This window comes from Salinivibrio sp. IB872 (assembly GCF_001995345.1).
Lineage (GTDB): Bacteria > Pseudomonadota > Gammaproteobacteria > Enterobacterales > Vibrionaceae > Salinivibrio > Salinivibrio proteolyticus.
Genome location: NZ_MUFO01000006.1, coordinates 57,672 through 112,915, shown reverse-complemented (window position 1 = coordinate 112,915; position 55,244 = coordinate 57,672). Strand labels below are relative to the sequence as shown.

Here is a 55,244-nt window from a genome sequence, read left to right as displayed (position 1 = left end):
CAGCCTGGGCGGGCGGGGGACGTGGTGGCCACCGTGAAGGCCGCTTGCGTGACGGAACGATTATGCGGCAGCCCGGGTCAATCCCGGCAGCCGCATAAAACTGCGATGGTAGGTACGCGGAAAATTTAATATAACACCTGATAATGCGGAGTTGCCCAGCGCCCGACAGCTTGCTGGCGATAGGCGCGTCGCAATTACGCATTATTGCAGTGTTATGTTAAGGCAGGGGGTTCGTGCCAGCTGCTGTTTAGCTGGCCGAAAACCCTGCCGTAATTTGGAGCGTCCACAAAAGGTGGGCAATGCGAGCGGAGCTGTCCGCGCGTAAGAATGTGACGCCGTCACTCGATGGTTAACGCACGGCAACGCTGTTCAGTTGCGGTGCGACGTTCATAGCCTTGCGAAGCAGGGCGAAAGTGATATTAAGAAGCTAATTCAATCCAAAAAACACGTTCATGATCGAAGCCTATCTTTAAAACACTACCTTCTCTAGCTGCAGTCATAACATCATTTGTTTGAAAGTAAAGTCGAAACTCTGAGCGTTCTGGATGCTGCTCTCTTGCATCGTACCAAGTTACTTTCTTGGCAATAACACGACTGCTATCACCTTCAAAAACAAAGTGCGCATTAAAATTATCCTTCCTTTGCTCACCTAGAAGTGCTTTTAGTCCAGAAACACCATTGAGCTCATGTTGGTTAGATCTATCAGGTTCAGCTTCAACAGCAGATAGCTTTTTGGTGATATATTTATCGAATTCAATCATTATTAAATCCTTTAATGCCCGCATACGCGGGCAGACGGTTAAGCAGCTCTTGGGTCCAAGTAAGGCGCGAGATAGTGCCCCAGCATATCAATGGTTGTCGGTAAAAGTTTCGGGGCTCTATGCTGTCTAGAACGCAGATAATTTATTGCACAGTTATTCCTGAGCAACTGCTCTCCACCACATACCACAACATACCTGTCAAACTCAGTAGTCTCCGCGTCATCAGCGCAATAGGCTAACTTTTCAATCGCCGTACCGCTCGTTTGTTGAAATTTGACGTTGATTTGCAGTGTGCCGCGAGGCGCGTAAACAAGGAAGTGAGCATGGCTATTCTGACCTTGAATTAGGCCGGGATACGAAACATTCTTGCGATAGCACATGACTGAAGCAGATTTGTTCTCAGTAAAACCCAAACCTATCAGGGTTTGTTCAACTTGCTGTACGAGTTCTTGACGAGACATATCACCTCCTATCGCTTACGGTTTGATTGGGCCAAGACAGAAGCAGCAAGGGTTTGAGTATCCTTGCTGTACTTTTTACTCTGCAATACAGCAGACGCCTTGGTTTCAAGATCAGCACCGGTTTGGTTACTGGTGCCAGATTGCGATAGACAGGATGCCGCTAATGAGCGAGCTATTTCTGAAGCGTGTGGATCTCTTAGGGTACGAGATGCCAAAGAGGTAACATCTTGTGATGTTCTTTTCTTATTCATGAATGGACAAACCTCAAATTTTTGGTTTAAGACCATTGTCGCTACAGCTTGAGGTGTTAGTCTCTTAAGCTTCCAGACTTATAAAGACGATCTACAACGACAATCCGTAGGTAAAGGCCTCCACCTTGGAGGCCTTGTCACCACAAACCCATATGTAGTTATGCGGTGACAACGAAACACTATATGTGGGCCAAGTGGTGAATTTCAACCCAGTGACATTTATTTCACTGTGTGTATTAATTCATGCAAATTTTAAGTAAGTGCCTACTAATTCCAAAACCTTAAACCTCTGCTTACTTCAAAAAAGTCAACCGATCACGTCACAGAAAAAATATTTTTTAATTCATCCTTTTACGCATATCTAACTTGGCATTTTATCGTCGCCGCACGGCAACGCAGTTGCGGTGCGACGTCAATAGCCTTGCGAAGCAGGGCGCCCCAAGATTGGGGCAGGGGTTGAGAAGAAAAAGTGTGCCCGCGATGCGCGGCGGTGGCCATGACGCAGTCCAGCGTGGTGCGCTTGCGGACCGTTGTTAGCTGGGCGTTTTGCGTGATGGTCAACTCACTGTAAAGCGCGGGCTCGGCCTTAATCTTTAACTGTCCGCGAGCGATATACCAAGATAAAGGTACAATGCCTAGCGCACGGCAACGTTGTCCAGTTGCGGTGCGACGCTCATAGCCTTGCGAAGCAGGGCGCCCCAAGATTGGGGCAGGGGTTGAGAAGAGAAAGTGTGCCCGCGATGCGCGGCGGTGGCCATGACGCAGCCCAGCGTGGTGGGCTTGCGGACCGTTGTTCGCTGGGCGCTGTGCGTGATGGCCAACTTGCCGTAAAGCGCGGGCGCGGCTTTAGTCCTGTAGTGTGAGGCAGACCAAACATAGCGGCTCACAAGCTCTTTCAAATAACAGAGGTAAATCAGATAATAAGCGCCATGATTGCAGTATTGGCAGGAAGCCAGTTAACAGGGAAGTAAGGGTAGTATGGCAGGCAAAAACAAACTCGATACCTTCGAGAAAAGACTGGAATATGCTCGAAAGCGCCAATCACTCTCGCAAGTTGCTGCAGCAAAATCACTTCGCGTCGCGCGGATGACATACATTGATTGGGAAAAAGGAAAACGCTCCCCCACTCTCGAGACTGTGGTCAAAATCAGTCACTGCCTAGACATTGATAAGCACTGGCTCGCATTTGGTGTGTTCGGTGTCGAGAATAAACAACAACTTGAAAAGATCTACGAATAGTAGCACTGCAGGAAAGGAAGCGGGTTTCATGGAGTAAAGGATTGATAGTAATTATAAGAGAACAAGAATATCTTTAATTATTAAGAGCATTCCTGTTCTCTATAAAAGGTTTATGTTTATAGTAGCAATCACTCAGAAGAACATATATCAGGTGACAAAGCATAAGTCCGGCTAGAGTATTTTAGTCCTAAATCTCTTTTCGATTCACACTCAACATAACCACGTTCGTTAAGTTCTTTCTTTGTTTTTTCTGTTATATACCAGCCATATGTAAATGAAAGGACGACCAATGATAAAAAAATCATCAAAAATATTTTCGGCAGCCAATTTAAAGATCGACCTGAAATAAAGGTAACAACCATAATCAGAAATAAAATAACTGATAAACTAAACATAGCCAGCAAAGAAGCATTGTTAATAGGAGCGTAAACCTTAACAACACTTTCATAAGAAGAGAGTGAAGTTAACATCCTCAGAGAGAAATATCCACTTCCCCATAAAAACGGAATTAATAAAACCAAATACCCTGACGACTTGAAACGATTAATTTTCATTGATTAATTTCTCAATTTCTCTTTTCATCGGTTCGGTGAAATTATACTCGTCATCAATTTCTGAAACAATAAAGCCAATACCAAAAGCAGCGATAGTAAATACACCTAATACTGCTACAGTAGGCGGCGCAATGAAAGTCGCTATTACACCGCTAACGAGTAATGTAAWGCCTTGCGCGATGACTCCCGCCACAACGCCTTTARCAACATCTGCAGAAAATTGRCCAACCACTTYGYYTAATGTTTTTTCATTGTGAAKCATATAGTCAACGGCATTTACAGCGCCACTAAAAACAATTTCGACATAAACATTGCCTTTAAGGAAGGTGATATTACCTTTCACTGTATTGAGTGCATGTCCCAACTTTAGCATCTTGGGAGTNTCCCGCCACAACGCCTTTAGCAACATCTGCAGAAAATTGGCCAACCACTTCGCCTAATGTTTTTTCATTGTGAAGCATATAGTCAACGGCATTTACAGCGCCACTAAAAACAATTTCGACATAAACATTGCCTTTAAGGAAGGTGATATTACCTTTCACTGTATTGAGTGCATGTCCCAACTTTAGCATCTTGGGAGTGGCTGCTTGCCAGCGTGGGCCAATATCCAGATAACGGGGTTTGTAGTTTTCAACCACTATGTTCATCACACCGTTGATGTTAACGGCTTTCGCTGTCGCTCCCAATCCTCCCAGCTCTTTCGCAACTTCATAGGCTCCTTTCAAGCCAGTTGCTACGCCGGTGTAGTCCTTACCCGTTGATAGCTGCCCATGCGTATCTTGCATAAAGGCGTCTAAATACTCATTTGCTTCTTCTAGAGTTAGTACAGCAAGGCGGGTGTTCTTTTGTTGCGAATGATCCCATTGGTACTCTTTTGCCACTTCGCGTGCGTCTTCGAGCAACGCTTCATCTGTAAACGGATAAACCTGTTCTGACGGCTTTCTTTTGGCAAGTACCTCTGCTCTGTGCTTGGCATAGCGGCCTTCATTGGCTTGCACATACTCCCATGCTTGATCGCTTTGTTCGAAGCGAGCCTTGCGATGGYGAGCGAGTTTTTCTTGTTGTGTTTCTTTGGCCGCTGGAGCTTCTGGCTGTGTGTCCCCTTCAATCCAGCGCGTGTTTATTCGACTGATGTCCACTTTCATCATCTCGTGTTTCTACATAACGGCATGATATAACAGAAAATCCTGCGGCNTTCGAGCAACGCTTCATCTGTAAACGGATAAACCTGTTCTGACGGCTTTCTTTTGGCAAGTACCTCTGCTCTGTGCTTGGCATAGCGGCCTTCATTGGCTTGCACATACTCCCATGCTTGATCGCTTTGTTCGAAGCGAGCCTTGCGATGGCGAGCGAGTTTTTCTTGTTGTGTTTCTTTGGCCGCTGGAGCTTCTGGTTGTGTGTCCCCTTCAATCCAGCGCGTGTTTATTCGACTGATGTCCACTTTCATCATCTCATGTTTCTACATAACGGCATGATATAACAGAAAATCCTGAGGCAAAAACTTGCCCGAGTAAGCCAGTATAAAAATAAGTGCTTATATAACAGATGTTTATGGGGGGGATGGGGCAGCGAAAAAACGGCTATTAATTTTCTATAAATTCGAAGCTTCTCCAATTAACGCCCAAACAAGGAGAGTTATTCAGCGAATAAAAATTGGCGATAAGAAGATAGCCAGTCAACACAGCGCTCAAGGTGAGCATCAAAGAGTCACTGTGCGACGTTTATTCTCTATTACTATGTGCTTTTTTGTTTCTAAATGTTTCAGGGTCGTCCCGTCATTGCGGTTTTTTGTGCTGAAAAGCAAATATACCTGACGGTTAACATTTTGCTAACAGGGTGGTGTGTAGCTAACTATGCTGATTTTTGCTTTACTGGGGCCGATATTTCATTAATTTGTCATTAAAGGCAGCGTCAGGGCATGTGCTGTGGCGACATTGAAACAATATGGAGTGAGCTGTGAGCAGTCAACTTAGTCAGTCAGCGGATGCTGATGGCCCGCGAGGGTTAGACCGGTTTTTAAATATGATTGAACGGGCAGGAAACCGTATTCCTGATCCGGCACTGTTGTTTTTCTGGGGCTTGATTACCGTTTGGGTATTGTCGGCCATTTTATCGCAAGTTGAGTTCGATGCCGTTCACCCGCTGACGGGGAATGCGGTGCAAGTGAACAACCTACTGACCGGCGATGCGCTCGCACACTTTCTAGCCAACATGGTTAGCACTTTTACTGGTTTTGCGCCGCTGGGCATTGTATTGGTTGCGATGTTAGGGGTGGGAGTGGCTGATCAGTCAGGCTTTATCACCACCGGTCTGAAGAAAATGCTGAGTGTGACGCCGAAGCAAGCGCTTACACCAATGCTGATTTTGGTAGCGATTGTATCCCACACTGCGGCGGATGCAGGCTATGTGCTGGTGATCCCACTAGGTGGGATTATCTTCCATGCGGCAGGACGCCACCCATTGGCGGGGATTGCCGCCGCGTTTGCCGGTGTCTCGGGGGGATTTTCAGCGAACTTTATTCCGTCTGGCATTGATCCTTTGCTGGCAGGCTTTACCGAATCAGCCGCTCACGTATTGGATGATACCTATCAGGTGAACCCACTCGCAAACCTCTACTTTACCGGACTGTCATCGATTTTGATTGTGGCATTAGGCTGGTTTGTAACCGAGAAAATCATTGAACCGCGCCTTAGCCGCACGCCGATTGATGAGGATGCTGAAGACGCTCCTGACCTTGGTTCATTCACGGCGATTGAAGGTAAAGCCTTTAACCGCGCAGGCTTGGCCATGTTGGTGGGAATTGCTGCTCTTGTTGCTGCTGCGTTGCCGGAAACATCGCCGCTTCGCTCTCCTTCAGGGGAACTGACCGCATTTGATGCGCCGATTATGCAATCAATTGTACCGCTGATTTTCGTGCTCTTTATTATTCCGGGCATTGTCTACGGCAAAACTGCAGGTACCTTTAAAACCAGCCAAGACGTAATCAAATCCATGTCGGATACCATGGCGACCATGGGCGCGTATATGGTGATGGCGTTCTTCTGTGCGCAATTTTTGGCTGCATTTACCCAATCCAACATTGGTACTTTGTTAGCACTCAACGGCGCTGAGTTGCTGCAATCGATGAAATTGCCGGGTGAAATGACGATTGTGGGTATGATCCTGCTCACCGCCATGGTCAACTTGTTGATCGGGTCGGCATCGGCAAAATGGGGACTGATTGGTCCGATTCTCGTACCAATGCTGATGGTTGTCGGCATTTCGCCTGAGCTATCACAAGCGGCGTATCGTGTGGGTGACTCTGTCTCTAACATTATTTCGCCATTGATGGTGTTCTTCCCGCTAGTGGTGGTGTATTGCCAGCGCTATTTGAAATCGACCGGGATTGGCACTGTGGCTTCGTTAATGATCCCATACTCCATCACTATGCTGGTGGGCTGGACGCTTTTCCTTCTGGCTTATTGGGCGGTTGGGTTGCCGTTAGGCATTCAAGCAAGCTATCAATACTTGGTTCAATAACGCGTTCCTACGTGACGACAGACAAGCCGGCCTTCGAGCCGGCTTATTTGTGTCGTATACTTGGCGCCATCTCAATGGGTGAAGTTACAGGGTTTTGAATGAGCGAGTTGCAAACGCCATCAAACGAGCACGAAAAATACATGCGCCACGCCATGACGCTGGCGGAAAAAGCCGAGCAAGAGGGTGAGGTGCCAGTCGGGGCTGTGGTGGTGTACCAAGGGGAGATCATCGGGACCGGATGGAACCGTTCAATTACCCAACATGATGCCTCTGCGCATGCGGAAATCATGGCATTGCGCCAAGCAGGTCAAGTGCTGGGGAACTATCGCCTGATTGATGCTGACTTGTATGTCACTTTAGAGCCTTGTCCAATGTGCGCTGCGGCTATGGTACATAGCCGTATTCGCAACGTGTATTTTGGTGCCTCCGACCCTAAAACCGGAGCGGCAGGATCGGTGATGAACTTGCTCAGTTACGAGGGCGTGAATCATCACGTGGCATCGCAAGGGGGGGTGCTTGAGGATGCTTGCCGTGAGCAGCTTCAAGCGTTTTTTCGTCGTCGCCGAGCCGAAAAAAAAGCCGCTAAAAAAGCGGCTCGAGAGCAGGGCGAGGGTTAAAACGCATCGTCAAAGGCGGCGAACTCGCGGATGGCAAACGTACGTTGTCGCCAAAGTACTTTCTTGTGCATATTTTGACGCATGCGCTTACGCCGGTTAGCGGCGGAAATCGTGTTTTTACGGAAGTTACTTCTCACGAGCCGTTTTCTCGGAACCATACTGCCCTCATTGCTGTTGCTGGTTAGCGTCGCTTTGTGGTGACGTTTCGTCAGTGTCTGTGACGGTTTCAGACTCTTGCTCAGGCGCTGGCGCGACAATGGTTTGTAGGCCGCCTAAGTCTTCAACCTGCTCATTGTCGAGCGCTTCAATATGCGCTTTTTCATAGCCTAGAATACTTTGATAATAACGGCGGATATTTTCGACGTAGCTTAACGCCTCGTATCCACGCGCATAGCCGTAGCGTGTCTGGGTATAATATTGGCGCTTGGCGAGCATGGGCAGACGCTTTTTCACATCACTCCACGAGTTAGGGTTGGCCCCTTGTGCCTCCGTGAGGCGGCGTGCATCCATCGTGTGGCCAAAACCGATATTGTACGAGGCAAGCGCGAACCAAATACGTTCGTGCGGGTTCACGCTATCCGGTACGCGTTCCAATACCCGTTGCAGATAAAGGGCGCCGCCTTTAATGCTTTGCTCGGGATCAAGCCGGTTGCGTACGCCGACAGATTTTGCGGTCGGTAAGGTCAGCATCATCATGCCGCGCACGCCAGTCGGTGAAATAGCGCGCGGGTTCCAATGTGATTCTTGATAAGACAGGGCGGCGAGCAAACGCCAGTCAAATTCATTGGCGTATTTTTTAAATAGCGGCTCCCACTTGGGCAGTTTGCTCTCAATCGCGCGCAAAAAGGCGCGGGTATCGACGTAATCAAACTGATCCACGTGACCAAAGTATTTCTCTTCCAAAATCGCCAGTTCGCCGCTTTGAGCAAGGTCACCAAAAAATTCCACCATCAGGGCGTAAACGCTGCTATCGCCTTGCTTTTTCATAAACCAAGCGACTGGCTCGTCTTCGCTCAGTTCCATCGCGACGGTGATATCAGGGTGGGTGCGTTGGATCAGTGCAATGTCGACGGAGTCGGCAATGGTAAAGTCGATGTCACCATTCGCGACTTGTTTGAGGAGTTCGTCGTCATCGGCATCTTGGACGATTTGCCAAGACAGTGCAGGATGGGCTTGTTTCAGTGATTGCAAGGTTAAGTCATGACTGGAGCCTTCAACCACTGCCATTACAGCATCATCTCGGTTGAAGTCATCGACATCACGCGGTCGCCAGTGGCCGTTTTTATACACTACTTGTTGGCTAACAAAATAGTACGCAGGACCGGGGCGAAAGGCGTCAAGGCGTTGCGGTGTGATGGTCAGGCCCGCGGCAATAATGTCAACATCGCCGCGCTCAAGGGCGGGAAAGAGGCCGGAGAGCGTGTAGGTAGGCGTCATTTCCAATTTTACGCCCAGCTTATCGGCAAAGCGCTTGGCTAAATCATAATCTAGGCCGGTTGGGCCATTAGGACCGATGTAATAAGAAAGCTGATTATTGAGTGTGCCCACTCTTAGCACGCCGCGATCGCGGATTTTTTCGAGAGTCGTACGGTCATCAAAATGCCAATCACAGCCCGCCAAAGGCAGGGTTAGCAGCACAAGGGCCACGCAGGCAATCCAAGATGGCAGAATAAATCGACGCTGTCTCAAAGGCTGTTGCTCTTGTTGCGGGCCGGCGTGAATACACAGGCCGTGATCAATGGACCCTCCATTCTACGTGAATAGGCGTCCGACCGATAGAGGGGAAATTTTTTGCGCAAACGGTTGCGTCAGGTGTGTTGCCCGCGAGGATTTTCCCCTATAATGGCCGCCGCTTGCTTAAAAGGCCAGCAAGAAATGGGCGTGAACCTGCAGACAGCAAAGGCTGTCAGTGTGAGTTGTGATACCCAAGTTTACATGCCAACGCGTGTTAATTTGGGTATACCCCTTTCACTAACTGCTAACGAGAGACGTACGCACATGGATATTTTGCGTGGTTCCCCCGCACTGTCTGAGTTTCGTGTCAATAAACTGCTGGCTAGCTGTCAAGCGCATCAGTTGCCAGTCACGGCACTGTATGCTGAGTTTATTCACTTCGCTGATTTGCATCACCCCTTGGATAGCGCGAGTCGCGAAAAGCTCGAAAAGTTGCTGACTTACGGGCCCACTTTACCGCCGCATGCGCCTGAAGGGACGCTGTTTCTCGTTACGCCTCGTCCCGGCACCTTGTCGCCGTGGTCATCCAAAGCAACCGATATTGCCCATAACTGTGGCTTGGACGCGGTGAAACGCTTGGAGCGCGGTACGGCGTACTATATTCAGTTATCTGCTCCTTTGACCAGTGAGCAACACGCAACCTTAACCGGATTGTTGCACGATCGGATGATGGAAGCTGTGTTCAGTGAGCTTGAGGCTGCCGCGGTGCTATTCGAGCAAGCGGAACCTGCGCCGATGCATAGCGTAGACATTCTATCAGGTGGCCGCGCCGCCTTAGTCGAGGCCAACCAAGCCCTAGGGTTGGCACTGGCAGAAGATGAAATTGACTATCTGGTCGAGAACTTCACCCAGCTGGGGCGTAATCCTAACGACATCGAACTGATGATGTTTGCGCAAGCCAACTCAGAGCATTGTCGACACAAAATTTTCAATGCCGACTGGACTATTGATGGTCAAAAACAGCCTAAGTCGCTGTTTAAAATGATCAAAAATACCTATGAGCAAACCCCAGATAACGTGCTGTCGGCGTATAAAGACAACGCAGCCGTGATGACGGGCTCAAACGTTGGGCGCTTTTTCCCCAGCCCTGATAGCCACACTTATCAATATCACCATGAGCCGGCTCATATTTTGATGAAGGTGGAAACCCACAACCATCCTACTGCGATTTCACCGTGGCCAGGCGCGGCAACAGGCTCTGGCGGTGAGATTCGTGATGAGGGGGCAACCGGTGTCGGAGGCAAACCCAAAGCAGGATTGGTCGGTTTTTCCGTCTCTAACCTCAAAATTCCGGGCTTCGTTCAGCCGTGGGAGCGCGATTATGGCAAGCCTGAGCGCATTGCTACTGCGCTCGATATTATGCTGGAAGGCCCGCTAGGCGGCGCGGCGTTTAACAACGAATTTGGCCGACCTAACTTGCTGGGTTATTTCCGCACCTATGAGCAATTGGTGACCTCGCATGCCGGTGAGGAAGTGCGTGGCTATCACAAACCCATCATGATCGCCGGTGGAATGGGTAACATCCGCGACGGCCATGTGCAAAAAGGCGAGATTGACGTGGGCGCCAAACTGATTGTGTTAGGTGGTCCGGCGATGAACATCGGCCTTGGCGGCGGTGCAGCATCGTCGATGGCATCCGGTCAATCGGCGGAAGACTTAGACTTTGCCTCGGTACAGCGTGAGAATCCAGAAATGGAGCGTCGCTGCCAAGAGGTGATCGATCGTTGCTGGCAGCTTGGCGACGATAATCCGATTGCCTTTATCCACGATGTGGGCGCAGGTGGACTGTCCAATGCGATGCCAGAGCTGGTCGATGATGGCGGCCGCGGTGGACGCTTTAACTTGCGTGACATTCCTAATGATGAGCCGGGAATGAGTCCGCTCGCCATTTGGTGTAACGAGTCACAAGAGCGTTATGTCTTGGCGGTTAAACCGGAAAATATGGCGCTTTTCGAAGCCTTATGCGAGCGTGAACGGGCGCCGTACGCTGTGATTGGTGAGGCCACCGATGCGCGTCATCTGTCGCTTGAAGACAGCCACTTCGACAATACTCCTATCGACATGCCGATGGATATCTTGCTGGGTAAAGCGCCCAAAATGCACCGGGATGTGACGCGTCAGCAAGTGACAGGTACCGCGCTTAACACCCAAGGCATTGAGCTAGCGGAAGCCTGTGAGCGTGTTTTACGCTTACCGGCGGTGGCGGAGAAAACCTTCTTGATCACCATCGGTGACCGTTCGGTGACCGGATTGGTTGCGCGTGACCAAATGGTCGGCCCTTGGCAGGTACCCGTCGCTAACTGTGCGGTCACGGCGGCCAGCTATGACAGTTATCACGGTGAGGCGATGGCGATGGGTGAGCGAACGCCTGCGGCCTTGCTCGACTTTGCTGCTTCTGCCCGTATGGCGGTCGGCGAAGCACTTACCAATATTGCCTGTGCCGATATTGGTAGCCTGACTAACATTAAACTGTCTGCGAACTGGATGTCCGCGGCAGGTCATCCGGGCGAAGACGCCGGCTTGTACGAAGCGGTTAAAGCCGTTGGCGAGGAGCTGTGTCCTGAGCTGTCACTGACCATTCCGGTGGGTAAAGACTCGATGTCGATGAAAACCCAGTGGCAGCAAGACGGTGAAAACAAAACCGTCACCGCGCCGATGTCGCTGATTATCACCGCCTTTGGCCGCGTGGAAGATGTGCGTCGTACCGTGACTCCACAACTGCGTACCGATAAAGGTGATAGCCACTTGATTGCGATTGACCTCGGTGAGGGCGCGCAGCGTCTGGGCGCAACCGCGTTGGCTCAGGTTTACCACCAATTGGGCGATAAGCCTGCCGATGTCACCAGCAGCGCCCGCCTAAAAGGCTTTTTCAATGCGATGCAAACCTTGGTAGCAGAGCAAAAGCTACTGGCGTATCACGATCGAGCTGATGGTGGACTGTTCGTCACCTTGGCGGAAATGGCGTTTGCCGGTCACACCGGTATTGACGTGGATATCGCCCGTTTAGGCGACGATGCCTTATCGGTGTTGTTTAACGAAGAGCTGGGCGCGGTGATCCAAGTGGCGACGCAAGATCTCGAGCGTGTTAATGCGGTGTTGGATGAACATCAATTAACCGCATGCAGTCACCTGATTGGCGGCCTAAGTGATAGCGATGAGATTATCTTGCGTCACGGTGAGGCGCCTATCTATCAAGCCAGTCGCCAGCACTTACGTCAGGTTTGGGCTGAAACCACCTATCAGATGCAAGCGCGTCGCGATAATCCGGACTGCGCTCGTCAAGAGTTTGACGCCAAGCAGGCGGCCGATCCTGGGTTGCACGCCAGCCTGAGCTTTGACGTGCATGAAGATATTGCTGCGCCATATATCGCTACCGGTCAACAACCGACGATGGCTATTTTGCGTGAGCAAGGCGTGAACTCGCATGTGGAAATGGCCGCCGCTTTCGATCGCGCTGGCTTTAACGCTGTGGACGTTCATATGAGTGACATTCTCTCAGGACGCGTCAGTTTGGACGGTTTCCAAGGGCTGGTGGCCTGTGGCGGTTTCTCTTACGGTGACGTGTTAGGCGCTGGTGAAGGTTGGGCGAAATCCATTCTGTTTAACAGCCGCGCGCGCGATCAATTCAGTGACTTCTTTACGCGTGAAGATACCTTGGCACTTGGCGTGTGTAATGGCTGCCAAATGCTATCGAACCTGCATGAACTGATCCCAGGCGCCGCACACTGGCCACGATTTGTTCGTAATGAGTCGGAGCGCTTTGAAGCGCGCTTTAGCCTAGTGGAAGTGCAATCAAGCCCATCCGCCTTCTTTGCTGGGATGGCGGGTTCACGGATGCCCATTGCGGTATCGCATGGTGAAGGACGTGTTGAGGTGCGTGATGCAGAGCATCTAGCGGCAATTGAGGCGTCAGGTACGGTGGCGTTGCGTTACACCGATAATCACGGCCAGCCAACACAAGCGTATCCTGCCAACCCGAATGGCTCACCAAATGGCATTACCGCGCTGACCACTGAGTCGGGCCGCGTCACCATTATGATGCCGCACCCTGAGCGGGTATTCCGTACGGTTGCTAACTCTTGGCACCCTGATGATTGGGGCGAAGACAGTGCGTGGATGCGCATGTTCCGCAACGCGCGGGTCACACTGGGATAAGCCTTATACCAATCAAAGCCGCCAATCTATGGCGGCTTTTTAGTGATAAGCGTGAATCGATGGATGATTTTTTATCCGGCTGCGATACAATTTCAGCTAAACAACTGATCCATCAGGACCGGCTGCGGCCAACGAGAAGGATAACGGAATGAAAAAAATTGAAGCCATCATCAAGCCATTTAAACTCGATGACGTACGCGAAGCACTTGCCGACGTGGGCATCACGGGGATGACTGTCTCAGAAGTAAAAGGTTTTGGTCGTCAGAAAGGTCATACTGAGCTTTACCGAGGCGCTGAATACATGGTGGACTTTCTGCCTAAGGTCAAGCTGGAAGTCGTGGTCGCGAATGATGTCGCAGAACAGTGTGTTGAAACCATCATTGATACCGCACAAACCGGTAAAATTGGTGATGGTAAAATCTTTGTCTTCGATGTTGAACGCGTGGTGCGTATCCGTACCGGTGAGGAAGACGAAGAAGCGATTTAATATCGCGAGTTGGACTAATACGGTAAGCAACAAAAAGCCAAGCGTGATGCTTGGCTTTTTGTTTGTGTGGCGTGGTGATTGACTACGCGCTAGGGTTGGCCGGATGCGCTTGATAACGACCCGGCTTATGATTCATCGCCAAGACTAAGTTGAGCACAATCGCGCCAACCACCGACCACATCAAGAGATTGAGGTCGATGAGGAAGAAAGATAGCGCCAGGATGGTACAGTCGATACCCATTTGCAGTTTTCCTGCCGAGATCCCAAACTTGTCCTGACAATAAAGCACTAGTACGTTAAAACCGCCTAAGCTGGCATTGTGGCGGAAAATCATCAACATGCCGACGCCCATCAGCAAGCCACCAATGACCGCACAATAGGCGGGGGCCAACCAAGTGATTTGAAAAAAGTAGGCGATATGGTCGGCCATCACGGACACCGCGCCACCGGCGAGTAAGCTGCGCACAGCAAAGCGCGGGCTCATGCGAAACCAAGCCATCAAATAAAACGGACAGTTACACAGAAAGTACAGGGTGCCGAAGGACAGGTCAGTAAATTGGCTGACTAACAAAGCAAGGCCAGTCGTCCCGCCGGTTAACAGTCCGGCCTGTTGCAAGAAAAACACCCCTTGTGCGACGAGAAACGCCCCAGAGGCAATGGCGATCACATCTTCTTTTAAGCTGTGTTGATATCGGCTCACACGGCTTCTCCCTACATAAACAGCAACAAAAAGTCCGCCAAAACCCAACTGGGGCGGCGGTTAAATAAGGTTAATGGGAATTGCGGGCGCGGATTTTATCGCCAAATGAGAGTAATAAAAAGTCAGCCAAGTAAATCACTGGCTGATAGGATGTCAGCAATTTGATACTCGCGTGTAAATTGTTTACAGCGCACAATCTGCGTTTCTGTATGGCGGACTAATCTGGCACAACCGACGTATAAAAAAAACGGCCGATTGACACTACCTGTTGCAGTGGTTTTTTTGTAGAATGACGAACGCAGTAATGGCGGTAGCGTAAACGTTTGCGTCAGGCTTTTAAAACGCCGACTTTTCCGCCTGTTTGCCTTGGTTTAGTCACTTTAAATGTGTAAGGCGACTAACCCAAGGTGTGGTGCACTATGCCATATCAAAACCATTCGAGCTATCGGGCCAACTTGGGTACGGGTAGCATTCGCTTTAAGGGTAATAGCCCGCCACCATTGAGTCAGGAGAGACAAATGCTAAAGCGTGACATGAAAATTGCGGATTACGATCCGGCACTGTTCGCAGCCATTGAAGAAGAAACGGCTCGTCAGGAAGAACACATTGAGCTGATTGCGTCAGAAAACTATACCAGCCCACGCGTCATGGAAGCGCAAGGCTCTCAACTGACCAACAAATATGCCGAAGGCTACCCCGGCAAGCGTTATTACGGCGGCTGTGAGCATGTCGATAAAGTGGAAGCTCTTGCGATTGAGCGTGCGTGTGAATTGTTTGGTTGTGAATATGCCAACGTGCAACCTCACTCAGGCTCACAAGCCAACAGCGCGGTCTATATGGCGCTGCTAAACCCAGGCGACAAGGTTTTGGGCATGAGCTTGGCGCATGGTGGCCACTTAACGCACGGCTCTCCGGTCAACTTTTCAGGCAAACACTATGAAGTGGTTGCGTACGGCATTGATGAAGCGGGTAAGATTGATTACGAGCAAATGGAACAGCTCGCGCTGGAACATAAGCCGAAAATGATCATTGGTGGTTTCTCTGCCTATTCGCAAGTGGTGGATTGGAAGCGTATGCGTGAAATCGCCGACAAAGTGGGCGCTTGGTTCATGGTGGATATGGCACACGTTGCTGGTTTGATTGCAGCAGGCGTGTATCCAGATCCATTGCCACATGCACACGTGGTCACCACCACCACCCACAAAACCCTCGCAGGGCCGCGCGGCGGTTTGATCCTGTCCAATGCGGGTGAAGACCTCTACAAAAAGCTCAACTCTGCGGTGTTCCCAGGTGGTCAAGGTGGCCCACTGATGCACGTAATTGCGGGTAAAGCTGTCGCGTTTAAAGAGGCGATGGAGCCTGAGTTTAAAGCTTATCAAGCGCGCGTGATTGATAACGCTCGTGCGATGGTTAAAGGGTTCCAAGCACGCGGTTATAACATCGTTTCAGGGTCAACCGACAACCACTTGTTCTTGGTTGATTTGATTGACAAAGACATCACCGGTAAAGAAGCGGATGCTGCGCTTGGTGCCGCGAACATCACTGTGAACAAAAACAGTGTGCCGAACGATCCACGTAGCCCGTTTGTCACCTCAGGCATTCGTGTGGGGACGCCAGCGATTACACGCCGTGGCTTTAGCGAGCAAGACGCTGAACAGCTCGCGCATTGGATGTGTGATGTGTTAGATAACATCAATAATGAGCAAGTGATTGCTGAAACTAAAGAGAAAGTTCAAGCCATTTGCCGCCGCTTACCGGTTTATGCGTAACCGTAAGCGTTGTAAGTGAAAAAGCAGAGGCGCCTTCAGGCGCCTTTTTTATGCGTGGTTAGCCACCGATTCTTAGCGAAATCAGCTTTGCGCACAGAATCGTTACAAACTCGCCGTTTGCAGGCTTTTTCATAATCGCAAATCGGTTACACTAACGGGATGATATTGAGGAGGCTAGCCCCATGCACTGTCCATTCTGTGGTGCAACCGACACCAAAGTGATCGATTCTCGACTCGTCGCCGATGGCCATCAAGTTCGTCGTCGTCGCCAGTGTTTGGCGTGCGCAGAACGCTATACCACGTTCGAAACGGCAGAGCTGGTGATGCCACGCATCATCAAAACCAATGGTAATCGTGAGCCTTTTGACGAAGAAAAGCTGCGCGGTGGCATTCAGCGCGCACTGGAAAAACGGCCTGTCAGTGCGGACGATATTGAAAAAGCGATCAACAGCATTAAATCACGCCTTCGCGCTACCGGTGAGCGAGAGATTAGCTCCGCCTCGGTTGGTAACTTAGTGATGGAAGCACTCAAAGAGCTCGATAAAGTGGCGTATATCCGTTTTGCCTCTGTCTATCATAGCTTTGAAGATATTCGTGAGTTCGGTGAAGAAATTGCACGGCTGCAAAAATGAGTAACAACCAACGCGATAACACCATGATGGCGCGCGCACTCGCGCTTGCCGCTCAAGGGCGCTTTACCACGACCCCGAATCCCAATGTGGGCTGTGTGATTGCGCATGGTGACGACATTGTTGGTGAAGGGTTTCATCTTGCTCCCGGTGGGCCACATGCCGAGGTACACGCTTTAAAGGCGGCGGGGGAATGTGCACAAGGGGCGACAGCTTATGTCACCTTAGAGCCTTGCTCTCACTATGGTCGCACGCCACCGTGTTGCGATGCCTTAATTGCCGCTAACGTCAGTCGCGTAGTGTGTGCCATGCAAGATCCCAATCCTCAAGTGGCAGGGAGAGGCATCGCGCGCTTACAAGAAGCAGGTATTGAGGTGGTCGTCGGTGTGATGGCGGAGCAGGCCAAGGCGCTAAACCCCGGCTTCATTAAGCGAATGCTCACCCAAATGCCGTATGTACAGCTTAAGCTGGCAGGGAGCTTCGATGGCCGGACCGCCTTAGCCAATGGCCAAAGTAAATGGATCACCGGTGAGCCCGCACGTGCCGATGTGCAAGCGTTTCGTGCTCAAGCCAGTGCCATTTTATCGACCAGCGCCACGGTATTGGCCGATAACCCCAGCCTCAATGTACGCCAAAGCCAACTTCCTCGAGCCACACTTGATGCTTATCCGCAATCGACTGTGCGCCAACCGACACGTGTTGTGCTAGATAGAGACAATAAAACTTCACCGGATGCAACCGTCTATCAGCTTGAGGGCGATGTGATCCGTATTGTTGATTCACCGAGTAATCATGCGTGGCCGGATAACGTGCAAGAATGGGTAATGCCCGATGCGTCACTCACCGCTATCCTTCGCGCATTGGCGGAACATGACATTGACAAAGTGTGGGTCGAAGCGGGCGCAAGGCTAGCGGGTCAGCTTCTCACTGAATCGTTAGTCGATGAACTGATTGTTTACCAAGCCCCCGTCTTGTTAGGAGGCGATAGTCGCCCCTTGGTTGCTTTAGATGGGATGCAACGGATGGACGATGCACCGCGCTTTCACTTTAATCACGTGACGAGGATCGGTGACGATGTTCGCTTAACCGCCATGCTCTCTGAGCATGCCGTGATCACGCAAGAGTACGAATAACGATGTTTACTGGAATTATCGAAGCGGTAGGCCGAGTAGAACGCTTGACTCGCCGCGGGCAAGACATGACTTTGACTATCGACAGTGGTGAGCTTGATCTCTGTGATGTCAAACTGGGTGACAGTATCGCCACCAATGGGGTGTGCTTGACCGTGGTAGCATTGAGCGCAACGGGCTATAGCGCAGATGTGTCATCTGAAACCCTTGCACGTTCATCACTGGGGCACTTGTCGGTCGGAGACAAGGTCAATCTTGAAAAGGCGATGCTACCCACCACGCGATTTGGCGGCCACATGGTGGCAGGCCATGTTGATGGCCTCGGTGAAGTGATATCGGTGAACCAAACCGGCCGCGCGTGGGAATACTGGATTAGATTACCGTCTGAGCTCGCCAAATATGTGGCGTTAAAAGGCTCGATCACGGTAGATGGGATTAGCCTGACGGTGAACGATGTCAATGGCAGTGCATTTAAGCTCACCATCGTGCCGCATACTGCTGAACAAACCACGATTCAAACGTTTGCCCCTGGGCGTAAAGTGAACATCGAAGTTGATGTGATCGCCCGTTATCTTGAGCGATTAATGCTCGGTGACAAGGCGGCTGAACCCACACAATCAACGGGAGTCAGCCTTGATACGCTGGCCCGTTCCGGCTTTTTGAAATAAGGAATCCAAGATGGCAATAAGTAGTGCCCAAGAAATCATTGACGATATCCGCCAAGGTAAAATGGTGGTATTGATGGATGACGAAGATCGCGAAAATGAAGGCGATTTGATCATTGCGGCCGAAGCGATCACGCCAGAAGCTATCAATTTCATGGCCACCCATGGTCGGGGCTTGATTTGCTTAACGCTGACCCAACAGCGCTGTCAGCAGCTTGGATTACCTTTGATGGTGTCTGACAATAACGCGCAATTTTCCACTGCTTTCACGGTGTCAATTGAAGCGGCGGAAGGGGTGACCACCGGCATTTCTGCGGCCGATCGTGCACGTACCGTACAAGCTGCGGTCGCGCCTAATGCGAAAGCTGCCGATTTAGTTCAACCGGGGCATGTGTTCCCCTTAATGGCACAAGAGGGTGGTGTTCTGACGCGTGCCGGCCACACTGAGGCAGGCTGTGATCTGGCCCGCTTAGGAGGCTTTAGTCCTGCGTCCGTGATTGTGGAAATCCTCAACGAAGATGGYACCATGGCGCGCCGCCCTGATTTGGAAGTGTTTTGTGAAAAGCACGGTATCAAGCTGGGCACCATTGCAGATTTGATTGAATACCGAAACCTTAACGAAACCACCATTGAGCGTGTTGCGTCTTGTAAATTGCCCACCGAATTTGGTGAGTTTGATTTGGTCACTTACCGTGACACCATTGATAACCAAATCCACTATGCGATGTGTAAAGGCGAAGTGACCGCTGACCCGACCTTGGTTCGCGTGCACTTGCAAGATACCTTTACCGATGTGCTTCAATCTGACCGAACGGCTGAACGCAGCTGGAGCCTAACCCGTGCGATGCAACGGATCAGTCATGACGGTGGTGTGTTGGTGATTTTGGGGAAAGAAGAAACCAGCGATGCCATTATCAATAAGGTGAAAGCATTTGAAGCGCAAGATAAAGGCGAGCAGCCAGCTAGCGCCAAATGGCAAGGCACGTCACGCCGTGTTGGCATTGGCTCGCAAATCTTGGCAGACCTTGGCGTTAAGCAAATGCGTTTGCTTTCGTCATCAACGAAACGCTATCACGCACTATCAGGCTTTGGTTTGAACGTGGTGGAATACGTCACCGAATAACCTAACAAGCAAGGCTGCGCGATGTGCGACAGGGTTGGCGGGCACGGAACATGGTGCCATTCGCTAAAAATGTGGTAGAATCGCGCGGTTTCTCATTCCGGAAAGCAAGTCACAGGAAGGCTCATGAACGTAATCGAAGGTGCATTTGCCGCGCCCAACGCGCAGGTTGCTATTGTTATCTCTCGCTTTAATAGCTTTATCAACGAGAGTTTACTATCAGGTGCGATCGACGCACTGAAGCGCCAAGGCCAAGTCAGCGAAGATAATATTACCGTGGTCCGCTGTCCCGGTGCCTACGAGTTGCCTTTGGTGACCCAGAAACTAGCCAAAAGCGGTCGCTACGATGCGATTGTGGCGCTAGGTTCCGTGATCCGCGGTGGCACGCCCCACTTTGACTATGTGGCCGGAGAATGTAATAAAGGGTTAGCACAGGTTGCATTGGAGTTTGAAACCCCAGTCGCCTTTGGCGTGCTGACTGTTGACACCATTGAGCAAGCCATCGAACGCGCAGGTACCAAGGCTGGTAATAAAGGGGCAGAGGCTGCACTGAGCGCGCTTGAAATGGTCAATGTCCTGTCCCAGATTGAATCCTAAACGGGGGTTAGAGTGAAACCAGCCGCACGACGTAATGCACGCCAATTTGCATTGCAAGCCATCTATTCATGGCAACTGGCGCAAGGCAATATCGCAGATATTGAGGCACAATTCCTTGCAGCCGAAAAGTACGAAGAAGACGACCACAAAGACGCGGAGCCACTTCTGCGCGAGCCTGAAACCGATGTGGAATATTTCCGCAATCTGTTTAGCGGCGTGGTACTGAGTCATCAAGAGCTAGACAGCAAAATGCGTCCTTACTTGTCTCGTCCATTGCAAGACTTGGACGATATGGAGCACGCACTGCTGCGTTTGGCGATGTACGAATTGGTGAAACGTGAAGATGTGCCGTATAAAGTCGTGATTAATGAAGCGGTGGAACTGGCGAAGCGTTTTGGCGCCGAAGACAGCCACAAGTTTGTGAATGGTGTGCTTGATAAAGCGGCCCCACGACTTCGTTAATTACCTCCCTTTCAAGGCCAGCCCCGCTGGCCTTTTTATTTTTAGATGCAATACCACGAAAGCCATTATGACGCGCAACGAATTTGATCTGATTCGCGATTATTTCGCTCGTCAGCCAGTGAGCCGCCGCGATGTGGCGCTAGGCATTGGTGACGACTGTGCCATTACCCAAGTCCCCGAGGGCTGTCAGCTCGCCATCACCACAGATACCATGGTAGAAGGTACCCACTTTCTTGCTACAGCCAGTGCTTCCGATATCGCGCATAAAGCGTTGGCATCGAATTTAAGCGATTTAGCAGCCATGGGAGCGATGCCTGCTTGGTGCTCGTTGGCGCTAACGTTACCTGAACCAGACGAAGCGTGGGTGGCGGGATTTTGCCAAGGTTTCTCTGCGCTTGCTGAATATTTTCAAGTTCAGCTGATTGGCGGTGATACCACGCGTGGACCCAAAAGTATTACCATGACTTTGCATGGCCATGTCCCTCATGGACAGGCATTAACGCGCGATGGTGCGAAGCCTGGGGATTGGTTATATGTCACCGGTACGTTGGGGGACAGTCAAGCAGGACTGAACTATGTCCTTGGTAAGCCGGTGACTGATGAGGCACGGGCGGCCACATTGATTAATCGGCATTATCGCGCGCAGCCTCGCGTAGCAGCAGGCCAAGCTTTACGCGGTATCGCTTCGGCGGCGATTGATATTTCCGATGGCCTGGTGGCTGATATTCAGCATATTCTCAAAGCCAGTGGTGTGGGGGCATCCATTGATGTGACCCAACTGCCGCTGTCGGAGGCGTTACTGGCGGATGTGGACAGCCGTGAAACCGCGCAAAAGCTTGCCTTAACCAGTGGCGAAGAATATGAATTGTGCTTTACCGTACCGGAAATGTATCGCGGGACGTTAGAGACAACACTGAAACACACTGGGGTCACCGCCTCTTGTATTGGTCAAATTAATGGCAGTCAGTCTTTACAATTGATGGCCGATGGTAATCCCTTAGACTGGACGCTATCAGGATGGGATCACTTTAAGGAGTTGGACAGTGACAGATCCTAAGCAGCGTTTATCGCTTAAAAATCCGTTGCATTTGCTGGCCGTTGGGCTGGGGAGTGGGCTCTCTCCGGTGGTGCCGGGGACGGTTGGTACCTTGTTTGCGGTGCCTTTTTATTGGCTACTTGCTACCTACACAGCGCCAGTCGGTTTATGGATAGCTATTCTTGTCGGTAGCCTTGCAGGGATTGTGATTTGCGGTCGTACCTCTGCGGATATGAAAGTGCATGATCACGGCGCGATTGTGTGGGATGAATTTGTTGGCTTTTGGATCACCATGGCATTGGTGCCAAGCACCGACTGGCAGATTATCTTGGCGGGCTTCGTGATGTTTCGACTCTTCGATATGATTAAGCCGTGGCCTATCAGTTGGTTGGACAAGCATGTTCATGGTGGGCTGGGGATCATGCTCGATGATATCCTTGCCGGCGTGATGGCCATGTTGAGCCTTTGGGCGTGGGTGACTTACGTTTAATTAACCAACCTTTGGCAACGAAAAATGCCGCGTTGAACACGCGGCATTTTTGTATCTTGGGTCAGTCGCAGCGGTTAGCGCATTGTCTGGCTGAGCTTTTTATCGACAGAGAGATTGCCAGCCCCACTGAACAGCAATGAGACGGCGGCAGCCAGTAATGCCAATCCAAACTCATACCCGTTGTTGCTTAGAAATAGGCCGTTATCCCAGTGCACGGTAACAATCGCGACCAGCATGGTGATTGAAGTGACAGCCGCAGCAGGGCGCGTCAATAGACCAATCAACAGCAGCACACCGCCAAAAAACTCCGCACTACCTGCCATCAACGCCATTAGTACACCAGGCTCAAGACCAATCGATGCCATCCATTGGCCCGTTCCTTCAAGGCCATAGCCGCCAAACCAACCAAACAGTTTTTGCGCGCCATGAGCGATCAAAATCACTCCGACAGGAAGGCGCAAAGCTAAGGGGGCAAAGCTTGATTGAGTGGAAAGCAGAGTGTGTAAACGTTGACGCATAGAGCACCTCTTCGAAAAATTTGATAGATATTGACGTTACTCGCCGGATTGAGAGCAATGATAAAGGTGAGGTATCGAAATAATAAGTAGCGGAGATTGATGGATATGTTCGGATATTTTGAATGATGTAGATAAATTATCAGCCGTTTGCTTGTACTCTTTCCTCCGAGTAGGGCATGCAGATGAAATAACTTTGCCTGTTTGAATAAAAAACTGTATTAACACGACAAATTTTTTTCGTTATACACATTTTAAAACTGTGCGTATTCTTCAGCCAATTTTTGGAGGAGAAACGCTGTGAATAGCAAGCTAATTGATAAACCGACTTTTATTGGCTCAATGGGGACTTTGGTACTGGTCGTTTCATTGTTGGCGCTCTATCCGGTAAAAGGTGCAGAGTGGATTTCGACGGCGAAGCACTTTATGACCGACAAACTCGGTGTTGCATACTTATCGTTAGGGCTGGCTGCATTTCTTTTTATGGTGTTTGTCATCTTCAGTGATTTGGGGCAGATTAAACTGGGCGAAAAAGATGAGCAGCCGGAATACGGCACTGCCTCTTGGGCGGCGATGTTGTTTTGTGGCGGGATCGGCGCCAGTATTCTGTACTGGGGATGCATCGAGTGGGCCTATTACTATCAGTCCCCCCCCTTCCAGCAGGCTCCCGGTAGTGAAAGTGCCATCCAATGGGCGGCAACTTACGGGATTTTCCATTGGGGACCAATTGCGTGGTCGATTTATCTGATCCCTGCATTGCCGATTGCGTATTTTTTCTACGTACGTAAGCGTCCAGCATTAAAAATCTCCAGTGCGCTGATGCCCGTTATCGGAGAAACTCATGCGAAAGGGCCTTTGGGCAAGTTACTCGATGTGATGTTCATTTTCGGTATGCTAGGTGGTGCGGCCACAACACTCGGTTTGGCAGCGCCTTTGATTAATGGCGGCCTGACGCATTTGACGGGCTTACCGAATAATATCGTCACTCAAATCGGTGTGCTGGCCATTTGTACGGCACTGTTTGGGTATTCTTCATACGTGGGTATGGAGCGTGGTATCAAATTGCTCAGCAATATTAATTTTTGGGGAGCAATGGGTCTATTGGCGTTTGTGTTTGTTGCCGGTCCGAGTGTATTTATGCTTGAGACGGGTCTCGATGCAATTGGCCGCATGCTGTCAAACTTCTTTGCTATGGCATCATGGGCCGAGCCATTTGGCGGATATGGGGATTTTGCTAATACCAAGTTTCCACAAAACTGGACCATCTTCTACTGGGCTTGGTGGTTGGTATTCGCACCGTGTATGGGATTGTTTGTTGCACGGATTTCCCGCGGCCGCACGGTAAAAGAAATGGTCGCTGGAGCGATCTTCTTTGGCTCACTGGGATGCGCGCTGTTCTTTATTGTGTTGGGAAATTATGGTCTCTCACTTCAATTAAGTGGCGAGCTTGACGTTATCGCGATCCTGAATAGCGATGGCGCGCCAGCAGCTATTTTTGCGACCTTAGATCAACTGCCGTTTTCGTCGGTGGTTATCGCTGTGTTTACACTCTTGTGTATTATTTTTACGGCAACATCGTTTGACTCGATCTCGTACATTCTGGCATCAGTGGTGCAGAATAATGTTGAAGAAGAGCCTATGCGTTGGAACCGATTGTTGTGGGCATTTGCGCTGTCGTTCTTACCGGCTGTGTTGATGTTTATGGGAGGCCTATCAACCTTGCAAACGGCGGCTATTGTGGGCGGCTTGCCTTTATTGGTGATTTCCGTGATGCTGATGGTCTCATTTGTTCGTGCCGCGACACTAGATATTCGTGAGCAAGCACATTATGACGATCCGACGATTCATATCGAGACGTTTCCCCATGTCGATCCTTGGTCCCGTGAAGGTAATGCATTGGGTGCATTTGAGACGCTTTGTGAAGAGGCAAGACAAGCAGCTGATGCTGTGAAGGTCGCATCAGAAGAGTTAATGGCTTTAAAGAGAGAGCATCTCAATTTTTTTGTGGGAGACCGCTTACATGAGCCTGAAAACGCGCTGACAGCATCGCAATCGACCGCAATAGCTAAGGCAGAGAAGCGTCTGCAAGACGCCATTGCGCGCAAGGTGCGGCTATCTGAGCAGGCTGAGCAAGCGCACGCTGAGTTTAGTCGCTTAACGCACCAAGAGACTGACAAAGCAATGGTTGCCGAGTAATTCACTGGCGCTCCCACAGGGACTCGAACCCCGATCGGTCGCTTAGGAGGCGACTGCTCTATCCTGTTGAGCTATGGGAGCGCGGGCAGCCATTATACGTAAAAACAGGCGCGATTTAAGCGCCTGTTTCAATTTAGTTTACTCCTTTGGTGACAATATCACCGATCTGAATGCTGCCTATCAAGCTGTCGGGTTGGATAACCGCTTCGGCACTACTTTCATAAACACGCGCAACGGTTAATGTCATTCCGCTTTTACGGCGCTGCGTGCGCACAATCCCTAAATCATCAGTGAAAGAAGCGAGATGCCACAGTTGTAACTGATCACCCTGTTTCACCCCATTGATTCGTCCAACGTTGATTTGTGCGATATTGTCTTTTAGCGCCACAATTTTGGGTTTGCTGGCGCGGCAGGATAGGGCCGACTCTAAATCGAGCAAGATGTTACGACTCATGCGTCGTGCCATTTGCCCGTAAGGCGATTGCCAAAAACGCGCTGTTTGGGTATCCACTTGGCTATGGCGCTCAAAAGGCCATTTGGCAACATCACGATAGCGGCGCTGGAAAATGACTTCACCGCTTTCAGCGTCCATCGCTTGTACATTGACCGCCAATTGCCTATTGTCTTGCGAACGGCCGAAGCTGCCACTGTCTGTGGTCGCCGAGAGATCGGTAATGGCTCCAGTCACGACAAATTGTGCATCTTTATCTTCCGCCAGCATCGCGACAGCTTGCGGGGCGTTTGGCGAAACATCGACATTCGCAATACCACGGCCAACAAAGCTTTGTCCGTGTTGAGTGACTTCTCGACTAAGCAGCACAGAAAAATCATCACCAAATTGGTAAATTCCTCCTAAGGCCGCTTGCTGAGGCGACACAATCGGAAAGCGTGTCATCACCATTCCTTTCTTATACTGTGTCTTGTGGCAAGCATTTGCCGATGGATAGATATCCACCCGCACATTGACCACATAATTGCCACCTTGAGTGCCTTCTTCCAGAATTAAGATCTCGCGGACTTCACTACCATTGAACTGGTAACCGGGCTTAACGGAGGTAAGAAATCGTTTGATTTGCTGCAAACTGCCTACATCGGCGCCGGAGAACTGCATAGCATCGAACGTGGCGGCTTCTAACGCGCGGACGCGTGCCGCTTGCTCGCTGTCAAGGATGGGCGAGCTGGCAGACACTTCATACCAAGCTGCCTGTGTGAGCGGCGTGATAAATAGAGAAAAAAGCAGGCCGAATCGCGCCAAACGGGTTTTCATAGTCAAGTTCTCACTTAGTAGGTATGGAAATTGCTTCGTTAACATAACAGGTAGGGTGGCAACCCTAACAAGAGCATGACGCATGAGAGATTGATGCAAGTTGTGTTCCGGAACACAAGGGTGACAATTCAAGGTAAAGGTTTGTGGTCCTTGTCCGATACTCTAAGAAGACACTTGTCTCACATCGATGACTGATCGCGGAGCATGATACGATGAAAAAGTGGATAGTGGCGGTATTAGCGCTGTTGACAGCAGGCTGTGCATATACGCCTATTTACAACGGGAAAGAGCCCTACTCGGGGAGTGAGTTCTTCCTCAAGCAGCGTCCTCGCCACACGCTGGACTATTTTTTAAATAGCATGGCCGACGAATTGCTGGCGACAAACGCTTACTTAACCGCACGTACCCCGTTGGCGGTCACGTCGTTTGTAGACTTGCAAGACATGTCTGAAACGAACTGGTTAGGCAATACAGTGACCGAAGGGCTGATCTATCAGATGCAAAGCCGTGGCTTTACCGTCATAGACTTCAAATCGACCGGCGCTATTCGTGTCACTGAAGAAGGGGACTTTGCCATCAGCCGTGATTGGAAAGAGTTAAACCCCGAGCAGCAAATTGATTATATCTTGACAGGCACCATGCTACGACAAGGTGGAGGTGTACTGGTCAATGCGCGTATTATTGGTATGGAGTCGCGTGTTGTGGTCGCTTCTGCGCAAGGTTTTTTACCCGCAGACCGTATTGGTCGAGATATTGACACGCTTTATAAAGTGCGCATGCGTGATGGCGTCATTATTCGTGATGATCAAAACCGCATCAAGCGTGAAACAGTCGTTCTTAAGCCTTAACCAAGACAGGATGATTCATGAGCATAAAACATGGACTTTGCCTTTTAGCCCTGATGGCTTTAACCGCGTGTCAGCCTCTGACCAAGATGAAAGAGGAGAATGTTATTTCTGCGGTTGGTATGGCTTCAATCAGTGCTCAACAAGGGGCCACGCAAGAAGAGCGTGAAACACGTGCAATGCGAGCGTCAAAAGTCGAGGCATATAAAGAGCTCAGTGAGCAGGTGTATGGGCTTCGAGTCAGTGGTCGTACGCGTGTGGAGGATCAAAGTCTTGGTCGTGATAGCACACAAGGCGCTGTTGACGGGATTATCCGCGGTGCCGAAGTGGTGGCAAGCTATAAAGTCGGTGACAGCTACGTGACCGAATTGGAGCTTGATTTAGACTTGATGCAAAAAATGAAGCGTTATGGCGAGTCACAAAACATCCCCCGTAACGAAAACATTATCTTTTAATCCACCTTTTCTCCGCGCAATCAGCGAGCCAGACGGCTCGCTTTTTTATTAACTGTTATTGGTCAGCTAAGCCGCGTTGTTTTACAGATCGAGTTGTATCATTGGGAGGGGGCACGCGCAGTGGGCATACGTGCTACGACCAATTTCAAGCGGTTAAGTAAGGAGACGTCAGTGCGCAGTGTCAGGTGGCTCGGCGTATACTAAAGCGCGAGCTACGCTTTTACATTTGTGCCAAGGGTTTTCCGGCCTGACGCATTGCCGTCATGGTCATAAGTCAGCTCTGACTTGCCGCCGCTTTCTTGGAACAAATTACGTAACCGATGGATGCTTAAACTTGCACGTTGTAGCGCCATCCCATTGGTCTCGTTTTGTTGCTTACAGGCTTGAATGTGCTGTTGGATGGTGTTGACGTATTCAACGCATTGCGGGTCGCCTTGAAGCTTTTCTCGCTCAGGGTGCTGTGCGAGTTGGCTATCAGCACGCTGTATTTCATTCACCAAGATTTGCTTTTGTTTGGCGGTGGCTTCGATGTCTTCCGACACTCGGCTGGCAATGGTTTTGGCTTCTTGCTCCAGCAGCGTTTTTAGCGACTGAACTCGCTCTAGCTGCTGCTCGAGAAGGACGGACAGGGGCGCATTTTGACTCATAAACTATCCCGCCAGATTAACTGTCGTTCAAATCGTTCTCAAAGCGCATCATATTGGCAGCGAGTTTGTCAGCATCGACTTTATACGAACCATTGGCAATGGCTTGTTTAATTTCAGCGACTTTCGCACTGTCAAAATACGGCTCAGAGGCCATTTGCTGATTCATTTTTCCGATCTCTCGGCTTTGATGGCTCAGCGACACTGCATCATCTTGACTGGTCGTGCGTTGCTGTTCACGCACGGCGCTCCCTTGCGCCTCTTGTGTCTTATTCTGGTTCCCGCTATTGCGGGTTGTGGTCAGCGGTTGCTGGTTACCACGTAGTTGATCAATACTCGCCATAAACGTCGCCTTACTGTCAGTCGCTTTTGAGTCCGTTGCTCAGCGTATCGGCATTCCTTTTGCTAACTTTAGCATTCGGGCGTAAAAAATTAGAAATTTACCGTCACTTCGCCCACCGCCGAGATTGTAGCATCGACAATCCGATTGGATTTATCGTTCTTGACTTTTATTTGCTCTCCTAGAGCACCGTCACTTAATGCCGTACCTTTTGCAACAATATTGAGTCCGTTTCCACGTGCAGTGATAACAACGTCATCATTTCGACACACGGCACACACATCGTTACTGCTGATGGGCTGACCAATCCCGACCGTTCTCTTTACTTTCGAGCCTATTAGGCGCGCTGGACTAGTGTAGGTTTGGCCACGTTGAAACCGACTGTCAACCATTTGAATGGTCATATCACTCGCTGCAAGAGGCATGCCACGATCTAACGGGCGCTTGGCAACGACCAGTGGGATCATTAAGCGAATTTGGACTGGGATATACACCTGCCAGTCATCTTGAGGACACGAGACCATGACCGTTACCGAGGTATTCATACGTTGTCGCCCTGGCACTTCGGTATCTAATGGCAGCGGGCAATCGGTCAGGCGTAATCTCGAGTCAAGGTTGCCGGCTGTGATGTCGAGCTCACCGTTTTTGGGCACCGAAATGATAGACTCGACATGTCGTTCTGCCGCTTCTCTGACCACATCCATTTGACTTACCGTCGCAGCGGCTATACTTACGCTAAAGCTTGCTAATAAGCTGACGATAAATAAACGTAATAACTGATACATAGATCCAAACCATTGATGACGACTAAAGAAGAAATTTTCCCTTCTTTCTCGAGAGTAGTGCAATAACCCACTACTATTATCATGCTACTCTACATAAAAAACGGGGCAACATGGAGTTTATCTTATGACAGGTGGTGTTCTTGATTCGGTCAACCAGCGCACGCAGCTGGTAGGACAAAACCGGTTAGAGCTGTTGACTTTCCGCCTGATGAGAAACCAACGCTTTGGCATTAACGTCTTTAAAGTAAAGGAAGTTCTTCAGTGCCCTAAGTTAACCGCGATGGCAAATTTGCATCCCTTAGTGAAAGGGGTCGCGCACATTCGTGGTCAAACAGTCTCAGTCATTGATATGAGCCTAGCAACTGGCGGGCCTGCTATTCCGGATCCCGAAAATCGTTTCGTGATCATTTCTGAGTTTAATCGTTCGATGCAGGGCTTTTTAGTTGGGTCGGTCGAGCGTATCGTGAACATGAATTGGGAAAAAATCCTCCCTCCGCCTCAAGGCACAGGCCGTTCTCACTACTTGACCGCCGTGACTGAAATTGACAATGAGCTGGTGGAGGTGTTGGATGTTGAAAAAATCCTGAATGAAATTGCACCCGTGAATGAGGATATCAGTGAGGAGGTGCTCTCTAAACGTGAAGAGCGTGAGGAAAGTGCACCGAGCCAAGTATTGGTCGCGGATGATTCGAGCGTGGCGCGCCGCCAAGTGAAGCGCGCTGTAGAAAGTGTCGGTTATGATGTTATCTTGGTACAAGATGGCAAAGAGGCACTGGATAAACTGAGAGAAATGGCAGCAGAAGGCAATTTATATAGCCAGCTGGCATTGGTGATTTCAGATATTGAGATGCCGGAAATGGACGGTTACACCCTAACCACTGAAATCCGAAAAGATGCGAGCTTAAAAGATCTTCATGTAGTATTGCATTCATCTTTAAGTGGGGTATTTAACGAGGCCATGGTGCAGCGCGTGGGCGCCAACTCGTTTATCGCGAAATTCGACCCTGATGAATTGGGCTCTGCCGTCATCGAAGCGGTTAAGTCGTAACCCAAACAGAGCGATTGAGTTGATTAATGACAAATGTAGCAATCAGTGACCAAGAATATCGAGACTTCTGCAAGCATCTCGAATCGAAATGCGGCATCGTGCTTGGGGATAGCAAACAATACCTAGTACGAAGCCGACTTAGCCCATTGGTCAATAAGTTTGGTTTGGCGTCACTCTCTGAATTGGTGAAATCGGTGATTACGGGCCGAAATCGAGAGCTGGCAGTGGCAGCAATCGATGCGATGACCACCAATGAAACCCTGTGGTTTCGTGACACCTACCCGTTTGAAGTGTTGGCCCATCGTCTACTTCCTGAATTAGGCAAAGCCCGCAAACCGATCAAAATTTGGTCGGCGGCGAGCTCATCTGGGCAAGAGCCGTATTCTATTGCCATGACAGTGGCTGAAACGCAGCAACGTAAGCCGGGCATGCTAGGCAGTGTGAGCATTACTGCTACCGATATATCAACGTCGATGTTGGAAGCTTGCCGTCAGGGAATTTACGATAATCTGGCCCTAGGGCGCGGACTCTCACCCGAGCGTCGTCGTACCTTCTTTGAAGATGTCGGTGATGGCAAGATGCGGGTGAAAGAGAATATTAAGCGCATGGTGACATTCCGCCCGCAGAACCTGATGGAAAGCTATAGCTTATTGGGTAAGTTCGACATTATTTTTTGTCGTAACGTCTTGATTTACTTTTCGCCAGACATGAAGGCTCAGGTCTTAAATCAGATGGCGGGAGCGCTTAACCCGGGCGGACACTTAATACTTGGGGCGTCTGAGTCGCTGACTGGGCTCACTGATAAATTTGAGATGATCCGGTGTAACCCCGGTATTATTTACAAACTCAAGTAATCCTTTTCAAAAGCGGCATCTTTCTTGCCGCTTTTTCTTTTCTGTTTGCCTCTTCTTTAGTGAGTATTGCCGCCGTCTCATCCAGATAATCCCGCGGCTTGGTTTCTACCTCATTGAAAATATAGCGTTTAGACTGGAAGTAAAAAATTGGCATCAAGATTGCTTTGATGTGATGAGAAGAGTTTTGGAGGTTGCCCATGGCGATTACATTTGACAATGCATTAGGCGTACACCAGCACACTGTCGGCGTACGCGCTACACGGGCAGAGACGCTGTCTAGCAACATTGCTAATGCCAACACGCCAGGCTACAAAGCACAAGATATCGACTTTAAACGTGCTTTGCAGGCGGCAACCTCAGGGGCAAGTATTGGCCTAAGCCGCACTAATGAGCGGCACATTGCTGCCACCACCCACGTGGCGGGCGAGAAGAAGTACCGCGTGCCTACGCAACCTGATACTGGGGATGGCAACACGGTTGATGCTCAGCTCGAAAAGAATTTGTTTATGCAGAATGCATTGGAATACCAAGCCTCACTGGATTTTCTTGGCTCAAAGTTCAAGAACATGAAAAAGGCATTGAAAGGGGAATAACCGATGAGCTTGTTTAATATCTTTAACGTATCTGGTTCGGCGATGAGCGCAGAGTCAGTGCGGTTGAACACCACATCAAGCAACCTAGCCAATGCCAATTCGGTAAGCAGTTCTGCGCAGGAAACCTACCGTGCACGGCATCCGATTTTTGCTGCAGAGCTTAATCGCTTCAAGCAGCAAAGCGGTGAGAGTGTGCCGGTGCATATTAAAGGTATCGTTGAGAGCCAAAAGCCTTTACGTGCCGAATATAACCCTGACCACCCGATGGCGAATGAAGAGGGTTATATTTTTAAACCCAACGTCAACGTGATGGAAGAAATGGCGAATATGATCTCCGCGTCGCGCGCCTATCAAACTAACGTGCAGGTTGCCGATGCGAGTAAACAAATGCTGATGCGTACGCTTCAGATGGGTCAGTAATGTAGGAGGCGATAATGGCCGGAATCGACGGTACAGGTTCGACTAGCGGACTGTCCTACATTGACCAGCTCAAGGCGCAGCAGGAGAAAAAACTGCAAGAGAGCCAGGAGAAAGTCACCGGACAGACTGAGCTCAAGCAGGAAGACTTTCTCTCACTGCTCACCAAGCAGCTGTCACAACAGGATCCGTTCAAGCCTGTCGACAATGACAAAATGATCTCCCAGATGGCGTCATTCGCGACGGTAGAAGGGATCGGCAAGATGAACAATCAATTTGATGCGTTCAATGAGTCGATTACTTCAAACCAAGCACTACAAGCGTCATCTTTGGTTGGCCGAGACGTACTGGTTCCTGGCTCGATGGGCGTCAAGCCTGAAGCGGGCGGAATCGCGGGCATGGTAAAACTGCCTCGCGCGCTCGATAACGTGAGTGTTCGGGTGGAGAACGAACAAGGCCAGCTATTGCGAACCTTCAGCATGGGACCGAAGCCGCCCGGCGATCACCGAGTTGAGTGGGACGGCAACGATGACAACGGCAATCCGATGCCGGAAGGTCGCTATCGATTGAAAGTCAGCGGCATGGTTGATGGCAAAACTCAAGAGTTTGATTTATCAACCTATGCCAATGTGAACAGTGTCTTGCTGGGGAATGGCGACGGCAACGTGATGTTAAATCTTGCCGGCTTCTCCTCACCGTTCAAGCTCGCTGAAGTGCTAGAAGTCGGTAATGCCGACGTCGGTAATGTGACGAAAGGCTAACCGATTTATTAGGAGTGGAAAGCAATGGGTTTTAATATTGCGTTAAGTGGCCTTGGTGCGGCCCAGAAAGACATGAATACCACCAGTAACAACATTGCGAACGCCAATACCTATGGCTTTAAAGAGTCGCGTGCTGAGTTCGGGGATGTGTATTCAACGTCGATTTTTTCGAACTCGAAAACCACCAATGGTACGGGTGTGCAAACCTCAGTTGTTGCGCAGCAGTTCCATGAGGGCTCGAGTATCTACACCAACAACCCATTAGATTTACGGATCAGTGGTAATGGGTTCTTTGGCGTCTCGAATGATAAGCTTCAAACCAACGACTATCACCTGACGCGTAACGGCGCCTTCCACCTTGATAAAAACAACGACATTATCAACTCGGAAGGCCAGTACCTAATGGGTTATAAAGTGGACCCTGACACGCAGCAAGTTGGTTCATATGAGCCCCAAGCACTGAATGTGCCTGACCAGTTTGGTCAGCCACGTGCCTCGCAGAATGTTGATATTGGCTTGAACTTACCGGCTGGTGGCGCAGATAAAGATCCGGCGCAGTTTAATTTTGAAGACCCAGAAACCTACAACAAGCAAACCTCTGCCACTGTGTATGATTCATTGGGTCAGCCTTATAAGCTTTCCACCTACTATGTGAAAGGCAATGATCCCGCCAACCCGAATAGTTGGTCGGTGTACTACACCATGACGGATCCCGAAGGGGAAAAACCGGTTAATATTCAAGGTGGTAACGTCACCAACGCCACAGGACACACGGGGCATACGGTCGATTTTAACTCAGATGGCTCCGTTAACAGCATCAACGGTGGCAACCCAATAGTGACCGATCCGCTCGGCCCTGCGGGGGCGGCGCTAGAGATGAACGGTGCAAATGGTGATCAGCAGTTGACGATTAACTTCGACAACCCAACCCAATATGCCGCACCGTTTGAAATGCGTAAGTTTAGCGACGATGGCGCGACGACCGGCTATTTGACCAAGGTCGATATTGATCCCAAAGGCACCATCATGGCCACCTATAGTAACGGTGAAAACATCGCACTAGGGCGTGTCGCCATGGTTCGTGTGGCCAACCAACAAGGCCTCGCGCAAGTGGGCAACACCCAATGGGATGTGACACAAGACTCTGGCGATCCTATTTTTGGTGAAGCGATGCAAGGTGCGTTTGGCCAAGTGAAAAGCGGAACGATCGAGCAATCGAATATCGATATGACTCAAGAGCTGGTGGACTTGATCACTGCACAGCGTAACTTCCAAGCCAACTCGCGAGCCTTGGAAGTGAGCAACCAGATGCAACAAAACATATTGCAAATTCGATAGCCGTGCTTTCCTTGCCGTCCACCCCTTGGGCGGCAAGGCTTTTCCATTCTCTCCTTCTCTTTAGCGTCTTCTTGGCGCTAAATCTTCATAATTACCTGATAAGCATCAAGTTTTAATAATGGCATGCTCTTTGCTTTGTTCTAGTTAGAACGATTGTGGAGGCAACCAATATGGATCGCGCGTTATACCTTGCCATGAGTGGTGCGAAGCAGGACATGCAAGCGATGCAGCTGCGCGCAAATAACTTGGCAAACGTGAGCACAACAGGCTTTCGAGCCGATCTTGAGCAGTCTCGCTCCATGCAAGCGTATGGCGAAGGGCTTCCCAGCCGTGTGTTCAACATGACAGAGCGTCCTGGCTATCGTTTTGAGCAAGGCTCAACGATTACTACCGGCCGTAACCTCGATGTTGCCGTGCAGGGACAGGGTTGGTTAGCGGTACTCGATAGCCAAGGGCAAGAGGGGTATACCCGCGCGGGCCACTTGAAAGTCGACCAGACAGGTCTGCTGCAAAACAGTAACGGCAACCTAATCCTAGGCGAGACCGGCGGTCCGATTTTTATTCCACTCCCCGCAGCAAAAATTGAAGTGGGCAAGGATGGCTCGGTGTCAGTGCTTCCGCAAGGAGCGCCTGCCGATGCAATGGAAGTGGTGGATAGAATTAAATTGGTTCGTCCCGACAATCAAGACTTATTCAAAGACAAAGACGGGGTTTTCAAAGCCAAACAGCCCGGCACTATCTTTCCTGCTGATGCGGGCGTGACACTACTCACCGGTGCATTAGAAGGCAGCAACGTGAATGCTGTGGGCGAAATGACCGGCTTAATCGACTTGCAGCGTCACTTTGAAATGCAAGTTAAGCTGATGAAAACCGCGGAAAAAATGGACGAGTCGTCTGCATCACTGTTGCAGCTTGGCTAAGTCATCTTAAGAGGAACACACTATGCATCCAGCATTATGGGTCAGTAAAACCGGACTTGATGCGCAACAGACTAACATCTCGACCATCTCGAACAACTTAGCGAACGCATCCACCATTGGCTTTAAAAAGTCGCGTGCCGTGTTTGAAGATTTGTTTTATCAAAACATCAACCAACCGGGTGGTCAGTCTTCGCAAAACACAGAGTTGCCCAGTGGCTTGATGCTAGGCGCGGGTTCTAAAGTGGTTGCCACGCAGCGTGTTCATACTAATGGTAATGTGCAAACCACCAATAACGCGCTTGATATGATGATCCAAGGCGATGGTTTCTTCCAAGTATTGTTGCCGGACGGCAATATCGGTTACCAACGTAATGGTCAGTTCACCCTAAACGATGAAGGCACCATAGTGACATCGGGTTCTGGCTACGTGCTGCAACCTGAAATCACCGTACCGCAAGACGCGGTGCAGATTACGGTGGGTACTGACGGTGAAGTGTCAGCCCGTTTGCGTGGGCAGCAAGAAAACCAAGTGTTGGGTCAGATCACCACGGTCGATTTTATCAACCCGGGTGGGTTGGAGCCGATTGGGCAAAACATTTACTTACCGACAGGGGCCAGTGGCGATCCACAAGAAGGGGTGCCTGGTCTGGATGGCTTCGGTGAAGTGAAGCAGTCGATGCTAGAAACCTCGAACGTGAATGTCACCGAAGAGCTGGTCAACATGATTGAAGCGCAGCGTGTCTACGAGATGAACTCAAAAGTGATTTCGTCTGTTGACCAAATGCTGAGCTATGTGAATCAGCAGTTATAAACAAGGCTAAGGGTTTCAAGGGGGCGCTGATGACTTTCCAACGTGTTTTAATGCCAAGCTTGTTGCTTATGGCCTTGTTCGGTCTGAGCGGCTGCTCTTTGCCGGGTCAGCAAGACACAGGTAGTGATCTTGACCAAGCAACCTCAACCACGGATGCGGTCGAGGGCGAGACAGCGCCAGACAGTGAGGGACTGATTGGCTTACTCCGCCAACGCGAAGATCCTAAAGCTGGTGATCCGGCTTGGTCACCCATTCGTCCTCAGCAACCCCCAGAGCATTACGCGACGGCGACAGGCTCTTTGTTTGATAGTACTCGCCAGCGTGACCTTTATGACGGGTCTAAACCTCGCGGTTTGGGGGATATCGTCACCGTGATGCTCGAAGAGAACACGCAAGCACAAAAAAGTGCGAGCTCTGATTTGGCGAAATCCAATGACCTCAGCATGGATCCGCTCTCGTTGGGGGGGGAAGAGATCACTATCGGCGAGCGGACCCTCTCTTATGAAGTGAGTAACGATAACTCCTTCACAGGCTCTTCCTCAGCCGATCAGAGCAACAGCCTACAGGGATCAATCTCAGTCCAAGTAATTGATGTTCTCTCGAACGGCAACCTCATGGTTCGAGGTGAAAAGTGGCTGACATTAAACTCAGGGGATGAATACATACGCCTCAGCGGTACCATTCGTCCGGCCGACATTAGCCCAGATAACACGATTGCATCGACACGTATTTCTAACGCGCGTATTCAATATTCAGGAACGGGTGATCGCCAAGATACGCAAGAGCAAGGCTGGTTGGCACGATTCTTTAATGTCACTTTATAGCGCAATAACGTGCCGGAGAGTTGACGTGAAAAAGTGGTTGTTATCGATTGTATTGCTGGTGGTGGCGTTTCCGAGCCTCGCGGCACGCATAAAAGATGTGTCGGAAGTGGCAGGTGTACGCAGCAACACCCTGACAGGCTATGGTCTGGTCGTGGGTTTGCCGGGCACCGGTGAGAGCACGCCGTTTACCGATCAAAGTTTTAAATCTATGCTGGAAAACTTTGGCATCCAGCTGCCACCCGACATCAACCCTCAGGCGGCCAATATTGCGGCGGTGGCTGTTACGGCAGATTTACCCGCCTTTGCGAAGCAGGGTCAAAAACTTGACGTGACGGTTTCCTCGATTGGTTCGGCTGAAAGCCTGCGCGGGGGAACGCTGTTGCAAACCTTCCTGAAAGGTTTGGATGGTAACGTCTATGCCATTGCACAAGGCAACTTGATTGTGGGTGGCTTTAGCGCCACGGGGGCGGATGGCTCACGATTAGTGGGGAATACACCAACGGTTGGCCGTATCACTAATGGCGCGTCTGTTGAGCGCGAAGTGCCCAATCCCTTTGGTCGCGGCGATTTCTTGACCTTCAACTTATTCCAAGCAGATTTCACCACCGCCCAACGTATGGCGGATGCCATTAATCGCTTCTTAGGCCCTTCAATGGCCTCAGCGATGGATGCGACGTCTATACGTGTTCGAGCGCCTCGTGATGTCAGCCAGCGCGTCGCATTTTTATCGACGGTGGAAAACATTGAATTTGAGCCAGGCGATGCCGCCGCCAAGATCATTGTAAACTCCCGTACGGGGACGATCGTGGTGGGACAAAATGTTCGTTTGCGACCTGCGGCGATCACTCATGGTGGGATGACAGTATCCATTAATGAAGATTTCAATGTGAGTCAGCCTAATCCGCTCGGGGGCGGGGAAGCGATCGTTACGCCGGATACCGATATTGAAGTGCAAGAAGAAGAGGGGCGGATGTTCCACTTTAAGCCGGGCGTGACCTTGGACGACTTGGTACGTGCCGTTAATGGCGTGGGGGCAGCACCGTCAGATCTGATGGCAATACTGCAAGCGCTGAAACAAGCAGGTGCCATTGATGGCCAGTTGATCGTGATATAGGGCAGAACAATGAAATCACCGGTTGATAGCCAGTTTGTGCATGACATTAGCCAGCTCGATTCACTACGGCAAAAAGCCGTAAGTGGTAAAGATGGTGATGAAAAAGCGGCATTGCGGGCGGCGGCAGAACAGTTTGAGTCGTTGTTTACACAAATGCTGTTCAAATCGATGCGAGAAGCGAATGAAGCGTTTGAATCAGATTTGATTGATAACCGCACATCGAAATTTTACGAGCAAATGGCTGATGAACAACTTGCCAGTGAACTGAGCCGTGAAGGATCTCTGGGCTTGGCAGATATGATTGTACAACAGCTAGGCAGCGCGCAATCGGGTGAGCCCCAAACCAACTTAAAAGAGGCCGCTTTCGCATCCGCAAACGCGCTGCCCATGAATAAAGCTCAAAGTCGGCAAGCGGCAGAACAAGCAATGGCTGAACTGGATAGACAGTCTATCGCGCCGCCAAGTATTCCAGAGCGTCCTATACGTAAAGAATCGTTTGATTCGCCAGAGTCGTTTGTGCAAACCCTCACCCCTCACGCTCGCCGAGCCGCTCGGGCGCTAGGTACGGATCCGGCGATTATTCTTGCGCAAGCGGCGCTAGAAACGGGATGGGGTAAAAAAGTGATCGCCAACGCGCGTGATAACAGCCATAACTTGTTTAATATTAAGGCCGATAAGCGCTGGCAGGGCGATAAAGTCGCGACGCAGACTTTAGAAGTCTATGATGGCATACCGGTTCAAGAAACCGCGAGTTTCCGTGCCTACCCATCGTATCAAGATAGCTTTGACGACTTCGTCTCTTTCCTCAATAGCAACCCTCGCTATCAGCAGGCAGTGTCCCAGTCCGCACAACCAGAGCAATTTATTCGCGAGTTGCATCAGGCCGGTTATGCGACCGATCCGGATTATTCGAACAAGGTGCTCCGCGTGCTCGAACAAGTCCGCGGCATGATGGATCAATAACGGCAGGCAAGGGCTTGCCGTTGTCCTTTCCTTTCTTTGTCTCATGTTGAAAAGTTATATTAACTCACTGATTTTTAAAAAATAAAAAACCTATATTTCTATTGGCTCAATTCTTGCTTTGATTCCTGTATCTCGTTTCTATTGCCGGGTTTTCTGGAGGCACAATGGGCTTTGACCTGCTTTCCCTTGGGTCGCAAGGTGTACTCACCGCGCAGCGACAACTTAATACCACAGGTCACAATATTTCCAATGTGAACACTGAGGGTTATAGCCGTCAGTCTGTTGAGCAACAAGTTAACGAGCCTCATTATTGGGGAGGGAATAACTACGGTGACGGCGTACACGCCGCTGCAGTGCGCCGTAATTACGATAAGTTTGCCGTTAATGAGCTCAATATTGCTACCTCCAATTTAGAACATGCCGCCGCGCGCAATGATCAGCTTGGGCGCCTTGACGATATGATGGCGCACTCAGCGCGGAAAATTCCTGACAATATGAATGAGTTCTTTGGTGCAGTAAAAGGCCTCACCGATAGCCCGAGTGATATGGGAGCGCGTAAGGTGGTGCTAGAGAAAGCGCGCATGGTGTCTGCTGGATTAAACGACGTATATGGCGTACTTCAGCAGCAGTCGATTGATACCTCCTCGCAAATCGATGCCACGGTCAAGCGTATGAACGATATTGGCCGCGAAATTGTTGATATTCATAAAGCTATTCTGAAAACACCGGGCGAGCCGAACGATCTACTTGACCGTCATGACAAGCTCATTCGTGAGTTAGCTGAATACACCCAAGTCAGTGTTAATGCGCGAGAAGATGGCTTATTTAACGTCATCATCGGCAGTGGTCATATGCTGGTGTCGGGGATGAACAGCAGTGAACTCACTACCTTACCCGGAAAGCCGGATCACCAAGAACGTCAGCTGGCTTTGGTTGAAGGGAAAAGCGTGAAGGCGATTTCTAATCGCGATATTCGCGGTAAGCTCGGCGCGTTGTTTGAATATCGCGACCAGACACTGGGGCAGGCGCGCGACGAACTCGGCCGTATGGCGATTGGCTTTTCTCAAGCGTTGAACGATTTGCAAGGACAAGGCTTCGATCTAAATGGTGAGATTGGCAAGAATATCCTGACCGACTTTAATAACGATCGTATTGCGGCATCCCGGGTGATCAAAAGTGGTGATTCGACCGCCGATCTTAAAGTGTACATCGATGATCTTCAGAAGCTTAAAATTGGTGACTATCAATTAAAATTTGATGGGGCGCAGTACACACTCACGTCACCTAATGGCCAGCAATCAACGGTAACGCCAAGTGGAACACCGCCAAGTTTTAATGTAGATGGCATGCGCGTTCAAATCGACGCTAACCTTGCACCTAACGAACGGGTCTTTTTGCGCCCCGCGCGTGCAGCTGCAGGGCAAATCCGCATGGTGATGGATGATCCTGCTGGCATTGCCGCCCAAAGTTATGTCAGCGCTAGCTCAATTAGCCATGGTGAGGGGGATGTGCGCGTACTGCAATCTGGGGCTCAGAAAGAATTCCAAGTTCGCATATCACCTGATGGGAGTCAGTTTGCGGTCACGGATACAGACGGGCAAGTACTGCTTGCACCACAAGCGTATCCGCCAACAGGGCCGATTAACGTCAATGGCACCTTGATTGAAATTAACGATAAAGCGGCGCCTGACGATATTCTTGCTATCAGCCTGATCCCAGCAGATGGCGACAACAGTAATCTGATCCGAATGCAAGAATTGCAAACGCAAAAGCTGATGGATAACGGACGTTCTACCTTGTTGGATGTGTATGAAGGATTGAATACCGACCTTGGGGTACAAAAAGCGTCGTATGAACGACTGCAAGATGTCAGCTTGGTGGAACATGATGCGGCGGAAGGGCGCGTTGCTGAAATCGCCGGAGTCAATCTGGACGAAGAAGCCGCGAATATGATGAAGTTTCAACGAGCCTATATGGCGGCGTCGCGCATTATGACAGCGGCAAATGAGACATTTGATTCACTGCTCAATGCGACACGATAAGGATAGCTATCATGATTAGCCGTATTGCCAGCTTTCACAACTACCAGTCAGTGTCTAACGATATCATGCGCCAGAATATTAAGGTGCAAGATAATCAAGAACAAATGGCGACCGGTAAGCGGGTGATCACTGCGGGTGATGATCCTGTGTCGTCAATTTATATTCAGAATTTCCGTCAGCAAGACGAGCAAATTGATCAGTTCATTGACTCGATAACGCTAGCGAGAAACCGCCAAACGCGTGAAGAGATCGCGATTGATGAATCTGAGCAATTGATGGACAGCGCGAAACGCAAAGTGATGGCGATGATCAACGGGTCGCTATCCGATGACGATCGCACCRCGCACCGTCAAGACTTGCAAGGTATGTTTGATAATTTTATGGACTTGGTGAATACCAAGGATGAATCAGGCAACTTCTTGTTCTCAGGGACCCAAACCAGCACGCAACCTTTTTATCGCGACAGTCAAGGCAATGTCCGTTATGCCGGTGATAGCTATTTTCGTACTGCGCAAGTTGCCCCCGCGGTAGAAGTGCCCACATCGGATCCGGGCGATAAAATGTTTATGGAAATTGATAACCCCTATGGGGATTATCAGCCCGAGTACGATTTGCAAGATGGCTCCTTGTTGCTGCTTGCTCGCGCAGAAAACAGCAATAATGCAAACAACGCCGCGTACGCAGTGACTTTTGATGTAAATGCCAGTGGAGATACAACCTATTCATTAACCCAAAACGGGACTGAAGTGAGCACTGGGCTCTACGATCCTCAAAATGGGATTGAGTGGAACACGCTTAAAATGACCTTTGAAGGTGAGATGAAGCCCGGCGATACCATTGCACTCGAGCGTCAAGACACCTTCACTATCTTTGATGCGTTTAAACATGGTGCCGCGTTGTCGTATGCTGACATCGATGATGCGTCTGCAACCGCAGAGCTGCATCAAGTCACCGATCAGTTTGCAGCGGCCTTCAAACACTTAAACAAGGCCCGCTCTGAGGTCGGGACACGTTTGACTACGCTAGATCGGCAAGAGAGCATGCACAAAGATTTCAAATTGGTGCTAAATCGCTCATTGGGCACTATGGAGGACTTGGACTATACCCAAGCCGCGATCGATATGAATGAAGACATGTTAGCCCTACAGGCATCGCAACAAGCGTTTGCGAAAACGAAAGACTTATCGCTGTTCAACTATATCTAATCCGCATCGTCAACGTGCTTTAACGGTGAGACGTTTCTATGAAAAGGGCAGTATTGACTGCCCTTTTGCTGTTAGTGGTATTGAGACAACGTCGGTTATCCGGTCAATAAATCGCGATACATGGCCTGTGCCATGGCGTCCAATAGCGGCTTTTTATCGTTCATTAAGGGTGGATAGCAGAACGCATACTCTTGATGGCCAGACATTGCGACCGCTTGCATCGGATCACTGTCTTTGTGGCCGGCAAAAAAGACATAACAAGGTGCCCCTACCGCAACAGCGGTCCGGTGAATAGCGGTACCTGCGGTAAACACGCCGTCAATGGATGCCATGACATTCGCACTCCCGACAAAATCATCCTTAAGATCCAAGCCTGGCAATTGCACAACCTCGACCCCAGTTTGTTTTTTAACTTTGGCCAGCTCTTTTGAGCAGTCGCCATACTGTAGGTTCACAAACTGAACCTTAGGATGAAGGGAGCGCATTTTTGTTAACCATTGCCCCAGTTCATCGGCAATCAAATAGTGGATATTCCGTGTTGCCGCCGCCAAGCCACTTCGCCAGCAAACGCCAATAACTGGCCCTTGTGCTTTCAGTTCATCTAGCACCGATTGCCAAGGTGTCTCTTGAGTCGCCGACGCATGAATATAGGTTTGCTGGTAAAGGTGGCGTTCGAAGTGCTGATAACAAATTCCCGCCAGTGAGCCGCCCGCGACCCAGCTATTGATATCGGCCAACACGTGATCAGGAATATGGATATCTTGCCCATCAGTACGTGAAATAGGCACGATCTCTGTGGTGGGAAAGGCAGCTTTGAGCACGGGCTCAAGACGAGGATCACAGCCAACGTAGACCTTTCGGGCACGTTCCACCACCATAGGCACATTATGAAAATAGGCGAGCTCATCCCCGACACCTTGTTCAGGCATAATGAGTACAGCATCGCTTTCGGGACGAGAAAGGTCCCAACGTGGTAACTCACCGTGATATTTCAGTCGACGCCCACATTCAATGCCAGCTTCGTTGGCCTCATAAAATGCGGGCCATGCCATCTGAGTGCGATAGACAAACGCTAAGTTAAAGCGCAGCGCGTGATCATCCGGGCTGTCAGCTAATAGCGATTCGAGACGCTTTTGCGCGCTATCAATGTTGCCTAAATACCAATCTAATTCGCCTAATTGCGCTTGCAAGGTATTCGCATGCTTACCCGTGACGTATTGGCAGGCTTTTTCGTGAATCTGGTAGCAATGGGTTAGTTTTTCGTGGGTAAATTGGTGATGCTGTTTCAAATGTTCAAATGTGGCACGCGCCAGCGCATAATGTAACTCTCCGCGCTCAGGGTCTTCCCGCAAGCACTGCTTAGCAAGTTTACTGGCTTCTAACCAGTTTCGCTCATTGAGGTAAATCACCAATAATTGTCGGAGAAACGCTGGATCTTGGCTTTGTTTATACACGCTCAGGCAGCGTCGTCTCGCGTGGGCATAGTGGCCTAATCCCGATTCGGCTTTGATCAGAAGCAGTTGCCAAACTGGATGAGCTTGCGCTTTATCACTGCCTCGGAGTAACAACTGATGGGCTTTTCCGAAGGCTTCATCATCTAGCGCATACTGGGCCAGTGCCATCAGTGCCGGCGGGTAATCCGGCTCAAGCGTTAAGATCGTTTGATAGAGCTGTTCGCCTTGCTCCACATGCCCATCAGCCATGAAGTTCGCCGCTAATGTCATGGTTTTCTCAATTTCTTCGGCGAGCCCTTGATTTTTGAGTTGGTGTAACTCGTCACGTAATGCATGGGTACGACGGCTTTCGCCTTTATGGCCGAGTTTGTCAGTCAGTTGGGCACGTAGGTTCAGAATGTCAGGGTTGGTTGGCGCGGCAACAAATAGACGTTCGACGATCTCCATCGCTGCCGTGTTCTTTCCTTGTTGAACCAGCAGCTGCGCTTTATCAAACAGTAATGATAAATCGTCGGGAGTGAGTGCCAGTGCATGGTTGATATGCGCCATCGCCTGCTCGAGATTGCCTTCCTCCGCATCTAATACGGCGAGGACTTGCCGCACTTGTGCCGCATCGGGCGCATGAGACAAAATTTGCTCGAACACGTCGCGGGCGTCCGCTTTATTTCCTTCCTGATAAAGGTTTATGCCGAGTTTAAATGCCTCATCCAACGTCATATTGGTATGGCCATCGTTATCTTGGGTCATAGATTGCGTCGTCCTATTCTAGCAGTGGTGAGCTCGGCCGTTGGCGCTGCCTGTCAAGGCAATGGCGCTGTATGGCAAGCCAAGGATAATGCAAAAAATGTTCCTTTGATCTGTGGGTTAGCGTGTTTGGCAACTTACTTGCAAGGCAACAAGGAAAAGAAAGTTGGATAGGCATTGCCGATCGTTTGCCGCTTTCACCGCATTTTATGGTTTAGGCGTTGCCTCTTAAGACGATTGGTTGAGCAATAAAATTCTATAAATCATTGATTAAAATGAATTTTATAAAGTTGGCACATATATTGTATTAAATTCATCAAGCGGCCAGTTTTTGAACGGGCTGATCTTGAAACTGATTAACAAGCTGTTCCCGCAGCACCGCAAACAAACAGTGCAACACGTCGCGGGTAGGCTGTTTCGCAAAGCAAGCGAAAGTCAAAGGAGAGCAAAATGGGTGTAACAGTTAACACCAACGTGTCTGCGATGACTGCGCAGCGTTACCTGAATAAAGCGACTGATGAGTTGAATAATTCAATGGAACGTCTGTCGTCAGGTAGCCGAATCAACAGTGCTAAAGACGACGCGGCGGGTTTGCAGATTTCTAACCGTTTGGTTGCTCAGACGCGTGGTCTGGATGTGGCAATGCGAAACGCCAACGATGGTATTTCGATTGCGCAGACCGCTGAAGGCGCCATGCAAGAATCCACTAACATCTTGCAACGTATGCGAGATCTCTCATTGCAGTCAGCGAATGGCGCGAACGGTAAATCCGAGCGTATCGCGATTCAAGAAGAGGTTGCAGCCTTGCAGGATGAGCTAAACCGTATTGCAGAAACTACAGCATTCGGTGGGCGACGCCTACTCAACGGCTCTTTCGGGGATGCGTCTTTCCAAGTCGGTGCCGATGCTGGTGAAGCAATCATCATGGGTTTAACCAGCATTCGCGCGGATGATTTCCGCATGGGTGGGGTTGAATTCGTTGGCACGGAGTCAAAATCGGCTGACTGGCAAGTTGACCCGACCGCATCAACACTGCAGCTACAGTTTACTACCAAAGACGGTGAAAACATTAGCTTAACGATCGGTGCCAAGCCAGGTGATGATGTTGAAGAATTGGCCAGCTACATCAATGGTCAATCCGATGAAATGCTCACTGCGTCTGTCGATGAAGAGGGGCAATTGCAAATCTTTATCGAAGAGCCCAAAGTCGAAGGCACAGTTACCTTCGGAGGCGGACTTGCGACATCGCTAGGACTGGTTGCCGGTAACGGTGACTTGATCACGACCAAAGACATCGACGTATCGGATGTGGGCGGTGCACAAATGGCCGTTGGTGTGATTGACTCCGCGATGCGTTATATCGACAGTCAGCGTGCTGACCTAGGTGCGAAGCAAAACCGCTTGAGCCACACCATCAGCAACTTGTCGAACATTCAGGAGAATGTGTCTGCGTCCAATAGCCGGATTCGCGATACTGACTTCGCGCGCGAAACCACGGCCATGACGAAAGGACAGATCCTCCAGCAAGCGGGGACGTCGATGTTGGCTCAGGCCAAACAGATGCCTCAAGCTGCACTGAACTTGCTTCAGTAACACTGACAAATCAAGCAACTAAAAAGCGGCAAGTGATTGCCGCTTTTTTTATGTCATTTTTTTCGCGAATCACGCTAAAGATATTTCTCCTGTGGACGTTAACTTCCATAGCACCATGAAGCGACGGTGGTTTAGCCATCGTCAGCACGCAAAAAATATTAAAGCTTTTTGACTGTGCGCCGCTAAATGGGTTGTGAAAGATTATCGAACTGGTTTTCCCTGGTCAGCTGGGCGAAGCCGGACCTAGAACCAAAGGAGAATAGTTATGGCTATTACAGTTAACACTAACGTCCCTGCAATGACTGCTCAGCGTTACTTGAATAACTCAACCGACGCGCTGAACAACTCAATGGAACGTTTGTCATCCGGTTATCGTATCAACAGCGCCAAGGATGACGCAGCGGGTCTACAAATTTCTAACCGCTTGATGTCTCAAAGCAGAGGTCTGGATGTTGCCGTACGTAATGCCAACGACGGTATCTCTATGGCGCAAACTGCCGAAGGGGCGATGGAAGAGTCAACTAACATCTTGCAGCGTATGCGTGACCTATCTTTGCAGTCCGCTAACGGCGCAAACGGCGACTCTGAGCGTGCAGCTATTCAAGAAGAAGTGGTGGCCTTGCAAGACGAATTAAACCGTATTGCAGAAACCACATCATTCGGTGGTGCGAAACTACTGAACGGCACATTCGGTACGCGTTCATTCCAGGTGGGTGCGGATGCCGGTGAAGCCGTGATGATGGAATTCAAAAACATCCGTGCTGACCATGCTGAAATGGGTGGTGCTAGCTTTACTGCAGCAAACGCAAAATCTGCAGGTTGGACAGCAACAGACGGTGCAACCTTAGCCATTACTATCACGGATGCGGACGGTGCAACGACCTCTATCAACGTGACAGCAAAAGGCGGCGATGACATTGAAGAAATTGCTACCTATATTAATGGTCAGTCGCAAGACAAACTGAGCGCATCGGTTACTGAAGATGGTGAGCTTCAGATTGTTACTGCAGCAGGTTCAGATGCTACCTTTACCGGTGCATTGGCAACGTCATTGGCAATGGGTACCAAGGTGGATGAAACCATCAAAGATGTGGATGTTTCGACTATCGGTGGTGCACAGAAAACTGTGGGTCTTATCGATAACGCGATGCAGTTTATCGACTCATACCGTGCTGAGCTGGGTGCGAAACAGAACCGTCTAAGCCACACGATTGCGAACTTGGACAACGTGAACGAGAACGTGACCGCCTCTAACAGCCGAATCCGCGATGTGGACTTCGCTAAAGAGACCACTGAGTTCACTAAGTCTCAGATTCTACAGCAATCTGGTACGTCGATTCTGGCACAGGCCAAGCAGGCGCCGTCAGCGGCACTGAGCCTGTTGGGTTAATCACGCTTTATAACCCAGTAGCGGCGGATACTCCGCCGCTACGCTAACAGGAGGTGAATCGTAATGGACATTTCATCCGTTTCAACTTCATCCCTGCCTCATACCGGCTCTTCCGACGGCACAAAGATTGCAAGAGAAGAGAGAGTAGGAAAAACTCGGCCTGATCAGGTTAGCGTGAGCCAAAACCAGCAGGCCGTTCGTCGAGAAACGCGTGAGTCTATGCAGCAGCGACGCGTTGAGCAAGCGGAGCGTCTTAACGAAACCCGCGAAATACAACGTGAGCAGCTGGAGAAGTTGGTAGAACGTCTCGATGAGTTTATGTCCTCTTTTAACAAAGGCCTAGCATTCCGGCTTGATGAGGATACGGGCAGAAGTATCATCACCGTTTATGAAATGAGCAGTGGGGATATCATCCGCCAGATCCCAGAAAAGGAAATGCTAGAGCTGGCCAAGCAATTGTCGCAACATGCGCGAGGGCTGGTGGCAGAAAAGGTATAACGAGGTGAGAGAATCGTCATGGGTGTAAACGCAGCAGGCATGGGTAGCGGTATCGATATCAATGCCATGGTCACTAAGATCGTGGATGCTGAGCGTGCACCCAAACAAGAGCGAATCGTCAAACGCATGAATGATGTCGAAACTGACATCAGTGCGTTTGGCCGCTTAAAAGAATCTCTCGATAAACTCAAAAGTCAGATGTATGACTTTCGTCGCAACGAATCTTATGCGGCAAGGACTGCCTCAGTCAGTAATTCTGACGCTTTAAGTGCATCAGCGAGTCCTGATGCGATTCCCGGAAAATACCAAATTAATGTTCAGCAGCTAGCCAGCACGCATAAGCTCGTTTCTGCTGGCATGGATTCGGATGCGCCATTAGGTTCTGGTAAGCTCACCATTACCATGGGCAACCGGACAAGCATCATTGATATCCCGCAAGGTAAAAATAGTTTAACCGACGTTATCCGTGCGATTAATAGCGACCCAACCAACCCCGGAGTGCAAGCGTCACTGATCCAAGATAACAGTGGTGCAAGATTGGTTCTAAACGGCACTAAGACGGGAGCGGGCAATCAGATTGCAGTGAACGTTGATGCTCAAATGGGGAGCGCCCTGCATCAACTGGGATTTAAAGTCGGTCAAGCTGGCAATGGCTTGACGCAAATGCAAGCTGCGCAAGATGCGCAGATTATGATTGATGGTATTGCTTCTGTCTCGAGTGAAACCAACACCTTTACCAATGCGATTGAAGGGGTATCACTTGACGTCAGTCAAGCAGGGGCGTCACCCATTACCTTGTCTGTTGAGCATGATCGTGAGTCGGTACGCTCCACGCTGGAAAGCTTTGTTGATAACTACAACGCCTTTTTCCGTGTGGCACAAGCTGTGGGTAAATACGATCCCGAGACACAGCAAGGTGGGCCATTAGTCGGAGAAAGTGTAATCCGTACGGCCACAAGTCGCTTACGGAACTTGTTTTCATCGCCCATTGAACAAGCACCAGAAGGGATGAAGACACTCAGCGAGCTGGGTGTAACGACCACGATGGATGGGCGGTTAGAAATTGATAGCAAGGTGTTAGATAGACAGCTTCGTCAAAATTTTAACGCTTTAGAAGGTTTCTTTGGTGGAAACAAAGGCTTTGCTCGCCAGCTGGAAGAGGTCGTGAATGGCTTTACCGGGGCCGGTGGCGCCATCAGTAACCGTGAGAATACCTTGTCTGATCAGAAGCTGCGCTTACGCGATGAGCAGCAGGAGCTGGATAGACGGATGGAAAACCTTGAGGCGCGGACCATGAAACGCTTCTCTGCCATGGAAGAAGCGACAGCGCAAATGCGCTCACAGCTTCAAGCAATGCAAAACATCATGCCAGCATGATGACGAGTGAAATGACACACTGGCTTCAGCAATTAGAAGCGATTGATGAGGCGATTGCGCATTCACTAGCCGAACGTGATGCTGATCCCGAAAAACTGGCTCAGCAATTGCATGATAGAAAGGCATTACTCGACCAGATTGCAGCGTCTTCGGAGCAGCCTGATGGTCAAGCATGGGCAAAGGCATTATCAAGAACCGAACAGCTGGTTCAAGCACTCGATAATGAAAGAGCTGATGCTGCCAAGACGTTGTTGCAGCAGCGCAAGGGTAAGCAATCTGTGCAGCTGTATAAGAAATTTCAATAGGTGAGGAAGACTATGAGAGGCTCACTACAGGCCTATAAAAAGGTCTCTGTTGACAGTCAATTAAGCGCCGCGTCGCCTCATAAGGTCATACAGATGTTGATGGCCGGTGCGATTGAACGCTTGATTCAGGGCAAGGCCGCCATGGCACAAGGCGACTTATCCGTCAAAGGTGAGCGGTTAGGTAAAGCGTTGGATATCATTATTAATCTCCGCGCTTGTCTATCAATGGATGATGGAGGCGAAATTGCCAACAACCTGGATGCGCTTTATGACTTTATGATTCGCCAAGTCAGTGAGGCGAATTTGGAAAATAAACCGGAACCCATCGACGATGTGATTGAGATTTTACGTGAGATAAAATCGGCGTGGGACCAGATTCCGTCCGAATACCATAATCTGACCCAAGCGACCAGCTAAACAGCCTACCAAAAGACTGACATGGCACTGGAGTCACAGGTTTACTGTGTCTCCGGTTGCCTTATGCGCGTTCTCTATTACAATGTCTTGATTAAAATTGAGTTTGTTGCGGCTTTTTAGCACGTGACAACAATAATATATCTATCAGGGCAGACGTATCTCACACATGCAAGAGTTAGCAAAAATCCTTGTTATCGATGACGATGACCAGTTTCGTCACGATCTCGGCGTGATACTCGACTTTATTGGCGAGCGTTACGCGCTTCACTCGACAGCAGATGTCAGTGACGCACTTTGGGAGCAAAACTGGGGCGCATGTTTTCTTGGCCACGTCCGCTCTTCTGCCTTGCTTGAAAAGGTACTTGAGCAGCTTGCTACCTATCATCATGTTCCTGTTATCGCGATACGTCGCCACGACCGTGAGCTTTCAGGACTGCCAAACTATGTCGGTGAACTGGGTCTCCCCCTTAACTACCCGCAATTATTTGACGCGCTTCACCACTGTCGAGAGTTTGCAGGAAAACAGGCATTTAGCATTCCGCAGCTTAGCGGTGACAATACCGCCTTTCACAACATGGTCGGTAAGAGTGAGGCGATGGGGCAAGTCCGTCGTTTGGTAGACCAAGTGGCTGCCACTGAAGCGAATGTATTGATTCTGGGTGAGTCGGGTACCGGTAAAGAAGTGGTCGCTCGACACATTCATCATGCTTCCTCACGAGCATCCGGTCCTTTTGTGCCGGTTAACTGTGGTGCCATCCCAGCTGAGCTTTTAGAAAGCGAGCTATTTGGTCACGAAAAAGGTGCGTTTACGGGGGCGATTTCCGCACGTAAAGGACGCTTTGAGTTGGCCGAGGGCGGAACCTTATTTCTTGACGAAATTGGCGATATGCCCATGCCGATGCAAGTTAAGCTGCTAAGGGTGTTACAAGAGCGCACCTTTGAGCGAGTCGGGGGAAATAAGAGTATTCGCGCGGATGTCAGAGTGGTTGCGGCCACACACCGCCAGCTTGAGCAAATGATTGAAGAGGGCGATTTTCGCGAAGATCTTTACTATCGCTTAAACGTGTTTCCGATCGAAATGCCGCCGCTTCGAGAGCGTCTTGACGACATCCCAATGCTGATACACGAACTGATGTCGCGTCTCGATAGTGAAGGAAGCAGCCGTGTGCACCTCTCACCACGCGCGATCAACTCGCTCATGGAGCATGAGTGGCCTGGTAACGTGCGTGAGCTCGCCAACCTCATTGAACGTCTTGCGATTTTGTATCCGGGACAGCTTGTTGACGTCAACCACCTTCCTGCTAAATATCGTTATAGTGATATTCCAGAATTTCAGCCGGAAGCGTATTCGGTGGAAGAAACCGCTGTGGCTGAACGTGATGCCTTAACGGCGATGTTTAGTGAACCCGACGATGATCCTATGATGGATGAGATGCCAGGCTTTCACGATAGTCCAGGCGCGGTCGTGCTACCGCCGGAAGGCGTTAACCTAAAAGAAATGCTGGCGGATTACGAAGTTGATTTGATTCGACAAGCTTTGGAGGCGCAATCAGGCGTGGTCGCTCGCGCGGCAGACATGCTGAGTATGCGAAGGACGACGCTAGTCGAAAAGATGCGGAAATACGGGTTAAATAAAGAAGAATTGATTTAAACCGACCGTGTGTCAAAAAAGCGGAGTCAAAAAAATGACTTCGCTTTTTTGTTTCTAATTGCATGATATAAATAGCTATTTTTATGGCATAATCCCTGCTTAATTGGATAAAACCTTTATCAAATCGTGTATTGCCGAGATGGAAAGCCAATCGTCGCCACTGGGATCAGTGGACCAACAAGTTACGCGTTATAAACAAGTATTGGATGTCATGCCTGCTGGTGTGATCTTGCTTGATTCAAACGGCCGAGTGGCAGAAGCCAATCCAGAGGCTCGTCGCTTGTTGGGTGAACCACTCACGCAAGAACGTTGGTTTGACGTGATCCAACGCGCCTTCTCTCCGCGTGATGATGATGGGCATGAAGTATCGCTAAAAGATGGCCGCCGAGTAAAGCTTGCCATATCGGCATCAGATTCTGGCCAATTGATCTTGATTACCGATATGACAGAGACGCGCTTGCTGCAATCACGGGTCAGTGATCTGCAGCGGCTTTCATCCTTAGGGAAAATGGTGGCTTCCTTGGCACATCAGGTGCGAACACCGTTATCCAGCGCCATGTTATATGCGGCGAATTTAGGCGCACCCAATCTGAATGAAGCCACCCGACAGCGTTTCCAGTTGAAATTGCTTGATAGGCTGCACGATCTCGAAAAGCAAGTGAATGACATGCTGTTGTTCGCTAAAGGGGGCGATAACAAAGTGGTTGACCGGTTTACGGTTGAGCAGCTTTTTAATGAGTTTGAGCCTATGGTGGACGCGGTCGTTCAAGGAAAGAATGTTGATTTTGCCATCAATAGTGATGACGAAAGCGTGACCTTGCTGGGAAATGTGAATGCCTTAGCGAGCGCACTGAGTAACTTAGTGGTAAATGCTATTCAGGTTGCGGGAAAGGCGTGCCAAGTCGTGGTTGATGCGCGCACGCATGAAAGCAATCTCTTGTTGTCGGTTGCCGATAATGGCCCAGGTATCGCACCTGAGCTTCAGGCGAAAGTGTTAGAGCCCTTTTTTACCACCCGTCAGCAAGGGACGGGCTTAGGGCTTGCCGTTGTTCAAATGGTTTGCCATGCCCACAAAGGCACCTTGACGCTGCAGTCAGAGCCGGGTCAAGGCGCTTGTTTTACACTGTGCTTGCCGTTGGCAGACACCCCTGCTGCAAAAAGCAGTGATAGCGTAGGAGAAACACAATGAGCCAAACAACTGTCCTGATCGTCGAAGATGACGAAGGTTTGCGTGAGGCCCTCGTCGATACGCTTGCCCTTGCCGGATATCACTGGATCGAGGCCGATAGTGCCGAGCAAGCCTTACTGACCTTAAAATCAGAGGCGGTCGATATTGTCGTTTCCGATGTCCAAATGGCCGGAATGGACGGGCTCGCTTTGCTGCGAACCATCAAAAATAACACCCCGAATTTACCGGTGTTATTGATGACAGCCTACGCCAACATTGAAGATGCAGTGGCCGCGATGAAAGAAGGGGCGATTGACTATATGGCCAAGCCGTTCGCGCCTGAAGTGCTACTCAACATGGTCAGCCGTTATGCTCCGGTTAAAGCGGACAGCTCGGACGCCATTGTCGCGGATCCTAAAAGTGTCGCATTGATGGCGTTGGCCGACAAAGTGGCCGCGACCGATGCCAATGTGATGATCTTAGGGCCGTCAGGCTCGGGTAAAGAAGTGATGGCGCGATATATCCACGATCATTCTGTGCGCGTGGCGGCGCCTTTTGTCGCGATTAACTGCGCGGCCATTCCAGAAAACATGCTGGAAGCGACACTGTTTGGTTACGAGAAAGGTGCATTTACTGGCGCCGTACAAGCTTGCCCAGGGAAATTTGAGCAAGCTCAAGGTGGCACCATTTTGCTGGATGAAATTAGCGAAATGGACTTGGGTCTCCAAGCTAAGTTATTGCGGGTACTTCAAGAGCGTGAAGTTGAACGCTTAGGGGGCCGTAAAAGCATTCAACTGGATGTTCGCGTATTGGCCACCAGTAACCGCGATCTCAAAGAGTATGTGGCCGAAGGGCATTTCCGAGAAGATCTGTATTATCGGTTAAACGTCTTTCCTATTACCTGGCCTGCGCTCACAGACAGGCCCGGTGATATTATCCCACTGGCGAGTCATTTGTTGTCACGCCACTGTCAAAAACAAGGCATGCCGTGCCCTACATTAAGTCAAGATGCAGAGCAGAAACTCCTCCACTATCCATGGCCCGGCAACGTCCGTGAGCTCGACAACGTGATGCAGCGCGCTCTGATTCTGGCGAGCAATGCCTGCATTCAAGCGAGTGATATTTTGCTAGAGGGCCATGATTGGCATGATGCCTCCGGCTTACAGCATCGAGTGATGGATAGCCAGCCGGTGGCACCATCGGTTGCGACATCAGTGGCATCCTTTTCCGATCCAACGATAAACGGTAATGCTGGATTGGGGAATGAGCTTCGGGATCAAGAGTTTGCTATCATTCTAGATACTATTCGTGCTTGTGAAGGACGCCGCAAAGAAGTGGCTGAGCGGTTAGGGATCAGCCCGCGAACATTGCGTTATAAATTAGCCAAAATGCGTGATGCTGGGATTGAAATTCCAAGCTAACGCCCTAGGATGTGAGGCCTTTGCCAACGTGGCCTCAAAGTTGCAAGTTAGCTGTCATGGCGGAGAAAATCTGACCAAGTTGACAAAAAATTGACACAGTAAGGATCGACGATGAAAGCCAATGCCCTGACCCAAGAGATGCAAGCCATGGCGGTGGCCGCGAAAAACGTGTCGCAACCTGCGACGGGCCAACAAGTGAGCCAAGAATTTGGCGATATGCTGGCCAGCGCGATCAACCATGTTAACGGATTACAAAAAACATCGGGTGAACTTGCCACGCGCTTTGATGAAGGCGACCGCAGTGTCAGTTTGTCGGATGTGATGATCGCACGTAATAAGTCGAGTGTGGCATTCGATGCAACGGTTCAAACCCGCAACAAGCTGGTTGAAGCGTACAAAGAACTGATGAATATGCCAGTGTAATGTAGGAATTAACCAGTGGCTGAAGAGAATCAAAACACCGATCTGGCAGTCTCCGAAGGGGCGGCAGCATTGCCCTCCACGGAGCTTGGGCCAGAGATGGATCAAGACGTACAAGACCCGGATGCGTTAGAGCAGTCTGCCAAGTCTGACTCGCTATTCGGCGACTTGGACATGGTACGTCAGATGATCCTCGTGTTAGCGGTCGCTATCTGCGTCGCGTTGATTATGATGCTATTTTTCTGGGTTCAAGAACCCGAAATGCGTCCACTGGGCTCGTATGAAACCGAGGAGCTAATCCCGGTACTTGATCACCTCGATCAAGAAAAGATTAATTATCAGTTAGATGGCAATACGATTCGTGTCCCCGCGGATGAATACTCATCGATTCGTTTGGGGCTGACTCGGGCAGGATTAAACACCGCGACCGCTGAAGGCGATGATATTCTTCTGAATGACATGGGGTTTGGCGTCTCGCAACAGCTTGAGCGTG

At 50.1% G+C, this 55,244-nt stretch carries 55 protein-coding genes and 1 tRNA gene (1 of these 56 only partly in view); 41 read left to right on the top strand and 15 right to left on the bottom strand.

Annotated features, from left to right (window positions below; all coding sequences use genetic code 11):
- Nucleotides 1–419: 419 nt before the first annotated feature.
- Entirely contained in the window at nucleotides 420–761 is a 342-nt protein-coding gene (locus tag BZJ18_RS04820) for a hypothetical protein (protein WP_077455545.1), read from the bottom strand.
- Between the two features lie 38 nt (nucleotides 762–799).
- Nucleotides 800–1,222 carry a PD-(D/E)XK nuclease superfamily protein gene (locus tag BZJ18_RS04815; RefSeq protein ID WP_077455544.1) on the bottom strand — a complete coding sequence of 141 codons (423 nt, stop codon included), beginning with the start codon at nucleotides 1,220–1,222 and terminating at the stop codon, nucleotides 800–802.
- A 1,229-nt stretch (nucleotides 1,223–2,451) separates the two neighbouring features.
- On the opposite strand from BZJ18_RS04815, the gene BZJ18_RS04800 reads away from it, so the two are divergent.
- Nucleotides 2,452–2,712, top strand: a complete 261-nt coding sequence (locus BZJ18_RS04800) for a helix-turn-helix transcriptional regulator (RefSeq protein WP_077455542.1) — start codon at nucleotides 2,452–2,454, stop codon at nucleotides 2,710–2,712.
- A gap of 128 nt (nucleotides 2,713–2,840) precedes the next feature.
- Here BZJ18_RS04800 and BZJ18_RS17200 read toward each other — a convergent pair whose 3' ends face one another.
- Both BZJ18_RS17200 and BZJ18_RS04795 read right to left on the bottom strand, forming a co-directional pair.
- Nucleotides 2,841–3,266, bottom strand: a complete 426-nt coding sequence (locus BZJ18_RS17200; RefSeq protein ID WP_131825264.1) for a hypothetical protein — start codon at nucleotides 3,264–3,266, stop codon at nucleotides 2,841–2,843.
- Entirely contained in the window at nucleotides 3,256–3,609 is a 354-nt protein-coding gene (locus BZJ18_RS04795; RefSeq protein ID WP_131825263.1) for a hypothetical protein, read from the bottom strand. Before BZJ18_RS04795 ends, BZJ18_RS17200 begins: the two co-directional genes overlap by 11 nt.
- A gap of 1,679 nt (nucleotides 3,610–5,288) precedes the next feature.
- Here BZJ18_RS04795 and BZJ18_RS04780 point away from each other — a divergent pair.
- Together BZJ18_RS04780 and tadA are read left to right on the top strand one after the other, a co-directional pair.
- Nucleotides 5,289–6,785 carry an AbgT family transporter gene (locus tag BZJ18_RS04780; protein WP_108743117.1) on the top strand — a complete coding sequence of 499 codons (1,497 nt, stop codon included), beginning with the start codon at nucleotides 5,289–5,291 and terminating at the stop codon, nucleotides 6,783–6,785.
- Nucleotides 6,786–6,883: 98 nt separating this feature from the next.
- Nucleotides 6,884–7,402 (top strand): tRNA adenosine(34) deaminase TadA, encoded by a 519-nt coding sequence (gene tadA, locus BZJ18_RS04775; RefSeq protein WP_077455538.1) that lies wholly within the window; start codon nucleotides 6,884–6,886, stop codon nucleotides 7,400–7,402.
- Here the strand turns inward: tadA and BZJ18_RS17345 are convergent.
- The gene (locus BZJ18_RS17345; RefSeq protein WP_167314748.1) at nucleotides 7,399–7,560 is read right to left on the bottom strand and encodes a hypothetical protein; all 162 of its coding nucleotides are present in this window, start codon (nucleotides 7,558–7,560) and stop codon (nucleotides 7,399–7,401) included. The two genes, tadA and BZJ18_RS17345, sit on opposite strands and share 4 nt — an antisense overlap.
- 7 nt (nucleotides 7,561–7,567) lie before the next feature.
- Complete coding sequence (gene mltF / locus BZJ18_RS04770) at nucleotides 7,568–9,037, bottom strand: membrane-bound lytic murein transglycosylase MltF (RefSeq protein ID WP_241824917.1); 1,470 nt, start codon at nucleotides 9,035–9,037, stop codon at nucleotides 7,568–7,570.
- 363 nt (nucleotides 9,038–9,400) lie between these two features.
- Here mltF and purL point away from each other — a divergent pair, with 363 nt between their 5' ends.
- Nucleotides 9,401–13,291, top strand: a complete 3,891-nt coding sequence (gene purL / locus BZJ18_RS04765) for a phosphoribosylformylglycinamidine synthase (protein ID WP_077455551.1) — start codon at nucleotides 9,401–9,403, stop codon at nucleotides 13,289–13,291.
- Nucleotides 13,292–13,439: 148 nt separating this feature from the next.
- Nucleotides 13,440–13,778: a nitrogen regulatory protein P-II gene (glnB, locus tag BZJ18_RS04760; protein WP_069590688.1), complete on the top strand. Its 339-nt coding sequence runs from the start codon at nucleotides 13,440–13,442 to the stop codon at nucleotides 13,776–13,778.
- A gap of 82 nt (nucleotides 13,779–13,860) precedes the next feature.
- Here glnB and BZJ18_RS04755 read toward each other — a convergent pair whose 3' ends face one another.
- Entirely contained in the window at nucleotides 13,861–14,478 is a 618-nt protein-coding gene (locus BZJ18_RS04755; RefSeq protein ID WP_077455537.1) for a YitT family protein, read from the bottom strand.
- A 518-nt stretch (nucleotides 14,479–14,996) separates the two neighbouring features.
- On the opposite strand from BZJ18_RS04755, the gene glyA reads away from it, so the two are divergent.
- The 9 genes from glyA (at nucleotide 14,997) to BZJ18_RS04710 (ending at nucleotide 22,376) form a co-directional block, all read left to right on the top strand.
- Nucleotides 14,997–16,247: a serine hydroxymethyltransferase gene (gene glyA / locus BZJ18_RS04750; protein WP_077455536.1), complete on the top strand. Its 1,251-nt coding sequence runs from the start codon at nucleotides 14,997–14,999 to the stop codon at nucleotides 16,245–16,247.
- A gap of 182 nt (nucleotides 16,248–16,429) precedes the next feature.
- Complete coding sequence (gene nrdR, locus BZJ18_RS04745) at nucleotides 16,430–16,879, top strand: transcriptional regulator NrdR (protein ID WP_069589271.1); 450 nt, start codon at nucleotides 16,430–16,432, stop codon at nucleotides 16,877–16,879.
- Nucleotides 16,876–18,009, top strand: a complete 1,134-nt coding sequence (gene ribD / locus BZJ18_RS04740) for a bifunctional diaminohydroxyphosphoribosylaminopyrimidine deaminase/5-amino-6-(5-phosphoribosylamino)uracil reductase RibD (protein ID WP_077455535.1) — start codon at nucleotides 16,876–16,878, stop codon at nucleotides 18,007–18,009. The genes nrdR and ribD overlap by 4 nt, the downstream gene beginning before the upstream one ends.
- A 2-nt stretch (nucleotides 18,010–18,011) precedes the next feature.
- Nucleotides 18,012–18,674 carry a riboflavin synthase gene (locus tag BZJ18_RS04735; RefSeq protein ID WP_077455534.1) on the top strand — a complete coding sequence of 221 codons (663 nt, stop codon included), beginning with the start codon at nucleotides 18,012–18,014 and terminating at the stop codon, nucleotides 18,672–18,674.
- Nucleotides 18,675–18,684: 10 nt separating this feature from the next.
- Nucleotides 18,685–19,794, top strand: coding sequence for a bifunctional 3,4-dihydroxy-2-butanone-4-phosphate synthase/GTP cyclohydrolase II (gene ribBA / locus BZJ18_RS04730; RefSeq protein WP_069589276.1), 1,110 nt, complete (start codon nucleotides 18,685–18,687; stop codon nucleotides 19,792–19,794).
- Between the two features lie 123 nt (nucleotides 19,795–19,917).
- A complete protein-coding gene (gene ribH / locus BZJ18_RS04725; protein ID WP_069589277.1) occupies nucleotides 19,918–20,388 on the top strand; it encodes a 6,7-dimethyl-8-ribityllumazine synthase in 471 nt (156 codons plus the stop codon).
- Between the two features lie 12 nt (nucleotides 20,389–20,400).
- Nucleotides 20,401–20,850, top strand: a complete 450-nt coding sequence (gene nusB, locus BZJ18_RS04720) for a transcription antitermination factor NusB (protein WP_069589278.1) — start codon at nucleotides 20,401–20,403, stop codon at nucleotides 20,848–20,850.
- A 67-nt stretch (nucleotides 20,851–20,917) separates the two neighbouring features.
- Complete coding sequence (gene thiL / locus BZJ18_RS04715) at nucleotides 20,918–21,907, top strand: thiamine-phosphate kinase (RefSeq protein ID WP_077455533.1); 990 nt, start codon at nucleotides 20,918–20,920, stop codon at nucleotides 21,905–21,907.
- Nucleotides 21,894–22,376: a phosphatidylglycerophosphatase A gene (locus BZJ18_RS04710; RefSeq protein ID WP_069589281.1), complete on the top strand. Its 483-nt coding sequence runs from the start codon at nucleotides 21,894–21,896 to the stop codon at nucleotides 22,374–22,376. The genes thiL and BZJ18_RS04710 overlap by 14 nt, the downstream gene beginning before the upstream one ends.
- A gap of 74 nt (nucleotides 22,377–22,450) precedes the next feature.
- Here BZJ18_RS04710 and BZJ18_RS04705 read toward each other — a convergent pair whose 3' ends face one another.
- The gene (locus BZJ18_RS04705; protein WP_077455532.1) at nucleotides 22,451–22,894 is read right to left on the bottom strand and encodes a DoxX family protein; all 444 of its coding nucleotides are present in this window, start codon (nucleotides 22,892–22,894) and stop codon (nucleotides 22,451–22,453) included.
- A gap of 339 nt (nucleotides 22,895–23,233) precedes the next feature.
- On the opposite strand from BZJ18_RS04705, the gene BZJ18_RS04700 reads away from it, so the two are divergent.
- The gene (locus BZJ18_RS04700) at nucleotides 23,234–25,087 is read left to right on the top strand and encodes a BCCT family transporter (protein WP_077455550.1); all 1,854 of its coding nucleotides are present in this window, start codon (nucleotides 23,234–23,236) and stop codon (nucleotides 25,085–25,087) included.
- A 5-nt stretch (nucleotides 25,088–25,092) separates the two neighbouring features.
- Here the strand turns inward: BZJ18_RS04700 and BZJ18_RS04695 are convergent.
- Nucleotides 25,093–25,168: transfer RNA gene (locus BZJ18_RS04695), tRNA-Arg, on the bottom strand.
- Nucleotides 25,169–25,220: 52 nt separating this feature from the next.
- Nucleotides 25,221–26,354: a flagella assembly protein FlgT gene (locus tag BZJ18_RS04690; RefSeq protein ID WP_077455531.1), complete on the bottom strand. Its 1,134-nt coding sequence runs from the start codon at nucleotides 26,352–26,354 to the stop codon at nucleotides 25,221–25,223.
- 212 nt (nucleotides 26,355–26,566) lie between these two features.
- On the opposite strand from BZJ18_RS04690, the gene BZJ18_RS04685 reads away from it, so the two are divergent.
- Entirely contained in the window at nucleotides 26,567–27,202 is a 636-nt protein-coding gene (locus tag BZJ18_RS04685; protein WP_069589286.1) for a FlgO family outer membrane protein, read from the top strand.
- 17 nt (nucleotides 27,203–27,219) lie between these two features.
- Nucleotides 27,220–27,654: an LPP20 family lipoprotein gene (locus BZJ18_RS04680; protein WP_102136080.1), complete on the top strand. Its 435-nt coding sequence runs from the start codon at nucleotides 27,220–27,222 to the stop codon at nucleotides 27,652–27,654.
- A 212-nt stretch (nucleotides 27,655–27,866) separates the two neighbouring features.
- Here BZJ18_RS04680 and BZJ18_RS04675 read toward each other — a convergent pair whose 3' ends face one another.
- The 3 genes from BZJ18_RS04675 to flgA form a co-directional block, all read right to left on the bottom strand.
- Nucleotides 27,867–28,301, bottom strand: a complete 435-nt coding sequence (locus BZJ18_RS04675) for a flagella synthesis protein FlgN (RefSeq protein ID WP_077455530.1) — start codon at nucleotides 28,299–28,301, stop codon at nucleotides 27,867–27,869.
- Between the two features lie 16 nt (nucleotides 28,302–28,317).
- Complete coding sequence (flgM, locus tag BZJ18_RS04670) at nucleotides 28,318–28,641, bottom strand: flagellar biosynthesis anti-sigma factor FlgM (RefSeq protein ID WP_069589288.1); 324 nt, start codon at nucleotides 28,639–28,641, stop codon at nucleotides 28,318–28,320.
- Nucleotides 28,642–28,730: 89 nt separating this feature from the next.
- Nucleotides 28,731–29,423, bottom strand: coding sequence for a flagellar basal body P-ring formation chaperone FlgA (gene flgA, locus BZJ18_RS04665; protein WP_077455529.1), 693 nt, complete (start codon nucleotides 29,421–29,423; stop codon nucleotides 28,731–28,733).
- Nucleotides 29,424–29,547: 124 nt separating this feature from the next.
- On the opposite strand from flgA, the gene BZJ18_RS04660 reads away from it, so the two are divergent.
- Together BZJ18_RS04660 and BZJ18_RS04655 are read left to right on the top strand one after the other, a co-directional pair.
- Entirely contained in the window at nucleotides 29,548–30,471 is a 924-nt protein-coding gene (locus tag BZJ18_RS04660; RefSeq protein ID WP_077455528.1) for a chemotaxis protein CheV, read from the top strand.
- 26 nt (nucleotides 30,472–30,497) lie between these two features.
- Nucleotides 30,498–31,325 carry a CheR family methyltransferase gene (locus BZJ18_RS04655; protein ID WP_069589292.1) on the top strand — a complete coding sequence of 276 codons (828 nt, stop codon included), beginning with the start codon at nucleotides 30,498–30,500 and terminating at the stop codon, nucleotides 31,323–31,325.
- Here the strand turns inward: BZJ18_RS04655 and BZJ18_RS04650 are convergent.
- On the bottom strand, nucleotides 31,318–31,524 hold the full coding sequence (locus BZJ18_RS04650; protein WP_077455527.1) for a hypothetical protein: 207 nt from the start codon (nucleotides 31,522–31,524) through the stop codon (nucleotides 31,318–31,320). The two genes, BZJ18_RS04655 and BZJ18_RS04650, sit on opposite strands and share 8 nt — an antisense overlap.
- On the opposite strand from BZJ18_RS04650, the gene flgB reads away from it, so the two are divergent.
- The 11 genes from flgB (at nucleotide 31,523) to flgL (ending at nucleotide 42,313) form a co-directional block, all read left to right on the top strand.
- Nucleotides 31,523–31,918: a flagellar basal body rod protein FlgB gene (gene flgB / locus BZJ18_RS04645; RefSeq protein ID WP_077455526.1), complete on the top strand. Its 396-nt coding sequence runs from the start codon at nucleotides 31,523–31,525 to the stop codon at nucleotides 31,916–31,918. The two genes, BZJ18_RS04650 and flgB, sit on opposite strands and share 2 nt — an antisense overlap.
- Nucleotides 31,919–31,921: 3 nt before the next feature.
- Entirely contained in the window at nucleotides 31,922–32,338 is a 417-nt protein-coding gene (gene flgC / locus BZJ18_RS04640) for a flagellar basal body rod protein FlgC (protein WP_069589296.1), read from the top strand.
- A 14-nt stretch (nucleotides 32,339–32,352) separates the two neighbouring features.
- Complete coding sequence (locus BZJ18_RS04635; RefSeq protein WP_069589298.1) at nucleotides 32,353–33,096, top strand: flagellar hook assembly protein FlgD; 744 nt, start codon at nucleotides 32,353–32,355, stop codon at nucleotides 33,094–33,096.
- A 24-nt stretch (nucleotides 33,097–33,120) separates the two neighbouring features.
- Complete coding sequence (gene flgE, locus BZJ18_RS04630) at nucleotides 33,121–34,434, top strand: flagellar hook protein FlgE (RefSeq protein WP_077455525.1); 1,314 nt, start codon at nucleotides 33,121–33,123, stop codon at nucleotides 34,432–34,434.
- Nucleotides 34,435–34,604: 170 nt separating this feature from the next.
- Nucleotides 34,605–35,354, top strand: a complete 750-nt coding sequence (flgF, locus tag BZJ18_RS04625) for a flagellar basal-body rod protein FlgF (RefSeq protein ID WP_069589300.1) — start codon at nucleotides 34,605–34,607, stop codon at nucleotides 35,352–35,354.
- Between the two features lie 22 nt (nucleotides 35,355–35,376).
- Entirely contained in the window at nucleotides 35,377–36,165 is a 789-nt protein-coding gene (gene flgG / locus BZJ18_RS04620) for a flagellar basal-body rod protein FlgG (RefSeq protein ID WP_069589302.1), read from the top strand.
- 29 nt (nucleotides 36,166–36,194) lie between these two features.
- Complete coding sequence (locus BZJ18_RS04615; protein ID WP_443216499.1) at nucleotides 36,195–36,989, top strand: flagellar basal body L-ring protein FlgH; 795 nt, start codon at nucleotides 36,195–36,197, stop codon at nucleotides 36,987–36,989.
- 25 nt (nucleotides 36,990–37,014) lie between these two features.
- The gene (locus BZJ18_RS04610) at nucleotides 37,015–38,103 is read left to right on the top strand and encodes a flagellar basal body P-ring protein FlgI (protein WP_069589303.1); all 1,089 of its coding nucleotides are present in this window, start codon (nucleotides 37,015–37,017) and stop codon (nucleotides 38,101–38,103) included.
- A gap of 9 nt (nucleotides 38,104–38,112) precedes the next feature.
- The gene (gene flgJ / locus BZJ18_RS04605; protein ID WP_077455524.1) at nucleotides 38,113–39,066 is read left to right on the top strand and encodes a flagellar assembly peptidoglycan hydrolase FlgJ; all 954 of its coding nucleotides are present in this window, start codon (nucleotides 38,113–38,115) and stop codon (nucleotides 39,064–39,066) included.
- A gap of 164 nt (nucleotides 39,067–39,230) precedes the next feature.
- Entirely contained in the window at nucleotides 39,231–41,108 is a 1,878-nt protein-coding gene (flgK, locus tag BZJ18_RS04600; protein WP_077455523.1) for a flagellar hook-associated protein FlgK, read from the top strand.
- Nucleotides 41,109–41,119: 11 nt separating this feature from the next.
- Entirely contained in the window at nucleotides 41,120–42,313 is a 1,194-nt protein-coding gene (gene flgL / locus BZJ18_RS04595; protein WP_077455522.1) for a flagellar hook-associated protein FlgL, read from the top strand.
- A 95-nt stretch (nucleotides 42,314–42,408) separates the two neighbouring features.
- Here flgL and BZJ18_RS04590 read toward each other — a convergent pair whose 3' ends face one another.
- Nucleotides 42,409–44,514 carry a tetratricopeptide repeat protein gene (locus tag BZJ18_RS04590; RefSeq protein ID WP_077455521.1) on the bottom strand — a complete coding sequence of 702 codons (2,106 nt, stop codon included), beginning with the start codon at nucleotides 44,512–44,514 and terminating at the stop codon, nucleotides 42,409–42,411.
- Between the two features lie 447 nt (nucleotides 44,515–44,961).
- On the opposite strand from BZJ18_RS04590, the gene BZJ18_RS04585 reads away from it, so the two are divergent.
- The 11 genes from BZJ18_RS04585 to fliF form a co-directional block, all read left to right on the top strand.
- Entirely contained in the window at nucleotides 44,962–46,104 is a 1,143-nt protein-coding gene (locus BZJ18_RS04585) for a flagellin (RefSeq protein ID WP_077455520.1), read from the top strand.
- Nucleotides 46,105–46,369: 265 nt separating this feature from the next.
- Entirely contained in the window at nucleotides 46,370–47,494 is a 1,125-nt protein-coding gene (locus tag BZJ18_RS04580; RefSeq protein ID WP_077455519.1) for a flagellin, read from the top strand.
- Nucleotides 47,495–47,557: 63 nt separating this feature from the next.
- Complete coding sequence (locus BZJ18_RS04575) at nucleotides 47,558–47,992, top strand: flagellar protein FlaG (protein WP_077455518.1); 435 nt, start codon at nucleotides 47,558–47,560, stop codon at nucleotides 47,990–47,992.
- Between the two features lie 18 nt (nucleotides 47,993–48,010).
- On the top strand, nucleotides 48,011–49,369 hold the full coding sequence (gene fliD / locus BZJ18_RS04570) for a flagellar filament capping protein FliD (protein WP_077455517.1): 1,359 nt from the start codon (nucleotides 48,011–48,013) through the stop codon (nucleotides 49,367–49,369).
- An 11-nt stretch (nucleotides 49,370–49,380) separates the two neighbouring features.
- Entirely contained in the window at nucleotides 49,381–49,674 is a 294-nt protein-coding gene (locus BZJ18_RS04565) for a hypothetical protein (RefSeq protein ID WP_131825260.1), read from the top strand.
- Nucleotides 49,675–49,686: 12 nt separating this feature from the next.
- Nucleotides 49,687–50,091, top strand: a complete 405-nt coding sequence (fliS, locus tag BZJ18_RS04560; RefSeq protein WP_069589317.1) for a flagellar export chaperone FliS — start codon at nucleotides 49,687–49,689, stop codon at nucleotides 50,089–50,091.
- A 166-nt stretch (nucleotides 50,092–50,257) separates the two neighbouring features.
- Nucleotides 50,258–51,742: a sigma-54 dependent transcriptional regulator gene (locus BZJ18_RS04555; protein WP_077455516.1), complete on the top strand. Its 1,485-nt coding sequence runs from the start codon at nucleotides 50,258–50,260 to the stop codon at nucleotides 51,740–51,742.
- Nucleotides 51,743–51,881: 139 nt separating this feature from the next.
- A complete protein-coding gene (locus BZJ18_RS04550; RefSeq protein ID WP_077455547.1) occupies nucleotides 51,882–52,931 on the top strand; it encodes a sensor histidine kinase in 1,050 nt (349 codons plus the stop codon).
- Complete coding sequence (locus BZJ18_RS04545; protein ID WP_077455515.1) at nucleotides 52,928–54,331, top strand: sigma-54-dependent transcriptional regulator; 1,404 nt, start codon at nucleotides 52,928–52,930, stop codon at nucleotides 54,329–54,331. Before BZJ18_RS04550 ends, BZJ18_RS04545 begins: the two co-directional genes overlap by 4 nt.
- Nucleotides 54,332–54,442: 111 nt before the next feature.
- A complete protein-coding gene (fliE, locus tag BZJ18_RS04540; RefSeq protein ID WP_069587134.1) occupies nucleotides 54,443–54,754 on the top strand; it encodes a flagellar hook-basal body complex protein FliE in 312 nt (103 codons plus the stop codon).
- Nucleotides 54,755–54,769: 15 nt separating this feature from the next.
- Nucleotides 54,770–55,244, top strand: the 5' end (the start) of a protein-coding gene (gene fliF, locus BZJ18_RS04535; RefSeq protein ID WP_077455514.1) for a flagellar basal-body MS-ring/collar protein FliF. Its footprint extends 1,304 nt past the window's final position; only the first 475 of its 1,779 coding nucleotides appear in the window; the start codon lies at nucleotides 54,770–54,772; its stop codon lies off the right edge, out of view.

Coding starts and splice junctions, on each gene's coding strand:
- BZJ18_RS04820 (WP_077455545.1), bottom strand. CDS start 761: ATGATTGAATTCGATAAATATATCACCAAAAAGCTATCTGCTGTTGAA.
- BZJ18_RS04815 (WP_077455544.1), bottom strand. CDS start 1,222: ATGTCTCGTCAAGAACTCGTACAGCAAGTTGAACAAACCCTGATAGGT.
- BZJ18_RS04800 (WP_077455542.1), top strand. CDS start 2,452: ATGGCAGGCAAAAACAAACTCGATACCTTCGAGAAAAGACTGGAATAT.
- BZJ18_RS17200 (WP_131825264.1), bottom strand. CDS start 3,266: ATGAAAATTAATCGTTTCAAGTCGTCAGGGTATTTGGTTTTATTAATT.
- BZJ18_RS04780 (WP_108743117.1), top strand. CDS start 5,289: ATGATTGAACGGGCAGGAAACCGTATTCCTGATCCGGCACTGTTGTTT.
- tadA (WP_077455538.1), top strand. CDS start 6,884: ATGAGCGAGTTGCAAACGCCATCAAACGAGCACGAAAAATACATGCGC.
- BZJ18_RS17345 (WP_167314748.1), bottom strand. CDS start 7,560: ATGGTTCCGAGAAAACGGCTCGTGAGAAGTAACTTCCGTAAAAACACG.
- purL (WP_077455551.1), top strand. CDS start 9,401: ATGGATATTTTGCGTGGTTCCCCCGCACTGTCTGAGTTTCGTGTCAAT.
- glnB (WP_069590688.1), top strand. CDS start 13,440: ATGAAAAAAATTGAAGCCATCATCAAGCCATTTAAACTCGATGACGTA.
- glyA (WP_077455536.1), top strand. CDS start 14,997: ATGCTAAAGCGTGACATGAAAATTGCGGATTACGATCCGGCACTGTTC.
- nrdR (WP_069589271.1), top strand. CDS start 16,430: ATGCACTGTCCATTCTGTGGTGCAACCGACACCAAAGTGATCGATTCT.
- ribD (WP_077455535.1), top strand. CDS start 16,876: ATGAGTAACAACCAACGCGATAACACCATGATGGCGCGCGCACTCGCG.
- BZJ18_RS04735 (WP_077455534.1), top strand. CDS start 18,012: ATGTTTACTGGAATTATCGAAGCGGTAGGCCGAGTAGAACGCTTGACT.
- ribH (WP_069589277.1), top strand. CDS start 19,918: ATGAACGTAATCGAAGGTGCATTTGCCGCGCCCAACGCGCAGGTTGCT.
- thiL (WP_077455533.1), top strand. CDS start 20,918: ATGACGCGCAACGAATTTGATCTGATTCGCGATTATTTCGCTCGTCAG.
- BZJ18_RS04705 (WP_077455532.1), bottom strand. CDS start 22,894: ATGCGTCAACGTTTACACACTCTGCTTTCCACTCAATCAAGCTTTGCC.
- BZJ18_RS04700 (WP_077455550.1), top strand. CDS start 23,234: ATGGGGACTTTGGTACTGGTCGTTTCATTGTTGGCGCTCTATCCGGTA.
- BZJ18_RS04690 (WP_077455531.1), bottom strand. CDS start 26,354: ATGAAAACCCGTTTGGCGCGATTCGGCCTGCTTTTTTCTCTATTTATC.
- BZJ18_RS04685 (WP_069589286.1), top strand. CDS start 26,567: ATGAAAAAGTGGATAGTGGCGGTATTAGCGCTGTTGACAGCAGGCTGT.
- BZJ18_RS04680 (WP_102136080.1), top strand. CDS start 27,220: ATGAGCATAAAACATGGACTTTGCCTTTTAGCCCTGATGGCTTTAACC.
- BZJ18_RS04675 (WP_077455530.1), bottom strand. CDS start 28,301: ATGAGTCAAAATGCGCCCCTGTCCGTCCTTCTCGAGCAGCAGCTAGAG.
- flgM (WP_069589288.1), bottom strand. CDS start 28,641: ATGGCGAGTATTGATCAACTACGTGGTAACCAGCAACCGCTGACCACA.
- flgA (WP_077455529.1), bottom strand. CDS start 29,423: ATGTATCAGTTATTACGTTTATTTATCGTCAGCTTATTAGCAAGCTTT.
- BZJ18_RS04660 (WP_077455528.1), top strand. CDS start 29,548: ATGACAGGTGGTGTTCTTGATTCGGTCAACCAGCGCACGCAGCTGGTA.
- BZJ18_RS04655 (WP_069589292.1), top strand. CDS start 30,498: ATGACAAATGTAGCAATCAGTGACCAAGAATATCGAGACTTCTGCAAG.
- flgB (WP_077455526.1), top strand. CDS start 31,523: ATGGCGATTACATTTGACAATGCATTAGGCGTACACCAGCACACTGTC.
- BZJ18_RS04650 (WP_077455527.1), bottom strand. CDS start 31,524: ATGGGCAACCTCCAAAACTCTTCTCATCACATCAAAGCAATCTTGATG.
- flgC (WP_069589296.1), top strand. CDS start 31,922: ATGAGCTTGTTTAATATCTTTAACGTATCTGGTTCGGCGATGAGCGCA.
- BZJ18_RS04635 (WP_069589298.1), top strand. CDS start 32,353: ATGGCCGGAATCGACGGTACAGGTTCGACTAGCGGACTGTCCTACATT.
- flgE (WP_077455525.1), top strand. CDS start 33,121: ATGGGTTTTAATATTGCGTTAAGTGGCCTTGGTGCGGCCCAGAAAGAC.
- flgF (WP_069589300.1), top strand. CDS start 34,605: ATGGATCGCGCGTTATACCTTGCCATGAGTGGTGCGAAGCAGGACATG.
- flgG (WP_069589302.1), top strand. CDS start 35,377: ATGCATCCAGCATTATGGGTCAGTAAAACCGGACTTGATGCGCAACAG.
- BZJ18_RS04615 (WP_443216499.1), top strand. CDS start 36,195: ATGACTTTCCAACGTGTTTTAATGCCAAGCTTGTTGCTTATGGCCTTG.
- flgJ (WP_077455524.1), top strand. CDS start 38,113: ATGAAATCACCGGTTGATAGCCAGTTTGTGCATGACATTAGCCAGCTC.
- flgK (WP_077455523.1), top strand. CDS start 39,231: ATGGGCTTTGACCTGCTTTCCCTTGGGTCGCAAGGTGTACTCACCGCG.
- BZJ18_RS04590 (WP_077455521.1), bottom strand. CDS start 44,514: ATGACCCAAGATAACGATGGCCATACCAATATGACGTTGGATGAGGCA.
- BZJ18_RS04585 (WP_077455520.1), top strand. CDS start 44,962: ATGGGTGTAACAGTTAACACCAACGTGTCTGCGATGACTGCGCAGCGT.
- BZJ18_RS04580 (WP_077455519.1), top strand. CDS start 46,370: ATGGCTATTACAGTTAACACTAACGTCCCTGCAATGACTGCTCAGCGT.
- BZJ18_RS04575 (WP_077455518.1), top strand. CDS start 47,558: ATGGACATTTCATCCGTTTCAACTTCATCCCTGCCTCATACCGGCTCT.
- fliD (WP_077455517.1), top strand. CDS start 48,011: ATGGGTGTAAACGCAGCAGGCATGGGTAGCGGTATCGATATCAATGCC.
- BZJ18_RS04565 (WP_131825260.1), top strand. CDS start 49,381: ATGACACACTGGCTTCAGCAATTAGAAGCGATTGATGAGGCGATTGCG.
- fliS (WP_069589317.1), top strand. CDS start 49,687: ATGAGAGGCTCACTACAGGCCTATAAAAAGGTCTCTGTTGACAGTCAA.
- BZJ18_RS04555 (WP_077455516.1), top strand. CDS start 50,258: ATGCAAGAGTTAGCAAAAATCCTTGTTATCGATGACGATGACCAGTTT.
- BZJ18_RS04550 (WP_077455547.1), top strand. CDS start 51,882: ATGGAAAGCCAATCGTCGCCACTGGGATCAGTGGACCAACAAGTTACG.
- BZJ18_RS04545 (WP_077455515.1), top strand. CDS start 52,928: ATGAGCCAAACAACTGTCCTGATCGTCGAAGATGACGAAGGTTTGCGT.
- fliE (WP_069587134.1), top strand. CDS start 54,443: ATGAAAGCCAATGCCCTGACCCAAGAGATGCAAGCCATGGCGGTGGCC.